The 50,197-nt window shown below is 44.2% G+C and carries 45 protein-coding genes and 3 pseudogenes; 16 read left to right on the top strand and 32 right to left on the bottom strand.

The window, feature by feature from the left end:
• Nucleotides 1-105 precede the first annotated feature (105 nt).
• Entirely contained in the window at nt 106-1,623 is a 1,518-nt protein-coding gene (locus ACG95_RS01285; protein ID WP_047998754.1) for an ABC-F family ATP-binding cassette domain-containing protein, read from the bottom strand.
• 303 nt (nt 1,624-1,926) lie between these two features.
• Here ACG95_RS01285 and ACG95_RS01280 point away from each other — a divergent pair, with 303 nt between their 5' ends.
• Both ACG95_RS01280 and ACG95_RS01275 read left to right on the top strand, forming a co-directional pair.
• Complete coding sequence (locus ACG95_RS01280; RefSeq protein WP_047998753.1) at nt 1,927-2,310, top strand: fluoride efflux transporter FluC; 384 nt, start codon at nt 1,927-1,929, stop codon at nt 2,308-2,310.
• Nucleotides 2,310-2,663 carry a fluoride efflux transporter FluC gene (locus ACG95_RS01275; RefSeq protein WP_047998752.1) on the top strand — a complete coding sequence of 118 codons (354 nt, stop codon included), beginning with the start codon at nt 2,310-2,312 and terminating at the stop codon, nt 2,661-2,663. The genes ACG95_RS01280 and ACG95_RS01275 overlap by 1 nt, the downstream gene beginning before the upstream one ends.
• 62 nt (nt 2,664-2,725) lie before the next feature.
• On the opposite strand, the gene ACG95_RS01270 is transcribed toward ACG95_RS01275, so the two are convergent.
• Together ACG95_RS01270 and ACG95_RS01265 are read right to left on the bottom strand one after the other, a co-directional pair.
• A complete protein-coding gene (locus tag ACG95_RS01270; protein ID WP_047998751.1) occupies nt 2,726-2,917 on the bottom strand; it encodes a hypothetical protein in 192 nt (63 codons plus the stop codon).
• 119 nt (nt 2,918-3,036) lie between these two features.
• Nucleotides 3,037-4,224 carry an acetate/propionate family kinase gene (locus ACG95_RS01265; protein ID WP_047998750.1) on the bottom strand — a complete coding sequence of 396 codons (1,188 nt, stop codon included), beginning with the start codon at nt 4,222-4,224 and terminating at the stop codon, nt 3,037-3,039.
• A gap of 254 nt (nt 4,225-4,478) precedes the next feature.
• Between ACG95_RS01265 and ACG95_RS01260 the strand changes: the two genes are divergently transcribed.
• Both ACG95_RS01260 and ACG95_RS01255 read left to right on the top strand, forming a co-directional pair.
• The gene (locus ACG95_RS01260; RefSeq protein ID WP_047998749.1) at nt 4,479-5,336 is read left to right on the top strand and encodes an NFACT RNA binding domain-containing protein; all 858 of its coding nucleotides are present in this window, start codon (nt 4,479-4,481) and stop codon (nt 5,334-5,336) included.
• Nucleotides 5,337-5,340: 4 nt separating this feature from the next.
• Nucleotides 5,341-5,697: an iron chaperone gene (locus ACG95_RS01255; protein ID WP_047998748.1), complete on the top strand. Its 357-nt coding sequence runs from the start codon at nt 5,341-5,343 to the stop codon at nt 5,695-5,697.
• Here the strand turns inward: ACG95_RS01255 and ACG95_RS01250 are convergent.
• Both ACG95_RS01250 and ACG95_RS01245 read right to left on the bottom strand, forming a co-directional pair.
• Nucleotides 5,694-5,915: a hypothetical protein gene (locus tag ACG95_RS01250; RefSeq protein WP_047998747.1), complete on the bottom strand. Its 222-nt coding sequence runs from the start codon at nt 5,913-5,915 to the stop codon at nt 5,694-5,696. The genes ACG95_RS01255 and ACG95_RS01250 overlap by 4 nt on opposite strands.
• A 447-nt stretch (nt 5,916-6,362) precedes the next feature.
• Complete coding sequence (locus tag ACG95_RS01245; protein WP_047998746.1) at nt 6,363-6,986, bottom strand: histidine phosphatase family protein; 624 nt, start codon at nt 6,984-6,986, stop codon at nt 6,363-6,365.
• Between the two features lie 293 nt (nt 6,987-7,279).
• On the opposite strand from ACG95_RS01245, the gene ACG95_RS01240 reads away from it, so the two are divergent.
• The 6 genes and pseudogenes from ACG95_RS01240 (at nt 7,280) to ACG95_RS01220 (ending at nt 14,016) form a co-directional block, all read left to right on the top strand.
• Nucleotides 7,280-7,714 (top strand): GNAT family N-acetyltransferase, encoded by a 435-nt coding sequence (locus tag ACG95_RS01240; RefSeq protein ID WP_047998745.1) that lies wholly within the window; start codon nt 7,280-7,282, stop codon nt 7,712-7,714.
• A 218-nt stretch (nt 7,715-7,932) separates the two neighbouring features.
• Nucleotides 7,933-8,775, top strand: coding sequence for a helix-turn-helix transcriptional regulator (locus ACG95_RS01235; protein WP_047998744.1), 843 nt, complete (start codon nt 7,933-7,935; stop codon nt 8,773-8,775).
• Nucleotides 8,776-8,869: 94 nt separating this feature from the next.
• Nucleotides 8,870-9,001: a hypothetical protein gene (locus tag ACG95_RS14880; RefSeq protein ID WP_272946167.1), complete on the top strand. Its 132-nt coding sequence runs from the start codon at nt 8,870-8,872 to the stop codon at nt 8,999-9,001.
• Between the two features lie 948 nt (nt 9,002-9,949).
• Nucleotides 9,950-10,869, top strand: a pseudogene (locus tag ACG95_RS01230) (LysR family transcriptional regulator).
• Between the two features lie 623 nt (nt 10,870-11,492).
• Entirely contained in the window at nt 11,493-12,902 is a 1,410-nt protein-coding gene (nhaC, locus tag ACG95_RS01225) for a Na+/H+ antiporter NhaC (RefSeq protein ID WP_047998742.1), read from the top strand.
• Nucleotides 12,903-13,092: 190 nt separating this feature from the next.
• Nucleotides 13,093-14,016 carry an NADP-dependent oxidoreductase gene (locus ACG95_RS01220; protein WP_047998741.1) on the top strand — a complete coding sequence of 308 codons (924 nt, stop codon included), beginning with the start codon at nt 13,093-13,095 and terminating at the stop codon, nt 14,014-14,016.
• Between the two features lie 169 nt (nt 14,017-14,185).
• Here the strand turns inward: ACG95_RS01220 and ACG95_RS01215 are convergent, their stop codons facing one another.
• The 14 genes and pseudogenes from ACG95_RS01215 to dhaK form a co-directional block, all read right to left on the bottom strand.
• Complete coding sequence (locus ACG95_RS01215; RefSeq protein WP_047998740.1) at nt 14,186-16,456, bottom strand: glycoside hydrolase family 65 protein; 2,271 nt, start codon at nt 16,454-16,456, stop codon at nt 14,186-14,188.
• 24 nt (nt 16,457-16,480) lie between these two features.
• Entirely contained in the window at nt 16,481-17,587 is a 1,107-nt protein-coding gene (locus tag ACG95_RS01210) for an ABC transporter ATP-binding protein (protein ID WP_047998739.1), read from the bottom strand.
• Between the two features lie 101 nt (nt 17,588-17,688).
• A complete protein-coding gene (locus tag ACG95_RS01205; RefSeq protein WP_047998738.1) occupies nt 17,689-19,011 on the bottom strand; it encodes an alpha-amylase family glycosyl hydrolase in 1,323 nt (440 codons plus the stop codon).
• Between the two features lie 42 nt (nt 19,012-19,053).
• Nucleotides 19,054-19,884: a DUF1189 domain-containing protein gene (locus ACG95_RS01200; RefSeq protein WP_047998737.1), complete on the bottom strand. Its 831-nt coding sequence runs from the start codon at nt 19,882-19,884 to the stop codon at nt 19,054-19,056.
• A gap of 27 nt (nt 19,885-19,911) precedes the next feature.
• Entirely contained in the window at nt 19,912-20,796 is an 885-nt protein-coding gene (locus tag ACG95_RS01195) for a sugar ABC transporter permease (RefSeq protein WP_047998736.1), read from the bottom strand.
• Nucleotides 20,797-20,800: 4 nt separating this feature from the next.
• On the bottom strand, nt 20,801-22,090 hold the full coding sequence (locus tag ACG95_RS01190) for a carbohydrate ABC transporter permease (protein ID WP_047998735.1): 1,290 nt from the start codon (nt 22,088-22,090) through the stop codon (nt 20,801-20,803).
• Between the two features lie 109 nt (nt 22,091-22,199).
• Nucleotides 22,200-23,450, bottom strand: a complete 1,251-nt coding sequence (locus ACG95_RS01185; RefSeq protein ID WP_047998734.1) for an extracellular solute-binding protein — start codon at nt 23,448-23,450, stop codon at nt 22,200-22,202.
• Nucleotides 23,451-23,702: 252 nt separating this feature from the next.
• The gene (locus ACG95_RS01180) at nt 23,703-25,379 is read right to left on the bottom strand and encodes an alpha-glucosidase (RefSeq protein WP_047998733.1); all 1,677 of its coding nucleotides are present in this window, start codon (nt 25,377-25,379) and stop codon (nt 23,703-23,705) included.
• A gap of 16 nt (nt 25,380-25,395) precedes the next feature.
• On the bottom strand, nt 25,396-26,358 hold the full coding sequence (locus ACG95_RS01175) for a LacI family DNA-binding transcriptional regulator (protein ID WP_047998732.1): 963 nt from the start codon (nt 26,356-26,358) through the stop codon (nt 25,396-25,398).
• 34 nt (nt 26,359-26,392) lie between these two features.
• The gene (locus tag ACG95_RS01170) at nt 26,393-27,412 is read right to left on the bottom strand and encodes a LacI family DNA-binding transcriptional regulator (RefSeq protein WP_047998731.1); all 1,020 of its coding nucleotides are present in this window, start codon (nt 27,410-27,412) and stop codon (nt 26,393-26,395) included.
• Between the two features lie 256 nt (nt 27,413-27,668).
• On the bottom strand, nt 27,669-28,376 hold the full coding sequence (locus tag ACG95_RS01165) for an MIP/aquaporin family protein (protein WP_047998730.1): 708 nt from the start codon (nt 28,374-28,376) through the stop codon (nt 27,669-27,671).
• Nucleotides 28,377-28,392: 16 nt separating this feature from the next.
• The gene (gene dhaM / locus ACG95_RS01160) at nt 28,393-28,761 is read right to left on the bottom strand and encodes a dihydroxyacetone kinase phosphoryl donor subunit DhaM (RefSeq protein WP_047998729.1); all 369 of its coding nucleotides are present in this window, start codon (nt 28,759-28,761) and stop codon (nt 28,393-28,395) included.
• The gene (dhaL, locus tag ACG95_RS01155) at nt 28,758-29,339 is read right to left on the bottom strand and encodes a dihydroxyacetone kinase subunit DhaL (RefSeq protein WP_082137272.1); all 582 of its coding nucleotides are present in this window, start codon (nt 29,337-29,339) and stop codon (nt 28,758-28,760) included. Before dhaL ends, dhaM begins: the two co-directional genes overlap by 4 nt.
• A gap of 57 nt (nt 29,340-29,396) precedes the next feature.
• Nucleotides 29,397-30,391, bottom strand: a pseudogene (gene dhaK, locus ACG95_RS01150) (dihydroxyacetone kinase subunit DhaK).
• A gap of 155 nt (nt 30,392-30,546) precedes the next feature.
• Between dhaK and dhaQ the strand changes: the two are divergent.
• On the top strand, nt 30,547-31,536 hold the full coding sequence (gene dhaQ, locus ACG95_RS01145) for a DhaKLM operon coactivator DhaQ (RefSeq protein ID WP_047998728.1): 990 nt from the start codon (nt 30,547-30,549) through the stop codon (nt 31,534-31,536).
• Here the strand turns inward: dhaQ and dhaS are convergent.
• Entirely contained in the window at nt 31,533-32,051 is a 519-nt protein-coding gene (gene dhaS, locus ACG95_RS01140) for a dihydroxyacetone kinase transcriptional activator DhaS (RefSeq protein WP_047998727.1), read from the bottom strand. The two genes, dhaQ and dhaS, sit on opposite strands and share 4 nt — an antisense overlap.
• A gap of 237 nt (nt 32,052-32,288) precedes the next feature.
• Between dhaS and ACG95_RS01135 the strand changes: the two genes are divergently transcribed.
• Together ACG95_RS01135 and ACG95_RS01130 are read left to right on the top strand one after the other, a co-directional pair.
• Nucleotides 32,289-32,807 (top strand): folate family ECF transporter S component, encoded by a 519-nt coding sequence (locus tag ACG95_RS01135; RefSeq protein ID WP_047998726.1) that lies wholly within the window; start codon nt 32,289-32,291, stop codon nt 32,805-32,807.
• Nucleotides 32,808-33,045: 238 nt separating this feature from the next.
• Complete coding sequence (locus tag ACG95_RS01130; protein ID WP_047998725.1) at nt 33,046-33,396, top strand: helix-turn-helix domain-containing protein; 351 nt, start codon at nt 33,046-33,048, stop codon at nt 33,394-33,396.
• A gap of 150 nt (nt 33,397-33,546) precedes the next feature.
• Here ACG95_RS01130 and ACG95_RS01125 read toward each other — a convergent pair whose 3' ends face one another.
• From ACG95_RS01125 to ACG95_RS01070, 12 genes are all read right to left on the bottom strand, one after another.
• On the bottom strand, nt 33,547-35,061 hold the full coding sequence (locus ACG95_RS01125; RefSeq protein ID WP_047998724.1) for a flavocytochrome c: 1,515 nt from the start codon (nt 35,059-35,061) through the stop codon (nt 33,547-33,549).
• A 199-nt stretch (nt 35,062-35,260) separates the two neighbouring features.
• Nucleotides 35,261-36,805: an FAD-binding protein gene (locus tag ACG95_RS01120; protein WP_047998723.1), complete on the bottom strand. Its 1,545-nt coding sequence runs from the start codon at nt 36,803-36,805 to the stop codon at nt 35,261-35,263.
• 181 nt (nt 36,806-36,986) lie between these two features.
• Nucleotides 36,987-38,606, bottom strand: coding sequence for an ABC transporter permease (locus ACG95_RS01115; protein WP_047998722.1), 1,620 nt, complete (start codon nt 38,604-38,606; stop codon nt 36,987-36,989).
• 5 nt (nt 38,607-38,611) lie between these two features.
• Entirely contained in the window at nt 38,612-39,529 is a 918-nt protein-coding gene (locus tag ACG95_RS01110; protein WP_047998764.1) for an ABC transporter ATP-binding protein, read from the bottom strand.
• A 299-nt stretch (nt 39,530-39,828) separates the two neighbouring features.
• Nucleotides 39,829-41,769 (bottom strand): copper-translocating P-type ATPase, encoded by a 1,941-nt coding sequence (locus ACG95_RS01105; protein ID WP_047998721.1) that lies wholly within the window; start codon nt 41,767-41,769, stop codon nt 39,829-39,831.
• Nucleotides 41,769-42,041, bottom strand: coding sequence for a cupredoxin domain-containing protein (locus tag ACG95_RS01100; RefSeq protein ID WP_047998720.1), 273 nt, complete (start codon nt 42,039-42,041; stop codon nt 41,769-41,771). Before ACG95_RS01100 ends, ACG95_RS01105 begins: the two co-directional genes overlap by 1 nt.
• A gap of 17 nt (nt 42,042-42,058) precedes the next feature.
• A complete protein-coding gene (locus ACG95_RS01095) occupies nt 42,059-42,430 on the bottom strand; it encodes a cupredoxin domain-containing protein (RefSeq protein WP_047998719.1) in 372 nt (123 codons plus the stop codon).
• 339 nt (nt 42,431-42,769) lie between these two features.
• Nucleotides 42,770-43,261: an alcohol dehydrogenase gene (locus tag ACG95_RS01090; RefSeq protein WP_082137271.1), complete on the bottom strand. Its 492-nt coding sequence runs from the start codon at nt 43,259-43,261 to the stop codon at nt 42,770-42,772.
• 311 nt (nt 43,262-43,572) lie between these two features.
• Nucleotides 43,573-44,385, bottom strand: coding sequence for a hypothetical protein (locus ACG95_RS01085; RefSeq protein WP_047998717.1), 813 nt, complete (start codon nt 44,383-44,385; stop codon nt 43,573-43,575).
• Nucleotides 44,386-44,419: 34 nt separating this feature from the next.
• A complete protein-coding gene (locus ACG95_RS01080; RefSeq protein ID WP_047998716.1) occupies nt 44,420-45,208 on the bottom strand; it encodes a hypothetical protein in 789 nt (262 codons plus the stop codon).
• Nucleotides 45,209-45,231: 23 nt separating this feature from the next.
• A complete protein-coding gene (locus ACG95_RS01075; protein WP_047998715.1) occupies nt 45,232-45,561 on the bottom strand; it encodes a helix-turn-helix domain-containing protein in 330 nt (109 codons plus the stop codon).
• Between the two features lie 144 nt (nt 45,562-45,705).
• Nucleotides 45,706-46,422, bottom strand: a complete 717-nt coding sequence (locus ACG95_RS01070; RefSeq protein ID WP_047998714.1) for a GntR family transcriptional regulator — start codon at nt 46,420-46,422, stop codon at nt 45,706-45,708.
• A gap of 588 nt (nt 46,423-47,010) precedes the next feature.
• On the opposite strand from ACG95_RS01070, the gene ACG95_RS01065 reads away from it, so the two are divergent.
• The 3 genes and pseudogenes from ACG95_RS01065 to ACG95_RS01055 all read left to right on the top strand — a co-directional run bounded on the left by ACG95_RS01065 (nt 47,011) and on the right by ACG95_RS01055 (nt 50,114).
• Complete coding sequence (locus ACG95_RS01065) at nt 47,011-47,571, top strand: ECF-type riboflavin transporter substrate-binding protein (RefSeq protein WP_047998713.1); 561 nt, start codon at nt 47,011-47,013, stop codon at nt 47,569-47,571.
• A 4-nt stretch (nt 47,572-47,575) separates the two neighbouring features.
• Nucleotides 47,576-49,276 carry an ABC transporter ATP-binding protein gene (locus ACG95_RS01060; RefSeq protein ID WP_047998712.1) on the top strand — a complete coding sequence of 567 codons (1,701 nt, stop codon included), beginning with the start codon at nt 47,576-47,578 and terminating at the stop codon, nt 49,274-49,276.
• 2 nt (nt 49,277-49,278) lie between these two features.
• Nucleotides 49,279-50,114: pseudogene (locus ACG95_RS01055) on the top strand (energy-coupling factor transporter transmembrane component T family protein).
• The last annotated feature ends 83 nt before the right edge of the window (nt 50,115-50,197 follow it).

Raw genomic sequence — 50,197 nt, 5'->3', positions numbered from 1 at the left:
TTCATTGAACAATTAACTTTCAACCTTTAGCTAACCTAACCAAAAATGGACCTTGAACGGCTAAAACTGCCAGTTCAGGGTCCATTTTAATTACTAAATCAGATTTTACTTTAACGCATCAATCTGTTGCCGTAATGCTTGAATATCAGCCGTTTTAGCCATTGGATCGGCCATCAACTGATCGTACTTGAATTGCAATAACGGTAAATCACTAGCCGCACTATTCACTTCAGTAACAACTTGCGTTGGATCCGTTAACTGCTGATCCTTCAATTGCAACGTCATGGTAGCAACGGCTTCGCGGAATGGTTCATCATGGGAAACAAAAATCACCGTGCCGGGATAATGTTGTAAGTAATCAGCTAAGGCGTCTAACGCATCTACATCCAGATAATTGGTTGGTTCGTCTAACATTAAGACGTTATAATCTCCCACCAGAATACGAACGAGTTGCAATTTCACTAATTCACCGCCACTAAGTTCAGCCACCATTTGCGGGTAAAAACGTGCGGGCAATCCTAATGCGCCCATGACATTACGTAGCGTTTGATCAGGCAAATGACTGCCACGCCGAACCGTTTCCCAGACAGTTATTGCATCATCTAACATCGTCATGTCCTGATTAAAGACACCGACTTTAGCAGCTGGTGCTAAAGTTAATCCTGTCGTTTGACCAGCTAGAATCGCACGCAGCAATGTCGTTTTACCACTACCATTGGGCCCAACTAGTGCCACCCGCGATTGTGGTTTAATCTGAAAACTGGTCTTTTTCAGCAACGTTTTACCGTACTCACGTAAAGTGACGTCACGTGCTGCTACAACTACTTTGCCAGTGAAACGCGGAAAGTCCGTTGCCACTAGTTTAAAACCGCTCTGCGTAAAAGGCTTAGCTGCGGTAAGCTCACGCTGACCACGTTCTACCATTCGTTTAGCCGTCCGTTCGATTTTAGCCGCAGTTGCCTCACGGGTCGACTTGGAATTAGCCCGTTCCCCGGCAGACATGTGACTATTACCCTTCCGAATTCGTTGGGCTTTTTCATGGCGTGCCTGCTGCGCTGCTAGTAGATTTCGCTGATGTTGATTCTGGCGATGATAAGCCGCTTCCTGTGTCACTAATTGCTGGTCCTTAATCTCCTGATAGTGCTGATAATTACCAGGATAAGCGGTCACTCGCTGCTGTTCGACTGCCCAAGTTTGGGTTGTTACCGCATTTAAGAGCTGGCGATCATGCGAGATCAGTAGCAGTAAGCCACGATATTGGCGTAATTGTTTAATTAACCAAATTTGATGCGTTTCATCCAAATTCGAAGAAGGCTCGTCCAAGATCAAAATAGATGGTCGCTGACCTAAAGCTTGCCGAATCCTCGTTAGCATTGCTTGCCCACCACTCTGGTTAGCTGTGGGCGCAATCTGTGGGACATACACTACCGATTCATCGACGATTAATTGCCCACTATAATCTTGGTCATCGCCCGTCAGTATATGCGCTAGCGTCGATTTACCACTACCATTACGACCGACGATTCCAATATGGTCACCCATCGTTGCGGTTAATTTATCGATTTCAAACAGCGGACGTCCCGCCATTGTTTTACTAATTTTCGTTAACTGAATTTCTGTCATTAATAATTCCCCCTTACTTGCAGGGATTAACGGATAGCACAAAAAAAGCGCTCCCGTAATCGAGACCGCTGGCATCGTATTCTGCCAGCACCCCTAATTAATCCCCAAACGACAGTCCACCCCTTAATAAAGGTGTTGCTGACTGTACAGTTACTAGAATTAATTAGTTGCGCATTGGCTGAATACCCCGTTTTTCATAAGTTATCTTGTAGATTAGCATGTTTATTTTAGTTTTGCAACCAACATTGTTTTTTGAACTAGTTTTCAGTAAACTTAAATTACTTTCGGAAAGTAGGTGTCAGTTTGAAAAAGATCCTCGCCATTGCCATCTTTGCAATGCTAGGCGGTGGGCTACGCGAACTCCTAAGTTTGATTGTAACTTGGCCCCAACACTTTTGGATAACGTGTCTTATTAACGTCACCGGCGCATTTGTGCTCAGCCTGATAACCAAGTTATTACCAGCGTGGTTACCCGTATCAGAAGATATCGTCATCGGGATAAGTGTTGGTTTTGTTGGTAGCTTCACGACCTTCTCAACCTTCACTTTCGAAACGCTACAGGCTTATCAAACTGGACATAGCGTTTTAGCGTTAACTTACATAATTGTCAGTCTCGGACTAGGTTGGTTGGCTGGCTTAGCCGGCAATCTACTAAGTGATCACTTGATTTCTGAGGAGGTCTATTAATGTTCATTATGATTCTTCTCGCGGGTTGCGGCGCAGCAGTTGGTGCGCTATGTCGATTCGGCCTGATGCAATTGGCCCAACCTCTGAACTCACGCTATCAATTACCCGTAACCACGCTCTTTATTAATCTAACCGGCGCCTTATTGCTTGGCTGGATTCTAACCGCACCACTGGCAATTCACCAGCAAGTCTTTCTAGGCACTGGAATCATGGGCGGCTATACGACTTTTTCCACCATGATTAACGAAGTAGTTTTATTAGGTCGTAACCATCGACATCACATTGCCCGCCTATACCTCGCACTCAGTCTAATCGGCGGTTTGCTAATGGTATTTCTTGGCACTTTAATCTGAAAAATCCCGTACCAGAATAATGGCTTCGCCACATTCTGGTACGGGATTATTTTAATTTTTGATTACGAAACGGCGTTACCAAACCAGGCTACGCCGGCGATGGCAACTACGGCTAATCCAAGCCACAATGCAATCCGGAACAAGAATAATCCGACTGCGATCATGAAGATAAAGCCGATAATTTTGAAACCAATTTTAAAGACAACTTTCAGTAACCAAAAACCAATCACTAAAGCAATCAATAAACCGATCATTTGTGCGCTCTACTTCGAGAGCTTCCCTCCCTACAAATCCCCTTACTGGGGCTCTTGCAAGCTAGTATAGCACGCATAATCTGACCATACTCGTAATCTGTTTCTAAATTAATAGAAGCTTAAGCTTGCAGGTCAGCAACCTGACGAACCATGGCTAACTCTTCGTTTGTTGGGATTAATAACACTTTAAAGCGTGACGTTGCACTACTGATCACACCTTCGTTACCCGCTTCGTTCAAGTCAGTGTCGAGTTCCACACCAAACACACTCAATTCATCAATAATCTGTTGGCGCAATGCGGCATTATGTTCACCGATACCACCCGCAAAGATCAGCGCGTCGGCACCCTTTAGTTCAGTTAAATAACTACCAGCATACTTAGCAATCCGGTTGATGAAAATATCAACTGCCAATTTTGCACGTGGATTGGTTGCTTCTTGGGCCCGAATTTCACGCATATCTGGTGAAATACCGGAAACACCCAATAGACCAGATTCGTTATTCAACATCATCATGATCTCATTAGGATCTTCAATTTTGAGTGCCTTCATCAAAAATGGCAAAATTGAAGGATCTAAATCGCCAGCCCGGGTACCCATGGTTACCCCGGTAAGTGGTGTGAAGCCCATTGATGTATCGAACGCCTTACCGTCTTTAACTGCGGCTAAGGAAGCGCCACTACCTAGATGCATCGTCACCAAGTTCACTTGATCCTGTGGCTTTTCTAACAATTCAGCTGCGCGACCAGCCAAGTAACCGTGTGAAATCCCGTGTTCACCATAACGCCGAATATTGTACTTCTGTGTTAATTCGTATGGCAAACTATAGATGGCATTCATTTCTGGTAGATCAGTAAAGAACTGACTATCAAAAATAGCGAATTGCTTCACTGTTGGTAACGCTTGGGCCATGGTTTCAATCCCACGGGCTTCCATTGGATTGTGCAGTGGCGCAAAGTCACTGAGACCTTTAATGGCATCCAAAACATCTGGCGTCACTTCTACCGCGTGTTTGAATGTCGTCCCACCGGCAACAACTCGGTGTGCAACTGCTGTAATTTCAGCCAACGAGTCAATGATCGTTAAACGTTGTAATTCACTCAACAACATCTTGGCTGCGTGGTTTTGGTCTAAATTGTCGACCGTTGTTTCAAATTTTTGGTGGTCACCATATTTAACAGTGAAGATTGACCCTGGCATACTGATCCGTTCAACCATACCACTAGCAACTACGGTTTCAGCTGGCATGGCAAATAATTGCCATTTCAAAGAAGAACTACCAGCGTTAATAATTAATGTTTTTTGCATTTCTCAATCACTCCCAAGTAATAGAATACCGAACTTTTCTGAAAAATGCTGAACTTTTTTCAGAATCATTTATAAATTTATTGCCAAGTATTAATCCAACTTTTAATTGTTCAAAAAATTAGCCTTAACCATGACAGTCTGTCCGATCCTCACTTCCGCTAATTACCCTGGCTATGCCTAATTACAGCGCTACTAATCACGACCAGTGTATAATAGAGCTAATAACTTTCATCAAAGGAACTGAATAAAACCCTATGACAACTTTAACTGATGCACAACTTGTCCAGCAAGGACTTGAGCATGCCATTCACCATACCGAAAAACAAGTGGAATCATTAACTAAAGCACAGGAACACTTGCCTGACGCTAGTGACCTCCAACTAAAAGGAACTTTGCTGAAAACCTATGCCAGCCAGATTACAGGTCGACATCATTTTGTTGACCTACCAGATTATCAGCATCCCGGGCAAGACTTAACCATCAAGCTTGATATCAAGAAATCAATCATGGAAAATGCTGAGAATTATTTCCATCGTTACCGTAAGAGCAAACGCGGCCTGGTTACCATTCAAGAAAACTTAGCGTCAGCTGCAACGACGCTTAATCAGCTGCAGCAACAACTGACACAATTTGATCCAGATAATCTCCAGCAGGTCGCTGACCTTAAACAGTCTTTAATTGCTGCTGGCGTGCTTCATACCCAGACTTTACACTCATCAAAGCTGCCAGAGCCAGCTCATCCCAGACGCTTCTACACGCACGATCACGTCTTAGTTGAGGTTGGTAAGAACAGTCATCAAAATGATCAACTGACCTTAAGCGCTCGTAAAGATTATTATTGGATGCACGCTGGTGGTGAAATTCCTGGCTCCCACGTCGTTATTCATAGCAATCACCCAAGTGAGCGAACCCTGCAGGAAGCCGCCGTCCTAACCGCCTATTATAGTAAGGGCCGCCAAATGCGCAGTGTTCCAGTCGATGTCTTAACCGTTGGACAGATGCGCAAGCCTAAGGGGGCTAAAGCTGGCCTCGTAACGTTCAGCGGTCCAGCCCGCAATATCACCGTGGCACCTGATTCTCAACTAGTGAACGAATTACGCGCAAAGGAGTAACCTCATGAACCCCATTGAAACGTACATTAACAATATGCCAATTGCTTATCAGCCACAATTGCAAGCCATTCGTCAGACCATTCAGGACGTCCTACCAGAAGCTGAAGAACAGCTTAAATACCAGATGCCGACCTTTCACTGGCATGAAAATGTAATTCATTTTGCCTTATTCAAACACCATTTTGGTCTTTACCCTAGTTCTAGCGGTGTTGCGGCCTTCCAAGACCAATTGAGTGGCTATCAGACTAGTAAAGGGGCCATCCAATTCCCATTGGACCAGCCCCTACCACTTGATCTCATCCGCCAAATCACTGAATTTCGGCGCCAAGAAATCATTGAAAAATACGACCTTAAGGATTAACGCTGCCACCAAGACTGCTTGAGAAAATCAATGGCGGTAACATCGTCAAGTGAAATCTGATTGGTAATTCCCGCCTGTTGATTCAGGAAAAGTCTGGCCCCGTCAATAGCTGCAATTAAGCCACTGGGATGATGACCATCCGTTAACGTGAGCCGCACCACGCAGTTTAACTCATAAGCCTGCAATAATGATGCTTCAATTGGTTTCAACTGTTCCATTTAGATCACCTCATCGAAATAATAGCTTAATCATAGCACACTTCCAGAACGTACGTTCGTTAAAAATAATTACATTTTGATGACGTTGCTACAACGGGATTTACCTCATTTTGGCTTTCCATCAAATAATTAATTTCCACCTTAACTACCCGAATTACCGAACTTTCTACTCAATTAAGCAGTAAAACACTCGGATAAGTTTAGGACAGTAAATCTACCTTTTAGAGTTTGGGACAAAATCCAAACTCTTTTTTTATCTTCAAATATTTACAGTCAAAACGTACGACAAAAAGGCGGTCCTCGCCATTGCTAGGATCGCCCTACTTAGGAGTTTATCGATAATGTCTGCTGCTACACTCATTAATATGACTGTAGACGTAACAGTTTATGGTTAATTAAAACCAGTTACATTGTAAACCGAAAAGTTGGATTCGTTAAGTCCTACCCCTAAAATTCTACTTGTCGATTATAATAATTCAGATAAGCGCGATGATGACCAGCATCAATCGTTACTTTAGTCACACTCGTATTCTCCGGCTCCGGTAAGCTCATTAGGTCAGCTGGCTCCAGACACGCCAAGACCATCGCTTTAACGGTGAATCCGTGAGTCACTACAATAATTTGATCATCAGGATGCATCGCTACCATCTCCATCATAAACGCTCGCCCCCGGCTAATAACGTGTTCAAATGTTTCACCAGCCGTTGCTACTTGCACGTAACTGGGTAACACATCTTGCAGTAGTGGGTCAAAATGTTGCGGATAGTCGGCCAATAACTGCTTATTCTGGCAGCCATCCCATTGCCCGTACGAAATTTCCAATAACCGCTCATCCACAGATACTGGCACTCCTCGTCCACGGTTTAAAATCGCCGCAGTCGTGCGAGTTCGTTTCAACGGACTACAGATCAACCGATCGGCAAAACTGATGTCAAACGCATCATGAAGGACCGTTGCCTGCCGCTGACCTACCGTGTTAAGATACGTTATCGGCGTATCAATCGTTCCCTGCTTCAACTGCTGCGCATTGGCAGCTGTCTGTCCGTGCCGAATAAGATAGAACGTTGTCATCTTGGTACCTCCAATCAACCCAACACTAATTTTATTAACTATAGTATAGAACTAGTTTAACCCATTTGGGGATTGTCAGACCTGGCATCAACTTGATGTGCTATCATTACACACCATGACAACTAAAATAATTACACTAAAATGTGTCATCTAAAAATGAGATTCAGCTTATTGCACGTAACTATAATTAAGAACGCCTTTAATTGCTACCGCCGCACTATCAGCAACCATTCAATAACTACTGGCAGTTCGGCTCAATTCAACTGTTAATCCACAAGATAAAGTGAGGACCTATGGAAACCCAATTACTGCAACGCCCAACCAAGCACCAACTCGATCAGTTAATGGACATCTGGCTAAACGGTAACTTAGCCGCCCATCCTTTCGTTCGCCCTGACTATTGGCGCAAACAAGCTCCTGATGTCCGCATTGCCCTGCCACAAGCCCAATTGATCGTCGCAACGACGGATGATCAAATCATCGGGTTTATTGGCTTACAAGGTAGCGACATTGCCGGCGTCTTCGTCCGTGACGATGCACAGCAACACGGTGTGGGTACCGCACTACTCGATGCCGCCAAACAGCAACATCATCGACTACAATTGAGCGTCTACGTTGCTAATCGCTCAGCCGTCTCCTTCTACCATCACAGTGACTTTCACGTGCATGAGCAAGGTATTGATAAAACGACTAACCAGCCAGAATACACCATGCGCTGGCGCCGCTAATAGTAAAGTTTCTGCAGCCATCAGTGCATCCCATAACTGTTAAATTCAAAATTCGCTAGTTTTCATTACTAGCGAGTTTTTTTATATTGAGGTAATATACTTATGGAATATTCACCATTATGTTTAGATATTGACAAAATTATATAAAAAGTTTTTAATCGAGTTAAAGAAAGCGATTACAATTACTGGTTAATAATATAAAAGAAAGCGTTGATTATATGAATATTGAACTCTTCATTGCCCGTCGCAAGGCCTTGGGGCTCTCACAAAAATCCTTAGCAGATGGCATTTGTACTCAAGCAACACTCAGCAAATTTGAGAATAATGGTAAAGCACCTGCTATCCGGATTGTCGCCCAACTTTGCCAACGCCTCAACTTACAATTAGAAGACGTTTTCCCAACTGAACGCGTCGCTGATGCTGCAGTCCTCAAAGTTCTGGAGCAGGTCGAATTCGACCTCATTACATCTGAATATCCAGATGCTGAGGAACAATTAGATAATGTAGCCGCTATGACCCGGCACGATCAAGAAACTAAGTTACAGTACTGTTACTTGAAGGGCTACGTGGCTGCATTGAACCAGCACCCAATCAGTGACGTCATTTTTAACTTTGATCAGATCATCACCGATCTTGATGAGGCCCACATTACCATCTACACCCAGTTAGCATACTGCGGAATCGGTATTGCCTATCAGCAGAATGGCGATTTCGACAAAGCACAGTACTACTTCGAAAAAGTCCGCCATACTCTGCCTAGTCTGACGCTAGAAACAGCGGCTAGCGTGGGACGCGTCATCAATCTCGCTTACTATACCGGTGCTTTTTACGCGGAAATTGGTGACATCACTCGAAGTCAGCAATTACTGAACTACGGTATCGATACCTGTTCTCGTTGCCACGTCACCTACTACGCCGCACGAATTAAATTCTTGCAGGCTAAATTAGCTAGCGACCTAGATCAATGTCATGAGTACCTTAACGACGCTGCGGCTTTCGCCCGCATCAATAAAAACCGTCAATTACTTAAGAAAATTTCAAGTTACTCAAGTTCTCACTAAGCTCGCAGCTTAATCGTTGCAATTTGTTAATCAAACGCCTAAACTGCAAGTATTAAAAGACGAGTTATTCACAACAATTGAGGAGGTTCTGCCTATGTTATTAACAGGTTTATTAGTCGCAGCTGGGTTAACAGCCATTGCGGGTGTTGTCGCTGGCAACCGCGTTCCCGCTGCTCAACCAGTCAGAATCAAGCATGAACAACGGTCACCTCAGAACCGTCGCTAATACCCATATAAAACCACTTACCTCATTCATCTGGTAAGTGGTTTTATATTACTTCTCATTTGCCAGCCGGGCTTTATTATAATGATCATTAATAGCATTAACTCACCCGAGTCATCTGATTGGACGATTTGTTTCTAATTATATATAATTAATTATTATAATCAATTAATTAGTTAATTGATTTATCGGCATTTTAGATACATTTAACAGTTTTAGTATTATAATAATTTATGTAACGTCAAATAAGGGTGAATAATCCTAATTTCATTCTGACAACCCCTTAACAGATAAATAAACCTTATGCTGACATTTCTCAACGTAGCAACTTTTGATAGCTATTTGTTTATATTCGAAAACAGTTATTCGTTTACTTTATATCTTAAAGGGGTTAACCTTATAATAGTAGTTTATCCCAACTATTTGCAAAGATTCACTAGTGGCAAGCATTCAAGCTACAATCAGCCACTTCATTCATTTATCGATAGATATATGACAATACCTTAACTTATAAAAAATGTTTATACCGATTTAACATGGTTTAAACTTATTTTTGGCCAGTCATAACTCACTCATAATATTTGCTTATCACTTGAACCCCTTAACTTTATTGAGCTCCATGACTAGGTTAGTAACTAGCCCAATTAGTTGTCAGCAATGCAACAACGGCTTAACCAATAACTGAGTGTTATACCACTAACTGGTCAATCGCTATCAAACTAGCATCCGTACCAATTTTCATTAACTGACGTATTAATAATCGTTATAGTTTCACGTGTTTAACCATTTAAGCAAATGTTTTTTGTCAATAATACTGTCATTCTTTTTAGTAAGAATGGTATTATTAAGCAAGACATCTGATAATTAAATTTAATAATCAGTCGGAGCCTGCTTACCTGCGACTATTAATTGCTCAACCAACATTAATACTTTATGGAGGCTACATTTTTCATGAACATTAAAGATCTGTATTACTTCCAACGCTTAATCAGTACGCAAAGTTATACGCAAACAGCCGCTGATTTTCATGTTAGTCAACCAACAATCTCCCAAGCGATTAAACGGCTTGAGCGTCATTTTCAAGTTACGCTCTTTTTCGCCAATCAAAGACTAAGGCACTAGTGCTGACTCCTAGTGGCCAACAACTACTTTTGGCTGCCAACGATATTATTAGCAACTGGCAACACGTTAACGAATCAATCAGCCATTTGCGTCAACACACGTTACGCTTTGGTATCGAACCTTCCGTCAGCGAACACTACTTACCTGCACTGACTAAGCCTATTATTGAACAGGACTTACTCAGCAGCGTTCACACGGTTGAAATGGGCTCCAACCAACTTGTTAAACAAGTCTTGGCTGGACAGTTAGATTTAGCTATCAGTGGTAATCTTGATCAAACGTTAGATGAACGTTTAGCCGTTACCCCATTGCGCCCATTCAAGTTTAGAATTCTAGCTAGTCCAGAGCACCCCCTAGCAAAAGCTGATCACCCAACTTTTGAGGAGGCACTCAAATCCCCATTCGTTTTATTGAATGCAACTTACCTAAATAAATTAGTTTTCCGTCAATTAGCAGGACAACTCTCAATTGACCCACAAGTCATCTTTGAGTCTGATAGCAGTACTTTAATCCGCGGGTTGGTCAAAGAAAACCTCGCCCTAGGTTTTGTATCTGATATTACTGTCCCTGGTAGTAGTCATAATGATGGCTTAGTCGAAATTCCATTTGATGACGTTCAGGTTCCAAGTGTCCACATCAATATGATTCGTCGTGCCCATCAATTTCCAATTGGTCTGGTTAAGCAGGTCATGGATATTATTGAACAAACTTTTGACACTAAAGATGCTAAAGAAAGCTCTAGTAATTAACCAAACGTCGAACGCAGTGATCAAACTGCACTCGACGTTTTTTTATTACCCACTTGATTCACTGGCCAACAAAAAACCAATTTTGGCCCAAATTCACCAACACTTTTAAAATTATTTTGAAGGCAGATTAAATCATTAGCTTAATCATCTGCTACACTGACAAAACCAACGTTTCTAGCCTTGTTCACCTAATTTTCGGCATCCAATTAATTAAACTGGGTTGCCTTAATTCAAACTCGTTGTGTTGACGAACCCTAAGCAACATGCTATCATCACCATTATTCAAATAACGAACGATAAGTTTACTTTCAAGTAACGGATTAGCTGTGTGTCAGGAAGTCGGTGGTTGCTGCGAACCGATCAGGCTAATTACGATGAAATACGGTAGACGAGGTCCGGGTACGCCCGGCGGATAACAACTAGAGCCGTTAACTGCTAGTGAGTGGAGCCGAAGTGTCGGCTCAAGCTGGGTGGTACCACGGTCTAATCAATCGTCCCTGTTGCATTATTATGCAACGGGGACGATTTTTTTGTATCTGCATTACTCGTGCAGTTGGCCTGCGCAACCGACTATACGGCTATCATCGCAATTATTAATGACTAAAAAACAAGGAGTGTTTCACATGGAAAATTCTAAAAACTGGCGACCTGTCCGCTTGACTGAAGCTTTAATTGTCCTCTTGATCATGTTAGCTATTATGGGGCTTGGGGTCATCAAATTCGGGCTCTCCCCACAGACACCCGTTATTCTCGTCGTCGCCCTTGTTATTCTCTGGGCCCGTGTTCGCGGTGCCCACTGGGATGATATTCACGGTGGTATTATCGACGGTATCACAACTGGGATCATTCCGATCTTTATCTTTATCTTGATTGGCGCCTTGATCAGTGTCTGGATCGCAGCCGGCATCATTCCATCCATGATGGTCTTCGGCTTTCATCTAATCTCCGCACAGTGGTTCGTTCCGTCCGTCTTTCTCGTCTGTGCCATTATCGGAACCTCTATCGGGAGTGCCTTTACGATCATCTCAACGATTGGGATCGCACTCTTCGGTATCGGAACTACGATGGGTATCAACCCTGCCTTAATTGCGGGCGCGATCATTTCTGGCGCAATTTTTGGTGATAAGACTTCGCCTTTATCAGATTCAACTAACTTGGCCTCAGCAATTGCTGAAAGTGACCTGTTCGACCACATCCGTAACCTCATGTGGTCAACAATTCCAGCTTTCGTTGTTTCACTCATCCTCTACGCCGTTCTAGGTGCGGGTGCTGCCACTCAGAATAATCTGGGTAAGATTCAAACGACTCTCAACGTTTTAAATGCTAATTTCACGATCAGTTGGTGGGCCGCACTACCACTGATCTTGATGTTTGTTTGTGCGCTCTTAAAAATCCCAGCAATTGCCACGTTGTTGATGAACATCGGTCTGGCAGTTGTCATGATCTTTATCGAGCAACCCCACATGCAACTAGCCAAGATTGCCACGATGATTGAAACTGGCTTTGTCGCTAAGACGGGCAATGCCGGTGTTGACGCACTACTATCCCGTGGTGGTATCAGTGCAATGATGAGCACCGTTTCATTAATCTTACTAACCCTTTCATTAGGTGGCTTACTGATGAAATTCAACTTGATTCAAACTGCGATGGTCCCACTAGCTAAACGTTTGAAAGGAACTGGCGCAACCGTCACCGCAGCCATCCTTGCCGGAATTGGCGTCAATATCTTTGTTGGTGAACAGTACCTCTCTGTGATCCTACCTGGGAAAGCTTTCAAAACGACCTTTAACCAGCGTGGCTTAGCCAACCTTGCCCTTAGCCGGGTCTTAGAAGATGGCGGGACCGTTATTAACTACTTGATTCCATGGGGCGTTGCCGGCGCATTTGCCGCTAATACGTTGGGTGTTTCGACACTCGCTTACTTACCATTCTGTTTCTTTAGTTTGTTATCACCCGTCTTCTCGATCATCAGTGGCTTTACCGGTTGGGGACTAAAACGGCAGCCAGCTACTAATCCAGCCACCAATAACTAGACTTAATTTTATTATTGACCAAACTAAACCTGGAATCTGATTGTTCTCACTTGTGATTTATCCGCCCTGCCAACTACAATTAGGTAGAAGCATACATTTGTATAAGTACACAGACGCTTGCTATTAGCTATGAAACAGATTTTCGCACTAGCTACTGGGATACGCTGCGCACGTTAAGGAGGGGGATACAATGCTTGCATATGGGTATCAAGAATTTGGGGGACCCACTGTCTTTAGAAAACTATCACAACCGGCTATTGAACCCGCAGCCGACCAACTACTAATCGAACCACTGGCCATTCATTTAACTGATGAGGATCGTGTTGAACGTCTCGGAGGCAATCCTGATATCGCCTTGCCTTATATTCCTGGTCATGACATGGCGGGACGCGTCATCAAAGTAGGGGCAGCCGTAACAGATTTCACCGTTGGCACGGTCGTGGCCGCTCACACTGACCACACGTACGCGGAGCAAGTCTGCTTAGCTAGCGACTCAGCCATTGCACTTCCAGACGGGTTAGCCCCTGTCAAAGCCGCTAGTTTGATCACACCCGGCATTACCGCATACAAGACCATCCGTTACTTTGCGGACGTTCAGACAGGCCAGACAGTGATTGTTAAGGGTGCTGGCACTGCTACTGGGCAATTAATCGTCCAGCTCGCAAAACAGCGTGGCGCGCACGTCATCGCCATTGCTGACAGACGCTTTGCTGACTTGATGGAAGCCTTCACTGTTGATCAGTTTGTCGATGAGAATCATCAGAATCCAGATCACGTTTTAGCCGATCAGGGTGACGTTGTCATTAACGTCACAGCCAATGGTGAAGGTGGTAAGGATGACTTGGCAATGGCTAAGTTTAACGCTACTATCGCCTCGCTAGCGCCCTACTTACCAGCAACCAGTAAATCGATTCATTTTCAATTGATTCAACCGACCGAAATCATTTCCGATCAAGCCGCTTTACAGATGTTATTCAAGCTGGCAAACACGGCTCAATTAACCACGACTATCGACGCCCAGCTACCGTTTAATCTCGATGGTATTATTCAAGGGCACACCCTGTTGGACGAACCACATATTGGGCAGATAGTTGCCTCAGTATCAGCTTCTTAAACTAGACTGAATTCATGCTCAGCTTTAAATATCATTTCCGCACATAAAAGGCGCACATCAATTGATGTGCGCCTTTAGGAGTAGGTTAGAATGAATCTTGATCATTCTTAGGTTGGAAACTTGACCCCCGTCAGTTACGGCCAGACCGAGATCAAGTTATGACAATGAATTACTTAGTTGATACCGTATTAACAACTTCGACCGCCTGACCATTCAGTTCAATCGTCAGTGGTTGCCCACTGACTAATTCAACCGTGGTCCCCTGTTGGTCGACGTCAACCTTCAATAATCGATCACGGAAGTTAACGTGGAATTGATAGTGCGTCCAAGCTTTCGGTACAAACGGCGCAAAGGCTAACGTATCATCCGTCACCCGCATGCCGGCAAAGCCTTGCACAATCGCTAACCACGAACCAGTCATTGACGTGATGTGTAACCCATCGACCGTATCGTTATTGTAGTTATCGAGGTCGAGCCGCGCCGTACGTTCATACATTTCAACAGCTTTGTCTTCATAGTGCAAGTCGGCTGCCAAAATGGCGTGAACAGCTGGTGACAAGCTTGATTCGTGGACCGTCAAAGGTTCGTAGAAATCAAAGTTGGCCTTCTTCTGTTCCGGTGTAAACCGATCCATGAAGTAGTAGATACCTTGTAACACATCAGCTTGCTTGATATATGGTGAACGTAAGATGTGATCCCATGACCAGTTCTGGTTGATTGGGCGTTGGTCAGCCGGAATGCTAGACACTGGCTGAACGTCCTTATCCAAGAAACCATCTTGTTGAACGAAGATTCCCAGTTCATCGTCATGTGGGAAGTACATCCGGTCGACAATATCTTGCCACTTAGCTAATTCGGCATCAGTCAGCTTCAGTTCAGCACGTTTGGCCGCACTGATCTTCTTCAAACTGTCTAACGTGTATTCTAACGTCCAACGGGCCATAAAGTTGGTGTACCAGTTGTTATTGACGTTATTTTCATACTCGTTTGGACCCGTTACGCCGTGAATCATGTACTTCTGGTTACGTTGTGAGAAGTGCACCCGATCGGCCCAGAAACGTGAGATCCCGGTTAAAACGTCGATTCCCTTAGTCTTCAGGTAATTATCGTCGCCAGTATAGCGCGTGTAGTTGAAGATTGCGTAGGCAATCGAACCGTTACGGTGAATCTCTTCAAACGTGATTTCCCATTCATTATGGCATTCGATCCCGTTGAAGGTCACCATTGGGTAGAGTGCCCCGTCTAAGCCCTGCATCTTCGCGTTGTGTTCCGCACCAGCTAACTGGTTATAGCGGTATTCCAACAGATGTTCCGTGACTTCTGGTTTAGCCAATGAGAGATAGAAAGGTACGCCAAACGCTTCAGTATCCCAGTAAGTCGCACCACCGTATTTTTCACCGGTAAATCCCTTAGGCCCTAAGTTCAAACGTTTGTCCTCGCCATAATACGTTGAGAATAACTGGAAGAGGTTGAACCGAATCCCTTGTTGGGCAGCGTCGTCACCATCAATGAGGACGTCTGCCAATTGCCAACGCTGCATCCAAATATCGGTATGTGCTTTGAGCAACTCTTCATAGCTCTGGCCGTTGATAGTTTCACTTAACTCAGCCAAACCAGCACGCATAGCGGCCATATCAGCGTAATCACGTGATGTAACAACTAGCACTTGTTTTTCAAAGTTCTTGGTTTCATCAGCAGCTAAGGTGCCACGGAAGATATTCGTGACGGCTTTTTCAGTTGCTGGTGCGTTAACACCCTGCAAATCTGTTTGGTGTAACATCTGCATCCCAAGCGTAAAACGCGGTGTCCCGAAGTCATTGGGCTTAGTTTCAGCAAACATACTGCCACCAGTAACGGCGTGACTCTTATCGAGAACTTGCCAGAACTGATCATCATAGTTGGCATCTTCATTGAAGACGTCGGCGTCAATCTGTGAGATGAAGCCGATTTGAACGGGATCTGCACTCAGATTATGAACGCTATAATGCACATCGAACAGTTCTTTTTGGGCAACACTGACAAACCGATCGATTAGGAATTCAACCCGCTTGTCACCCTTAGTCACGATAAATGAGCGCCGGAGTACCCCGGTGTGCATATCTAGGTCAACGGTGAAATCACTGATCTCATCCTTCGCTAGATCGACTTGGTCACCATCAATCGTTAAGTTGACCTTAATGAAATTGACGGCGTTGACGACCTTACCGAAGTAGTCAGGATAGCCGTTCTTCCACCAGCCAACCCGGGTCTTATCTGGATACCAGACACCGCCGATATAGATTCCTTTGAGAGTATCGTTGGAATAGTGTTCCTCAAACATCCCCCGCATGCCCATGTAACCGTTACCGATACTGGTCATACTTTCTTGTAATCGTTTATCCGTTGGTACGAGCTCATGACTGATGACGTGCCACGGATTTACTTCAAAAATTCGTTTCATTGTTCTGCTCCTCCGTAGTCCGACTTACCGAATGACGTCCTTAGTTTCTGGATCGAAGAAGTGCGCTTTAGTCATTTCAAAGGCCACTTCCACATTTTCACCTGGATTATGGTAATCACGTGCATCCACTTGGGCTGTAAACTGTGATTTACCAGCTTTGCAGTAAAGCATACTTTCAGCACCTAAAAATTCAGAAACGACTACCTTCGTTTTCACGATTGAATCTGGCATTGCTTCCAATGCAATCCGTTCAGCATGAATATCTTCAGGGCGAATCCCAACGATCATGCTCTTCTGATCGTAACCTTGAGCCTTCAGAACCTTCAATTGACCTTCAGGAACAGCGACATCAAGACCTTCGCCATCAGTCACACGTCCATCGTGTAAGGTTGCGTTGAAGAAGTTCATTGAAGGTGATCCCATGAAACCAGCAACGAATTGGTTAATTGGTTCGTTATACAATTCATGTGGTGTCCCGACTTGCATGATCTTACCATCATTCATGATGACAATCCGGTCAGCCATAGTCATGGCTTCGATCTGATCATGAGTAACGTAGATCATGTTAGTCTTCAAACGTTGGTGCATCTGAGCAATCGTCGTCCGCATATCAACCCGCAATTTAGCATCCAAGTTAGATAGTGGTTCATCCAATAGGAACGTCCCAGCATCCCGGACAATCGCACGGCCCAAGGCAACCCGTTGCCGTTGACCACCAGATAAGTTGGCTGGTTTGCGTTGTAAGAAATCAGCTAGCCCCAATTGATCAGCAGCGTTGTCGACCCGTTTCTTAATTTCAGCATTACTGTAAGTCTTCCGAATCTTCAAACCAAAAGCCATGTTATCGAAAACAGACATGTTAGGATACAGCGCATAAGTTTGGAAAACCATCGCAATATCACGGTTCTTAGGTTCAACATCATTCATGATTTGGCCGTTCATCTTGAAGTTACCTTCACTGATGTCTTCCAAACCGGCAATCATCCGTAACGTTGTTGACTTCCCACAACCTGATGGTCCGATGAAGAAGATGAATTCACCGTCTTTGATGTCGAGGTTCATATCGGTAACGGAGTACTTGTCGTTACCTTCATATTTCTTATAAATGTGATCAAGATTCATTTCAACCATTGAAATCCACTCCCTTGTTTTCTCGCTAAACTACTTCTTTTACGTGCAACCTTCCGCAAACGGTTGCTTTTAATTCGATTAATTAAAGCTGACGATCAACTCTAATTTGATTGATCAGCAACTTTAGTCATTGTTGTATTTGTCGCATATTTAATTAAAATTGGTTGGCCGTTAACCGCAATTTTACCGTCACTAACTTCAACCGTTGCATCCGTTAAGAGGTTCGTATAAGTGTCAGCTTTCAACTTAGTTGCAACCGTCGTGACTTGACCCTTCAGCGGTAACCAGGCAGTTAAAGCTTCACCGGCTGCCCGGTACGTCACTTTAATAATGCCCTCTTCAACAACAGCTAATTGATAGTCCGCAGCTTGCATAATTGGCAACTTCTTGATGCTAACTAACTTTTGAATCAACCCAGTGACATCCCCATGCCGATCATCGACCATCACGTCAGTATCGAAGAGTGATGGTTGGTGCTCTGCCAAGAATTCTTGCCCGTTATAGACTAACGGAATCCCACGTTGCATAAAGATCCAAGTCAAGTTGTTAACTACTTCAGCTTCACTGTGCAATAAGCTCATCATACGGGCATTATCGTGGTTCTCTAAGAAACGCATCTTGACGTAATTGCTAGGGAAAGTTGCGTCCTGACGTTGTAATAAGTCAACGTAACGATCAACCGTACTACGACCTTGCCAGTAATCTTTGAAATCGCCAAAGACATCATAGTCATAAGTCATATCGAATGCTTGATATAATTCGCTATCTGACAAGCCAGTATAACCTTGTGAACGCAATTCTTGAATAAAGCCACTACCGGCCGATTCAGCTAACCATAGCGTCCCTGGATGCTTGGCATTAACTTGTTTACGTGCTTCCAACCAAAAATCAAGCGGTACTAATGGTGCGACATCGCAACGGAAGCCATCAACGAACTGGCTCCAATACAGCAGCGTGTCAATTTGGTATTGCCATAACTCGTGATGACCGTAGTCTAAGTCTTTGACATCGCTCCAGTCGCCGACTTTATTGGTTAAATTGCCATCTTCATCGTGGTAGAACCAGTCTGGATGTTCGGTCGCAAGAACTGAATCTGGTGACGTATGGTTATAAACAATATCCAACATCACTTTCATACCCAATTCATGGGCCTTATCAGTTAATGCTTTAAAATCATCGATTGTCCCGTGTTCTGGGTTAATCCCCCGATAGTCCTGAATGGCGTAAGGTGAACCCAACGTCCCCTTACGATTAGCTTCACCGATTGGGTAGATTGGTAATAACCATAAGATGTCAGTTCCTAAGTCTTTGATTCGTTGTAAATCAGCGGTGACCGCCTCAAACTTACCTGACTTTGAATAGTTACGGACAAATACCGAATAAATCATGTCGTTACGTAATTGCGTTTGCGTATCGCGTGCCATTAATCTGCCTCATTTCTTATGCTTGATAGTCTCCATCAGCCATTACAGCAGCATGGTCTGATCGATTTCTGGATCTTTAAATTTCGTTTTAAGGAACACCCACAACACGACAAAGGCTAGGCTCAGTGATTGCACCGTTAGTTCAATCGTGACGTCAAAGTTAACTAAACCAACGATCATGGCTAGGATACTACCAATTCCCATCATCATTAGCGTCAAACTGACGGCTTCACGGAAGCTACGGATGTGCGTGATTTTGTTGTGCCGTGACAGGAATAAGAAGAACGCCGCACCATTAACTAGGATTAGATTGACCCCAATAACAATCATGCCAAGAGCTGTTAACATGAATAACCCAATCATGACCTTGTTACTTTGATACCAAGAATTCACTAGAAAAGCGTGTGCGTTAGTCTTGAGATTGTGTCCCGGTACATATTTCGCTTTGAATTCGCTACCAACTGATTTAACTTGAAACGTCTTTGCGTGCATATTGATGACGTTCTGATGCCCCGCAATATCTTGTTTAGTTAAATCAAAGCCAGCGACATTCGTTTTAGTTTTGATGATTACTTGATGTTTAACATCTTTAAACTGCTGGTTCTGATAATTAGTGTCTTTCAACGCCGTTTGCATCTGATCACTAGCCATCATCTTATCCACTTGTGGTAAGAATGGTGATAAGTTGAAGTTCGTCTGGTGATTATAGTAAAACGGAATTGGCATCATCATGACCGCCGTTAAGAAGATAAACAGGACAATGATTTGTAACCAGTTGAACTGGTCGCGGTTAGCAAACATTCTTCGAGGTGAGAAGAGGCTGCCGAAAAACCGGACCGGAAAAGCGGTTGTTTTTTTCGTGGTACTCTGCATCTAATTTCACCCCTACTAAAATTTGTTTTAACCCTTGCTCCCACCAGCGAGTAATCCGGAAACGAAGAACCGTTGTAGGTAGAAGAACAAGGCGGCAATTGGAAACGCAACTAAGATCGCACCAGCTGAGAAGAGCACAACTTGTTGATTTTGCGCGTTATTAATGAATGTTTGTAGCCCAACGGCAACCGTGTAATGTGATTCAGACGTTAACAAGAACTTCGCCATCAGGTAATCTTGAACTGGTGACATGAAGGCCCATAATGCTTGAACCGCAATCATTGGCTTAACCAATGGTAAGACGATCGACCAGAAAATCTTGAAGTTACCGGCACCATCCAACTTAGCGGATTCATCCAAGTCATACGGAACGTTGTCGAAGTACCCCTTCATCAACCACGTATTTTGTGGAATCCCACCACCAATGTAAATGGCTGTTAAGAACCAGTAATGATCCAACGCGTTCAGCATATTTGCTAAGACGTAGTAAGCTGTTAAAGCAGCCATCGTTGGTACCATTTGAATGATAATAAAGAACATCAAACTGAATTTTTTACCGGCAAAGCGGTAACGACTATAGACATAACCGGCTAATGTGACAACGATAACTTGAATGACCATACATGAAACTGAGATGATCATCGTATTCAAGTACCAGCTACCATATAAAGTCTGTGTAAATAAGTTTTTGAAGTTAACCAACGTCCATTTACCACCAAAATCAAGAACGAAGGCTTGCACGTTAGCATCCTTAAACGCCGTAATAAACGTGATTAAAACGGGATACATGACAATGATCGCCAGAATAACCATGTAAAGGTAGGTGAAGAATTGTTTCCAGAAACGGTGCCGACGCGCGCTATTTTGTTTTGAGTTGGCACTTTTAGGTGCCACTGCTTGTGCATTTTCCATAACACTAGTCCCCCATTTCAAATGCGTGGGTCTTCTTGAAGACGATCAGCGAAATACCAATGACTAAGACGGAAATAATCAAGGTTACGGCCGCAGCCAATGAATACTGTGGCGATGTCCCAGTCGTTAACTTGTAAATCCACGAGATCAGGATATCCGTCCCACCGGCATTTGCGCCGACATCACCGGGACCACCTTGGTTGAACAGGTAGATCATCGAGAAGTTATTGAAATTAAACGTGTACTGAGTAACGAAGATAGGTGCGGCAATTGCGAAGATGGTAGGTAATGTAATCTTATTAAACTTCTGCATCACCGTAGCCCCATCCAACGTAGCTGCTTCGTATAAATCATCTGGAATAGCTTGCAAGATCCCGGTAATCATAACGTAGATGTATGGGAATCCAAGCCATCCTTGAATCATAATAATGGCAAATTTAGTCCAAAAAGTATCGGTCATCCAATGAATTGGTGCAATGTGGGCAAATGGCACTAATGTGTTCCATAAGCCAATGACTTGCACGTTGATTGCACCAGCTGAATCGTTAAAAATATTTGAGAAACTCATAATCGAAACGAACGCTGGAATCGCCCAAGGGAGTAGGAAGATAACCCCAAAGAAGCGTTTACCCTTAATAAAGTTCTGGTTGGCAATAACGGCCGTGGCAATCCCAATAATAATCTGTAACGTGGTTGCACAAACGGTCCAAATGACCGTCCAACCAAAGACAGCATTGAAAGTAGCCCGGTAACTGCTCAAGAAGAACATTGACGTGAAGTTCTTGAAGCCAACCCAATCTAATAACATTGCTGGTGGGATATGTGCGAAATCATAGTTCGTAAAGGCCATCAGTAATGTCACTAACACTGGGAATACGATGGTAAAAATCATCAAGAAGTAAGCTGGTGTGGTCAGTAAGTAGGCAAATCCACCATCGACCATACTTGCACCTAATTCTTTAAATGTGTGTGAAACCTTTTTATCGTTATTAATCAAGTTTGCAACACGTTTGGCATCGTATAAGTTCGCAACGTAGAACACGATAAAGATAATGGTCAATAAGATCTGTAACGTCCCGTAAATCATCATGAATAAGGAATTATCTTCCATCGAGACTGAACCTAACGTGACTAAATTAGCGAACGCGCTAATCCCGCCAAAGATAAATTCAGCAACGAAAGCTAATAGAATAATGATGAAGAGGACACCCTTGATAGTTTGGCCATTATATAATTGACCTAACCCGGGAATAATTGACAGGCGTTGCGCTTTCTTAGCATCTTTTTTTTGCATGTCGCCCGTACCCCTTTCCTAAATAAGTCCTAAATTTAGAACATTTTTCTTTTTAAAAAGGCTGAGACAAAACGAATTTTGTTTCAGCCCCCTTAAATTACGATTTCAATTACTTGTCATACTTTTGTGAAATATTAGTTAAAATAGATTTTTGTGCTTTGTTAGCAGCTTGTTTTGGTGTCATCTTACCACTAGCAGCGTTGGTAACCATGGTTTGTGCTGGAGTCCAAACTTCGGACATCTGTGGCAAGTTGATCAAAGGAACATCCTTGTCGTATTGCTTTGAAACAGCAGTTGCCATGTCATCGCCAGTACTTACAGCGTACTTACGTGCGGCCGTGTTAGCTGGAATTTCACTAGCTGACTTGTACAATGACTTCTGGTTAGCTTCGTTAGAAATGAAATCTAACCAAGCTTGTGCAGCTGTCTTGTGCTTCGAGTAGTTTGAGATAGCCCAAGCTTTACCACCGGCAAATGCTTGATAATCCTTACCATTATTCAAAGTAGGTAAGACAGCAACACCGTAATCAATCTTAGATTTCTTATAAGTTGCAGCCATCCAAGGACCATCGATAACAGCGGCAGTCTTGCCAGTTGTGAATTGATCCGTTACAAAGTTTTCGTTTGAGGTCACATTTTGCATACCTGTTGGCCAGTACTTCGTGAACCATTTGGTCATGTAAGTTAAACCTTCAACGGCACCTGCGTTATTCAAGCCCATCTTCTTGGCGTTAGTATTGCTGTCAGCAAAGACATAACCACCGTAACCTTTGATAACCCCGAAAGCGTTATAGAAGTTCGTCCATTGTGTTAAGAAAGCAACGGACTTTGTCTTGTCATTAGCGTAAGCATACTTCTTGTCGGAAGCTAATTTTTCAAGTTCCTTGAAGTTCTTAGGTGCGGTACTGATCAACTTCTTGTTATAGTACAAAACGTCTGATTCGATCGTAACGGGCGCTGCGTAAACCTTGTTCTTATAAGTAACAGATTTCTTCCCCGTAGCATTGTAACGACCGCTAGCCAATTTGACCGTTGATAATTGTCCCTGTGATGCCATTTGACCAACACGGTCGTATGGTGCCATCAATACATCGGGACCCTTACCAGAAGGACCATCCAACTTCAAAGCATCGTCTTCATCAAGCATTGCCTTGTATGAAACCTTAACCTTGACGTTGTACTTCTTTTCAAACTTTGGAATCACTGACTTCATATATGACTTATATGAAGGATCAGCTGAAACCGTTAACGTCTTCCCCATCTTACTGGATGATGACGATTTACTATTACCACAACCTACGAGTGTGAGTGCCAAACCTGTGGCTAAAACACCCATCCCCAACTTTTTCCAAGTACTCATAGTGCTTCCTCCTTGCGAAGTATCTTCATTCATTTACCATAATTTATTATGCGACTATGCAACCGCTTTCGCAAGCGTTTTCGTAATGTTAACGTTAACAGAATTTTACCAAAAACAAATTCAGGTACTCAACGATACGTGAATTCGTTACTATAACGGTATTTATACCAATAAACACAAAAATCGATAACCATGCTTGTTACTAAGCGGTTATCGATTACATACCAATTGATACAAAATATTAAAAATACATTACTTTGCTGGTGAAATCACAATGTTACTCCATGCCGGTAGCGTGACCTGCCGTTCCTGGAACGTTGCACCGCCTTGGACCAGTAAGACGTCGTCACCTGCAAACGGTAACGTGTAAGTTTGCGTTTGTTCAGTCAGATTACAAACCACTGCCGCTTGATCACAATCATCATCAATGAGGTACGTGAAAAGGGCTTTATCGCTTCCCAACATCACAAACTGACCGTTGGCAAATAGTGGTTGGCGTTTCAATGTTAACAACTGCCGGTAATAGTTGTAGACACTGGTTGGGTCCGCAACTTCTGCCTGTGCATTCATCGCATCAGTATCACCGTGTTTCCAAGGCTGATGCTCTGAAAAACCGTGATAGGCTGTATCATCCCACTGCATAGGACCGCGGCCCGCCATCTTGTGCGTTGCATTGAGCATCGCCATTGTTTCTGACTCGGTTTTACCCGCAGCTTCAGCACTAGCAACAAATTCAGGTACCGTCTGATCCTCAAAGTCCGCAACGTCATGGTAGCGAATATTCGTCAGTCCTAATTCTTCACCGTAGTAGATAATCGGCACACCACGTTGCAGATACAATAACGTGGCTAACGATTTTGCACTCTCTTTAGGATAAGCCGCATCACCGTAACGGGTTGCGACCCGGGCCATATCATGATTATTCCAATAGAGTGTAGGTAAACTCGTGTCGGCTAAGGCTGCTTGAATACCAACCGTATGCTGCTTGTAGGTCGTTACATCCATTGGGCGTGGCTGGAACATATCAGAAAAGCTGTGATCATCGTGCGTATTGTCATCCGCAAAGGTCTTAAACGTGATGACTTGATTGCATTCGTCAGTACCCGGCTTCGTGTAATCAACCATTAAGTGTGGATCGGCAGAAGACGCTTCACCCACCACGTAAGTTTCTGGATGTTTAGCCTTAATTGCCGCCACAAAGTCATGTAAATACTGATGAACTTTTGGCAAATGGGCATAGAACATGTCACTGATAATTGGCGTTTGATCGCCGGTCTCGCTTGGATAAGTCTGGCGAAAGTCCGCTTTAGCTAAGTGAATAAAGGCGTCTAGTCGAAGACCATCAATCCCTTTTTCCACCCAGAATTCCGCTACGTCGCGCATTGCTTGTTGCACAGCCGGATTAGTCCAGTTGAGATCAGGCATACGTTTGTCGAATAGATGGAAGTAATATTGCGAGCCGCCAGCTGGATCTTTGTCCCACACACTGCCACCGAAGAAGGAACCCCAATTATTAGGACGACCACCGTCTGCGGCTGGATCTTGCCATAAGTAGTAGTCACGATATTTACTATGTGGATCAGCCACCGCCTGTTTGAACCAGGGATGTTGATCAGACGTATGATTCAACACGAAATCAAAAATAATGTACATCCCATTGTCATGCACCGTTTTAATCAGCGTTTCAACTTCCGCCATCGTCCCTAAGCTAGGGTCAACTTGATAGTAGTCCGAAACATCGTAGCCATTATCCACTTGTGGCGACTGATAAATTGGATTCAACCAAATCGTAGTAATCCCTAACTGTTTAAGGTACGGCACCTTCGCCGTGATACCGGCAATATCGCCAACACCATCATTGTTGCTGTCATTAAAGCTTTTAGGATAAATTTGATAAATCGTTTGTTGATCATACCAATGTGTACTCATCTGTCTAAACTCCTCTTTAACGGGTCGATTCCGCAACCGACAGCCGTGAATTAATAATAATTTTCTCCTGATTATGGGACGCCTGTGACATTTCCGGATGCGCAATCTTAGTTAGCAACAGCCGCGCTGCTGCCCGTCCCATTTCCTCTAAAGGTTGTTTCATCGTCGTTAAACGCTTAGCTGCGATTTGATTCAAAAAGACACCATCAAAGCCAATAACACCATAGTCGGACGGCACTTGACCACCCTGATCAATAATTGCCGTTTCGACACCAATCGCCAACCGATCACTAGCACAGATAAAAGCCGTGTTGGGTGGAAATTCTGCCCAATGCTTCTTAATATAGGCCGTCGCACTATGTGAATGATTCGTTAGCCGGATAATCTGCGCGCTAATCTGATGACTTGTCACATACTCTTGAAAGCCCTGTTCACGGTCGAGCTCAAATGGTTCAGCAACCGCGATCCCAACAAAGACTAAGTACGTATAACCCGCTTGAGCCGCATACGCCGTACTGGTTTGAATAGCCTGGAAATTATCGGTATCGACATAATCATAGCCCTGACGATTGCGTCCAAAGAATACGACTGGCTGGTCTAACCGAGCAACCCATCCCGCATCAGAATCACGAATTCCCGTCAGAATATAACCATCACACTCACCGACCTCATAACTATTGCGAGTAGCGATTTGGAGTGCATATTGATGTTGGTTTAATTCATTCGCGATCCCAGCTAGTAGCATCATGTAATAAGGTTCCGTAATGTCCATATCTTCAAAAATCGTCAGCTTAATGACTCGGGTTCGCCGCCCTACTAACGCCCGCGCTGCCGCATTTGGATGATAGTTTAACTCAGTCATCACTTGTAGAATCGCATCACGCAATTCTGGTCGGACTTGATCAGGATGATTAATCGCCCGCGAAACGGTCATCTTTGATACATTCGTCCGCTTCGCAACATCGTTTAGCGTTGCCATATATGTGAAGATCCCCCTTAGCAGTTGTTATTCGTTACTGTAAAGATTTAATCTGATGAACTGAGTGTCGCTGAACAATTTGATGGGGCACAATGACTGCTGTCGACAATTCATCGGCCGGGTGATCGGCCAACGCAATCTTAGCAGCTTCTTCACCTAAACGTTGTGGGAAGACCGCTATCGAAGTTAGCATTGGGTGGGCCAAGTCTGAAAAGATGGAATTGTTAAACCCAATCAGTGAGAACTGCTTGGGTTTCCATTCTGGATCATTGTGCAACACTTGCTGCAACTTCAGCGCCAACATATCATCGACAGCGACAAAGCCCGTCACATCCGGATAACGGTCAAAGAATTCGTGAAGGGCTTGAACGCCTTCTTCATGGTTTTCAAACCGTTCTTCTAACATGATATTCGGTAACTGTTGCTGCATCATGGCGCGTTGGTAGCCTAAGATACGGTCACTTTGAACCATTTTTGTTAAGTCTGAATATAGGAAGCAGATACGTTGGTGACCACGGTCAAGCAAGTACTGTGCCGCATCCGTTCCGGCCTGAATATTGTCGTTATCAACATACGACGTCTTGTTGACCTCTTGGTATGGCTTACCAATAATGACGTACTGCACATCAAAGTGATCCAAACGAGCAACAACTGGATCATTCTTCTCGGAATACAGTAAGATAAACGTCCGGATATGTCCTTGAGCAATCATGACGTCAATATTGTGGACCAGTTCCTCACTCGAAATACCGGTTGCTAACGTGGTCATCGCACCATTTTTACTACAAACTTCATTAATGCCGCGAATCATTTCCAAGAAGAATGGGTTTGAAAAAATCTCATGATGATCAACTGGCAGTACGACTCCGATTGTATTACTAGCTTTGGTTGCTAGATTTTGTGCATTAAAATCCGGCGCGTAGTTCAACTCCCGGGCCGCTTTTACGACCTTGTCACGCGTCGGTTTACTGATGATTTTGCTCCCATGCATAGCGCGTGACGCGGTTGAAGGCGAGACACCCGCACGCTGGGCAACATCCTTGATGGTTGCCATATTAATTCCCCCTGATTTTTAAATCTATCTACCATTAAATATAAAACGTTTCCATAGCCATTGCAAGCGATTGCATAAAATTGCATTAATTTATTGGCTTGCAAAAAAATAAGGGGGGGGTCGTATAGTTCAAAATACGTTACTTCAGAATTTTTACATCTCTGAAGTAACGTATTCTAAGCTTTCTATATCCTATTAACATAACCATACGTCATAAGACTTTTTATGAGTAGCATCGTTCATCTTGGATGTAATATTATCCAATCAACGTTTCCAATCCAGCGGCTAGAATACCACCAACTAGCGGTCCACACATTGGAACCCATGCGTATGACCAATTAGCCGTCCCTTTATTAGGAATTGGTAAAATCGTGTACGCCAAACGTGGGGCCCAGTCACGAGCTGGGTTAATCGCAAACCCAGTCGTACCACCTAGCGTTTGACCAACTACCACGATCAACAGCCCGACCATTAATGGTTTCAGCCCCTGAGTGAAGTTACCTAAGTTCAGCAGCACGAAGATGAAGAAAAAGGTCGCAATCATTTCACTGAGAAAGTTAAATAGTGGATTGCTGATTGCTGGGCCAGTTGCGAAGATGCCAACTTGGTTACCATCGGCCGCATTCTTCGCAGCTTTGAAGTGGGGATAATACTGAATGATCACAATAATTGCGCCCACAAAAGCCCCAAGAAATTGGCCTAACAAGTAAGGCACAACGTTGCTGGCTGGTAGATAGCCAAATAACGCTAGTCCTACTGTTACCGCAGGGTTCAAGTGACCAGCAGAACCGAATTGACCCGCAACATAAACACCAAACGTAACGGCTAGTCCCCATGCTAAACAGATAAACGTCCAATTCTGATTTCTGGCATAATTACCTTTTAAATTCATGGCAGCGCCACTGCCGACACCAAAGACAATCAGCACCAGCGTTCCTAAAAACTCACCTAAGAATCCATGCATCGTTTTTCACGCTCCCTTATTTGATCTTTAGTGGTGCCAACTGGGCTTCCACGTCCGTCAACGGAACAGCTGCTTGCAGTAATGAGGCCGCCGTATAGGCACTCTCAATTAGAGCTGTATCGTATAAATGAACAGTCTTTTCGCTCATCTCAATTGCCATTTCTAAGTTCATCTTGGCACTTCCCAAGTCATAGAACGCCAGTATTTCATCTGCCGTATTCTGGTCAAAGGCTTTCATGATCTTCGCCATGCTAGTCCCAACCTGTTGTTCATCAGTCCCACCAGCGATCGTAACCGAGACATCCTTGGCAACTTGCTCTACTAGCCGTTGAACACCTAGCGCAATTTCAGGTACATGTGACACAATCACAATTCCTAAACTCATAAGATACCCTCCGTTGCTAGTAATGCAGTAAACAAGTAGCCACTTGAAACAGCCCCTGGATCTAGATGTCCGACTGACCGTTCACCCAAGTATGAAGCGCGACCTTTTTTGGCGACCATTGGTTCCGTGCTAGCAACCGCGTCATCAACAACGGCTTGGGTTAATTTTCCCGCTTGAACCGCTGATACAACCGGTGCCCACACATCAATCAAGGTTTTATCACCAGTCGTTGCACCGCCCCGTTTTTCAATTCCCGCTAAGGCTGCGGCTAATAACGTTTCAAGGTCAGTATCGGTCTTACTCTGCTTGGCCATTTCCAAAAAGGCTGTTCCATATAAAGGACCTGAAGCTCCGCCGACCTTGCTAATTAAGGCCATGGCAGTTGCTTGAAAGACCTTAGTCAAGTCAGCCGGAGCAGGATTTAATGCTGCTTTTACTGCTACTAATCCCCGAACCATGTTACCACCATGATCCGCATCACCAATTGGCGTATCTAATTCACTCAAATAACTCTGTTTTGCTTCAATTTGGTCCGCAAATTGGTCAATCCACGCCACTGTATTTTCAACTGTTAACATTATTATTCCTCCTCGTTTACTATCGATACAAGCTCCTACCAATAAACTGGTAAGCCATTACCAAGCAATCGTCTTAACTGGGTAATTCAAGTAGTCTAACCACTGACTATCGGCTAAATAAAAAATAGTTAATGTAAGCCCGCCATATCAATAGAAGTCATGTAATTGCCCACTTTCATCATGGCTGGTTCAATCTTCTTGGTAGCTAATTCATCCAATAAATCATGGCAAAAGACGTATTGTTCCATCAATGGCGTCGCACCCATTCCATTAACCATGACTGCATATTGATGAGTCGCATCCAGATGGATTTCTTCATCCAACTTACCAACCAGTTCCTGCACTAATGCTTTGGAAGGCTTAACCGCTTCACGTCGATAACCGGGTTCACTGTGAATACCAACACCAAACTCGATTTCATCATCTTTTAACTCAAAACCAGGTTTTCCTACTTCTGGTACGGTAGCCGCGGATAACGCCACTGCAATTGTCTTAATCTGTGGTAAGACTTGTTGTGCTAGTTGCTCTAACTCATCTAAGCTAGCACCCTGATCAGCTGCTGCACCTAAAACTTTATGCATGAAGACCGTTCCGGCAACACCACGACGACCTTGCGTATACAGACTGTCCTTAACCGCAATGTCATCATCAACCACGATGGACTTAACTTGAATATCATCCAATTCGGCCATATCCTTAGCCATATCAAAATTCATGACATCACCGGAGTAGTTCTTAATAACTAGGAAAACACCGCGACCCTGATCAACTGCTTTGATTGCTGCATAGATTTGATCTGGTGTAGGTGAGGTGAACACTTGACCAGCAACGGCTGCACTAAGCATTCCCTGACCGACAAAGCCAGCATGTGCTGGTTCATGACCGCTACCGCCACCACTGACAATTCCAACTTTTCCTCGCATCGATTCTTGATCACTACGGACCATTGCTTCCGTATCTGGCAACTGTGTTAAGTACTGCGGGTATGCCCGAACCAACCCATCGACCATTTCTGAAACAACATTTTTAGGATCATTAATAATTTTTTTCATTGCGATCACGTTCCCTTCTTAATTTGACTCCTTCATTGTAAATGAATCCGCTTTCAAAAATAATGGACACTTTTTACATTCTGTCCGACTACGTCACTATTAGGTCATTTCGTGAATGCGTTATAATAACACTATCAAACATGGAGGTGGTCCCAATGCAAATTATTAACGAGCCTAAAAACGCCCTGAATCAAGCGATTCAAGGCATTCAATGGGCCTATCCTAATTTAAAGTGGGTTCCCACTACGTTCGGCTGTTACGATGAGACATTCAATGATGATCAGGTCCCACTGATTGCTGGCGGGGGTAGTGGTCATGATCCTGCTCACTGGGGCTATGTCGGTCATGGAATGCTCACGGCCGCTATCATGGGCCAAATATTCCAACCACCGACACCCGCAGAGATTGTTAAAGTTACCAAACAAGTTACCTGTCAGCAGCAAGCTTTCTTCATTGTCAAAAATTTTCCAGCTGATGTAGCTGCCTTCACTGAGGCCCAACAACAACTAATCAATGAACACTGGCAAGTTGGTATGTGCATTGTTGCGGACGACATTTCAGTCGATAATGCTTCGTTAAAACAGCGTCGACGTGGGGTCGCGGGAACCATTTTTGTTCAAAAAATCCTAGGTGCCGCTGCTGTTCAGGGCGCGACTATTGAAGAACTGACTACCCTAGCAGCAGCTTTAACACCCAACATCCAGACGATTGGCGTCGCTGCGAGTGGTGCCAAAATTCCTGGACAAAAATCCGCATCATTTACACTTAACGAGGATGAAATTTACTACGGCATCGGGATTCATGGCGAAACCGGCTATCGGCGCGAACCATTCCAATCATCTGAATTACTGGCCCAAGAATTAGTCAGCAAGTTAAAACTTAATTTCAAATGGCAACGTGGCGACCACTACGCCATCTTGGTCAACTCACTTGGCGGCACCACTCCTATGGAAACAATGGTCTTCAATAATGATGTCCACGAACTGCTGGAACTGGCAGCTTTACAGATCGACTTCAACAAGGTCGGCACTTTCTTAACCTCTAACGGCATGCACGGTCTCTCGTTAACGCTACTAAAATTAACCGATCCAGCTTGGTTGACCGCTCTAAAGTTGCCGGTAACCACAGCCGCTTGGCCAAATTAGTTTAAAATCGTTAATGTCATCTGAATAGCCGTAATGGCAGAGTCAGTCAACACTTCGTAGTCCTCAGGATGGTTAGTGATAATATTATGCGTCAATGACTGTGCAATCCCTAAGCACAACAACCAAATCAGCGCTGCATTAGCCGTTGAATCAGTCCCTGTTAGTTGTGTTAGCAAAGCAGCTAGATGATTTCCAACTAACGCCGTAACATCAATCTCATGCTGTGCTGTAATACATTCAGCATAAAACTGACGATTGGCATCCAGCTCATAACAGGTTAACTTGATAATTTCCGCCCACGGTAAGTAGTTCAGGTTATGTTCGATAGTCTCTGTCAGCGTGTCATCTATAAACCACGTTAATAACTCATATTTATCTTGGAAATAATCATAAAAAGTTTGCCGGCGAAAATTAGCCATATCCATGATTGCAGTTACAGAAGTGCGGTTGAATCCCTTCTCTAAAACAACGGCTTGAAACGCATGTGCAATCTTTTTTTGAGTAATGTAGGCCATCCGTTTCTCCCTCGCTATCAATGTTTTATCCATATTGTAGCGGTATCAAGAAGACGTGTCCAACTTGCCAATTATTTATAAGCTAACTTAATTTCACGAAACGCTATGTCGTTACATAGCGTTTTTTGTTTTATAACTACTTTTATGCCGTCTAAAATACCAACATTCTGGCTAGTATTCCCCCATCATTTCCCTTAAAATACCAGTTAATGAACACTTAGGGGGGAGTAACTCATTATGACAACCACTCATACCATCCGTAAATTAACACTACTCGGCGTCCTAACCGCTATGCAAATCATCCTTGGTAGCTTACTCTCGCTACAGTTTCTTACTACCAAGATTGCCTTTGCATTTATCATCGTTGCTCTGACTGCACGCCTATTTTCACCGCTAGTTACGGCAGGAAGTACAGCGCTCGCCTACTTTTTAGGCATGCTACTCTTTCCAAAATTCACGTTCTTTCCGGGATTTATTCTGACGGCCTTTTTGACAGGTCTAACGCTTGGCATCGCTTTTCAATACCGGACATCGATGCTTCGAATTCTGCTGGCTAACTTCATCGTGGTCTTCATCTTGAACTTACTACTTAACAGTCTCTGGCTGCATATCATGTACATGACACCGTGGTCAGCGCTCTTCGCCACACGAATCATTCAAGAAATCGTGACCTACATCTGTTACACCATGGTGCTGATCGTCATCTTTAAGGTTCCCGTACTGAATCAACTGACAACTAAGTTCAAGCTGCAGTAGTTTCTAACGTTTAAATCGATGCTATTAGTTAACGCTAGTCATTCATGCAATTTTTTATAAGACTACCCTGTTCTAAATTGCCCGTGATAAACCTTATGAAACCGGCTTTAGCCCTGATAAGTGCAACCTATACGGGCGCAATCAGCACGGGATATTCACCCTCACTAATCTGCTAATTGCTAGGCTACCAGTGTTTGTTCAAGTATGATGAAGGTAATAAAGGAGAGGGGTGCGGGATATGGAAAATCAATTTAGTCAGCAATTAGGAAAACTCCGTCGCCAAGCTAATCTGTCGCAAGAGCAACTGGCCCAACAGGTATTTGTAACACGTCAGTCCGTATCTAAGTGGGAACAGGGAGAAACCACGCCAGATTTAGATACACTGATCAAGTTAGCCAATCTTTTACAAGTGGACTTAAACGAGCTGATTACGGGAACAACGGCAACTAACTTGTCACAATCGGCAGATCAACACAGCACTTCTGAACAGCTCCAGACTGAACGGCCAATGAACGTTTGGGAATTTTTAGCGAGCTACTGGTGGGCAATAATTGCTTTAGCCGCAGTTATTGGCATCTTTTTCCACTAACATTGCTTCTCACCAGATAGATTCTCTAAGAAAAGATTTGCTGGACGCCTAATCTATAAAAATTCGAAAAACCAGATGAGACTGTAATTTTCGATCACAGTCTCATCTGGTTTATTTTTAATTCTATTAGATCAGTCTACTTATACAGTCCTACTTAATGTATTTGGCAACCTGGGTTCCTGCTTGACGACCAAAAATAACCACTTCAGCAACAGAATTCCCACCAATCCGGTTATCCCCATGCAAGCCACCGGTAACTTCACCCGCAGCGTATAGTCCAGGGATTGTTTGCCCTGATTTTTTCAAAACTTCGGTCTGTGGATTAATCTTCACGCCACCCATCGTGTAATGGATTCCGGGTGCAATCTTAATCGCATAGTATTTAGGCGTATTTAACTGATGATCCATCCCAGTTGTCCGTTTATAAGCTGCGTCGTGCTTATTTTTAACGTCTTGATTCCAGGTCTTAAGCGTTGTTGCCAAGTTATCACTCGAAACACCTAACTTCTTAGCTAATCCGGTAACCGTATCACTTGAGACGACCATGCCTTTTTTCTCATACTGATTGATTGCCGTCACGCGTTTCTTAACGCCACCGTCGAACAAGACGTACGCATACTTACCGCTTTGCTTGTTGATGGCTGCAGAAACGACGTCACGAGTCCCCATTTCATTAGTGAAACGCTGACCTTCCGTGTTAACTAAAATACCGCCTTCACCACGAACTGCTTCACCAATCAAGTATGGTGGCTTTTGGTAAACCGTTGGATGGATTTGAATCTTATCCATATCAACTGTGTAACCGCCTAGTGCCGTAATCATTTGAATCCCATCACCGGTACTCCCCGCTTGATTTGTCGTAACGTACTTAACTAGATCTGGACGATATTTTTTAATCATCGCCTTGCTAGCACCAAAACCACCAGTCGTTACAATGACAGCCTTTGAACTGATTGTTTTCTTCTGATCTTGATCAAAGGTTACGTTGACACCATCAACTTTGCCAGCCTGTTCATTGATTTTGGTAACGTCAGCGTTGACATAGATTGGAATATTATTCTTCTTAACATTCCGCAACAAGCCACTTACTAAGTAACCACCAACCGCAGAACCATCAGCCGGACGATGCGTTCGTTTGACACTCATCCCACCAGTAATGGTTAGATTATTAAGTTTAATGCCCATTCCGTCCAACCAATCAATCGCACTAGCTGAATTATTCACAAAGAATCGCAACATTTGTTTGTCGTTAGTCCCGTGTCCACCTGCCAGCGTCTCCTGATAGAACTTCTCATTACTATCCTTAATGCCGGCCTTCTTCTGAACCGTTGTTTCTGACGCGTTCATCCCCGAAGAAGCTTTCAACGTATTGCCACCAGCAACGGGCATCTTCTCCAAGATAACTGGATTCAATCCTTTTTCTTTGGCAGCTAACGCGGCGGACATTCCGGCACCACCCGCTCCAATAATAACCACGTCATACTTTGATTTTAGATCGTTCATTGACGAATATTTCGTCTTGGACGCGCCCGACGTTACTTCCGTTGTCTTCTTAGAACTACTGCTACTACTAGTTTTGCTGACAGTCTTGGTACTGCCACACCCTGCTAAACTAGCCATGACCAGCGTTAAACTGGCCGCAATAGTGATTAACCGTGTCTTCATAATATAAAATCCCCCTAAATCCTTTTGATATTGTGAATTCATGAGCTAATCGTATCATGCTGTTCACCATCGGCCAACCCTTCTTGGCAAATTTTCATGAGTTTCTTACTCATTGATGGCTTTAATATTACTTACTGTAGATAGTTGTCACACAAAAAGGCCCACTAGTAATCTAAAACTAGTGAGCCTTTTGATTAACCTAATTCAATGCCGCGACCATGCCATCCAAAAATTCGGTTGCGGTTCCAACAAATACTTGTTGTGAATGATCAAATATCGGTGCCTGTTCATCCGTATTAACTGACAGGATATGTTGCGCACCCGCCATACCAGCTAGGTAATCTTCGTCACCGGACACCCCGATATTAATCAGAACTTCCGGTGCTACCATTACTGCTTCAGCACCAATTCGTTGTTCAATGCTGAACTGTTCCATCATCGTTAATGGCTGAGTAACCGCAAATGCAGCTCCAATCCACTTAGCCAATTGCTGTGCCTGTAGTAACACGGCTGGATCAGTTGCCCCTCGTCCTAAAGCCACAATCCGCTTGGCCGTGGCAATACTACCCACGTTAACCGGCACATCTTTGGTCAGATTGAGATGTTTAACGACCCGATGTAAATCAGAAATGGCTAGTTTTTCAAGTGCCACTGTCGGCATCGCTACAGGACTCAAATTTTGTTGACTATTTAACGTCACCATAGCGAATTCGTCAGCAATCACCGCAGAAGTTCCTACTAGTAACGGTAACGTGTCTAGGTCGTGCTGCAATGCCATTAATGGTGAATGTTGCGTATAAGCCAACTCACCGATTAATGGCGTTAAGGTTGCCAAAGGTTGCGTCGCCATTTGACTAGCAAATAACATCACTGAATTAGCTGCCGGAACAAACACTTGCTGTTCATCTGCTAATTGGGCAACGTTAAATACACTGGCCTCCAGAGCACTAGTCATTGCTATAACCGGTGCTAATTGTGCTAACGGTGGTTGTTCAGTCAGCGCAAGTTGACGCGCCTTTTCCGTCGCGTGGTGCCATACACCAGCCGTTACGGCTCCGGCAAATAAGCGGCCCAATGCTTGCGCCCGTTGCATAATTTCTGCACCTTGGCCCCACTGACCTAACTGATCAGCCGCCGTCACTTTAACATCCGTTAACTGCAAGTCTGCTAAGGGTAATCCATTTAATCCCAGGGTTACAACGGCTGGATTCATCGTAATACCGTTCTGTTCGGCTGCAACTAAGAATATCCCAGTAGTTTCTGGCGTTGTCTGTGCCATCACTAGGTAGCTAGCCGCCTGACCACCATTCAACACCTTGCTGACTGTCCCGCTGAGCTGCCAGCCATCCGCTACGGGTGATGCTTGCAGCATGTCCGAGTCAGCAACTGGCATCGCTAAACTAGGCAGACCTAATAATTCAGGCTGATCCAAATAACGTTGCTGTTGTTTTGGGGTTCCAAAGGCTAATACCGCATCCTGAACTTGCCACCAGCTAGCAATAATCATCGCTAAACTAGCGGAACTTTGCGCCAATGCCATCACGGTTAGTACTTGCTGGCTGAACCGGTCAACGGGTGGTGTCATCCCAAATGGTGGTAATTGCGACTCAATTGCCGCCAACATATCTGGATTAAACGTCTTCGTGGTTTCAAGTTCTGTTGTCATACTCATTAATTGTTCCCGCTTAAACGTCATTAGTCGCTGCCACAATAACGTTTGCTGAGCCGTTAACTGTAATTCCATCCCGTTCCCTCACTTCACTGATTACTTAATAAGTCTAACTTACCACATTTTTAGAAATAGCGTGGCGCTGAGGCGATTAGTTTGTGAGCTTTAACGGGTAAAGCCGAGGCTCCTTCAAGCTTTGAAACAATTCCTAATTTTAGATTAAGCGATATAAACTGACTTCTGGCGTGCATTTCAACTATTGTGCTAGGTCACGGCGCCGATATCCAATCGCCGCTACAACTAGTATTAGAATCGTTAACGCTAAACACCACCAGTTTGTCGACCATGATAGCGCCTTAATGGGAACTTTATTGACGAATCCCAATGGTGTCAACCGGCGGGCCCATTTAGGGAGGTCAATCCGGTTACCTAAATACAAGGAGAAGAAACCGTAGAAGACCCACGCCCAGGCTAAGTAACGCCATTTAGGCAGCCAACCGGTTAACACACTAGCTACCGCAATTATGACTAGCATGGCGGGAACGTAGGCTAAAAAGACGTGCCAGTAAGTTAGCCAACTGATAGGGTCCTTCATACTAGCCAGGCCCATTAGATACATCCCAACTAATCCGGACGCTAGGACTCCCATGCCAGTTACCATGGCCCAGCCAGTATAGCTGGCCCACACATACCATCGCGATGTCGCCGTTGCGTAGACTTGGTGTAAATAGCCTTTCTGCTCATCACTAACTAGCTTCAACATCAATTGAACGGCCGGAATTAGCGCCACAATAACCATCACGATCGCAAGCACCGCAATGAAGTTCTTCACGACCACGCGGTTTGCCGCTGCCAGGGCACTAGTTCCCAAAAGCTGTTTGATCATCGGGTTACTCTTGGCAATATCGCCAATCGTACTGAAGACGGAAGCGTAGGACGCACCTAACACAAAATTACCGATTAACCACGCGACGATTAGCCCACGCGACTGGCGCCAAATTAATGTTACTGGTCCCTGTAACCAAGCACTAGCATTGGATCGACCCCGGCGCGGTGCGATCAAACCAGCACCTAAGTCACGCTGACTGTTGAGAAGTGCTGCAACACCCAGACATATTATCCCTAATAGTAAATAACAACCGATTGGCAACCAGCGATTGGTCTGATAAGCGTTGATTTTTTCAATCCATCCAAATGGCACCCACCACGTTAATCGTGGGTCACTGACATCCGTGATCATCCGCGCCACGTACATTATGCCAAGTACCGTGTAACTCAACATCGTCGTACCGCTGGCATTATTGGTCACTTGAGCAATCAGCAATGTGATCATCCCAAACGACCAACCTAGCGCGGCCAAGCCAACTGCAATCACCCAGTTACCCGCAGCATCAGCACCCGGTAAGCTGGCAATCTGCAGACCAATACCGAATAAACCACCAACGATTAGATTAACTACCGTCAGTTCCACGACACCCGCGCACAACGGCGCTAAACGGCCAACCGCGTGTGCGCGAATCAATTCTAGTAAACCGTCATCCTCATCACCGCGGGTCGTTGCCACCGCTAACGTCATATTCATAATAACCATAAATATGGCAATAAAAACGACCATTTCAGTGGCGAAAACCTTAGCCGTTGTATACGGCGCATGAGCAGTAAACGCGCCAAATAACGAGACCATTGCGGGCATTTTTAGTGTTTTAACAATAGCATCACGTGAAGCCTGCGTCCCATAGATACTGTCAAACTTAGCCGCAATCATTGTAAGTAAACCAGTCAGGACGACAATCCAGATTAATAGTTTTTTCCAATCACGCTTAAAATTCAGTCCAATCAGTAATCCTGTGTGCCCCAATAACTGTGTCAATCGCATGTGAGTCACTTCCCATCAGTAGTTGGCTGATCCGCCGTGTAGTAACGCATAAACAAGTCCTCAAGCGTTGGTGGCGTCGTTGTCAATGAAATGAGTTGATGGCTAGTTAAATACTGCATCACCGCCGTTAATTGGTCGCTATCTACCGCTAAATTGACATGGTTGGTCCCGGATTGCATCGTCATGCCGTGTACCCCATCCAGCGTTTCCAATTCCGGCGTCGGTTCAACGGTTTGCACATCAATGGTGGTCCGCGTCAACCGCCGCATTTCAGCTAATGTCCCGGTCTCAACAATCCGTCCCTCACGAATAATCCCAATTCGATCACACATCTTTTCTACTTCCGATAGAATATGACTGGATAATAGGACACTCTTACCCTGTTGCTTCAAGGCCAACACTTCATCTTGGAAAGTCTGTTCATTCAGCGGATCGAGTCCCGACGTCGGCTCATCAAAGATATAAAGATCAGCATCCGTTGACAAAGCCGCAATTAGAGCCACTTTTTGCCGATTACCCTTAGAATAAGTGCGCGCCTTCTTCCGGGGATCTAGTTCAAATCGTTTGATGAGCGCATCTGTCTTTTTAGTATGCTTCTCACCATTCAACTTTAGAAAGAGATCGATGATTTCACCACCACTTAGATTGGGCCACAGATAAATATCGCCGGGAACATAAGCAATGCGCTTATGGATCTCCACACTATTTTTCCAGACATCCTGGCCAAAAATAGCAGCATTACCCCCACTAGCTCTCAGAATACCCAGTAATACTCGAATCGTGGTGGACTTTCCCGCGCCATTTGGTCCGATAAAGCCAAATACTTCCCCGGGATAAATCGCAAAATCAACATCTCTCAACGCTTGAAACTTACCGAAACGCTTCTGCAAATGCTTCACCTTTAGTAACGGTTCATTAGTCATCATACTCACTCCCATCCTAGGACCATTCAATCAAGGTCCCACGTTCATTTTCAAAAACATCATAAGCGCCCCTAATAAACAAGTCAATAACGACTAGCTTGCTGACCATCATCAACTGTATTTATCCCTTGCTACCAGGAATTGCGTCCTGTTAACTAACCAAAAAAACTGTAGTTAACGGGGTTCGTTAGCTACAGTTAATCATGACTAATCGGCAGTTGCAACTAAGCCGCACAAACGCTTAGTGACTGCCATTAATAATGTAATTTTTATTTAGATATCAAGATTATTATTGTCCTTTATTCGGCAGCAATAACTGGTTGCGTCCGCGACTTTAAGTGCGTCTTGCTCAACAGTAATGAGCTAATCACAACGGATAGCGAGCTGAACGCCATGGCCAAACCAGCAAGTTCTGGACTCAGCGTCAACCCTGCTGCGTAGAACACGCCCGCAGCAACTGGAATACCAAGTACGTTGTAGACAAACGCCCAGAACAAGTTGAGCTTAATACGGTTGAACGTCTTCTTGCTCAATTCAAGGGCCGTGCTAACATCGCGTAAATCATTCTTAACTAGAATAATCCCACCAGAATCAATGGCAATATCGGTCCCAGAACCCATGGCAATCCCAACGTCAGCTACGGTCAGTGCGGGTGCATCATTGATTCCATCACCCACAAAAGCCACTTTACCAGCCTGTTGGAAGGATTGAACGTAGTTAGCCTTCTCGCTCGGTAAGACGTCAGCAATCACTTGATCGATACCCACGGTTTTAGCCACAGCTTCGGCAACTCTAACATTATCACCCGTCAACATAATGGTCTTCAAGCCTTGGTCCTTCAGGGCTTGAATCGCAGCTGCAGAGGTTTCCTTAGGTGCGTCTTGAATAGCAATCAAGCCAACAATTTGATTGTTGAAGCCGACTAGAACCACCGTTTTAGCTTCATTTTGAAGTTTCACCATCGCAGCATTCAAGTCAGCCTCAATGTCATAATCAGCCAATAGTTTCGCATTACCAACAAAGGCCTGACCATTATCGAGCTTAGCCGTAACCCCCTTACCCTCAACGGCCGCAAAGTCAGTAACTGCAAACGTCTGCTTCACGTCATCTTCCTCAGCACGATTTAAAATTGCTTCGGCAAGTGGGTGTTCCGATGACTGCTCTAATGCCGCTGCAATCTTCAACGTCGCTTCTTGATCACCAACAATATCAGTGACAACTGGCTTGCCCACGGTAATCGTCCCGGTCTTATCGAAGACGATTGTTTTAACATCGTTGACAGCTTCCAACACTTCACCATTTTTGATTAAGATTCCTAGTTTAGCGCTACGACCAGTTCCAACCATCAGGGCAGTTGGCGTCGCTAATCCTAATGCACAAGGACACGCAATTACTAGAACTGAAACAGCGAAAATCAATGAGACTGCCATTGAAGCACCTAGTATTGCAAACCAGACCATGAATGTCAAAATGGCAATAATCAGCACAATTGGCACGAAGATATCGGACACTTTATCCGTCAAATTTTGAATCGGCGCGTGGCTGGTCTGCGCCTTCTTCACTAAGTCCACAATCTGTGACAACATTGTTTCGTTACCAACTTTTTCGGCCCGGAATAGGAAAGTTCCATTACTGTTCATGGTCGCACCGATAACCTGGTCACCAGCCTTTTTCACTACTGGCATGCTTTCACCAGTAACCATAGATTCGTCAATCGTTGAGGTTCCTTCAGTAATCACCCCGTCGACCGCGATCTTTTGGCCCGGTTTCACACGAATAATGTCGTTAACGACGACCTCTGACAACGGAATGACCATTGACTGACCGTCTCGAATCACTTCCGCATCTTTCGCCTGTAAATTGATCAATTTTTCGACAGCGCTAGAAGCACTCTTCCGCATCCGTTCTTCAAAAACCTGCCCTAAGAGGACAAATGTAACAACCAAAGCCGCACTTTCAAAGAAGACAGCCTGATTAGTGAACATGGCGTAGATACTGTAGCAGTAGGCTGTTATGGTCCCAATTGCGACCAGCGTATCCATATTCGAGTGGTGCTTCTTAAATGACGCCCACGCACTACGCAAGAATGGGCTAGCTGCAACAACCATCACAACTGTCGTTAATACAAACTGGGTATATTGGGCACCAGGGAGCATGAATCCCCACGGCATCAAGATCATCTGCACCAGCATTGGTAAAGAAAACACTAGGGCGATGATAAAACGTTTAGTTGTACTCATTAAACAACCTCCACTTCTCCACTGACCATGTCCATTCCACAACTAAACCGGTAAATACCTGCTTGATCGGTAGGTATGTCAATCTTTACGACCTCGCCGATTGGTAAGTCCTTTTCAAATCCAAGGTCATCAGATTTAACAACTTCCAAACACCCCTTAGTGCTCTGCCGAATAAACTTAAGAACGGCTGGTTGGCCTTGTTTTAAACTGATTGTACTTGGTGAGTAACCACCATCAACGGTAATTGTTACTTCTTGAATATTATTAGTCATTATTTATTTTCTCCTTTTTATTGAATCACGATTTTGCCATGAAACATGTCCATCCCACAGGCCCAAGAAAATTCGCCTGCTTGCTCGGTATTAATTTCAACGGCAACTTTTTCGCCGCGTGGTAATTCTTGGTTGATCCCGAAGTCTGGAAAGACCACGTGATCTAAACAACCAGACGCGTCTTTACGCGTAAAATTAAGCACAGCCGGCGTTCCTTTTTTCAAAACCACGTGCTCAGGTGAGTAACCACCATTAACGACGATATCAATGCTTTGTGCCTGTTCAGAAACTTGTGCCTCAGCTGCACTGGCTTCGTGATGCCCGAAAAACCACCATACGATAAACCCGATTGCGGCAACACCAACAACTAATACGATTAATTTATCCATTTGAACTGCCTCCATTTAATTATGCTTTTATTTTCAACTGAACTGGTTACGTCTTTTCGCAGTCTTTGTTTACATTTGTAAATATAATATACATCTTTTGTTTACAGATGTAAACAATAAACTGATATTTTATCCCCAAAAAAACACTCTAGCCACCATAAAGCCTCTAGAAAACCCACGTGAATCGCTGTTCTACTCCCTAAACAACACCGGTAAGTCTCAGTCTTTTCAAGCATCTATTTACCGTTTTAGAATAGTCTAATCATCATTTCCCGGGAAATAATGACACAAAAAAAGCATCACCAGTTTCCTGGCGATACTTAATTTATGTACGTTCAATTATTCCGCACTTGATTTCTCATATTCTTCTAAGACAGGCATCACGTAACGTTGTTCTGCCTCTTGACGGGCCGTAATCGCATCGTCCATATCAGCAAATTGCTGATTAAGTACCAATTGACCGCGATACATTAACCGTGCAACCCACTTCTGTGAGCAGCGATCAAATGACACGCCAATCACACCGCTTCGGTTGCGGCTATTAGGTTTCAAACGATCAAGCGATGTGCCTTGATATAGTGGTAAGTTGTCACTCCGCCCCATATTCTGACGAGTCTTGGGGTTCTCAAAGATGTTGTGACGACTAACATCTGCGCGTAAACAACCACAACTCTTCGTGATTCCTTTACGTAGACGGTAACTATCGACAACCACCTTTTGACCACATGAACATTGACACAACCACCGAGCATTTCCATTTGGTGCACTTTCAGCCCGTTCAATTACGGTCAACCGACTGAAGGTTTCACCAGTCAAATCTTTAAGTCGCATCAAAATCACCTCACTATATTTTCTTTCAATACTTTTATTAACCACTCAAAACTGATTAAATCTACTAACTATAAGTTAACCCGATTTTATGAAATATTTGTGACGAATCAGAAAATATTCATAGCATAATTTATTTAAGCTCTAATAATTACATTTTTAATTCTAAACACTCAACCTATTCCAGCTTTGTCTTTTATTCAGAATACTACTATTGTTATTCTGTGTCACTTACTATTATTTATTTTATAAAAATTATATTAACGAAAAAAGGTTAGTCGAATATTAATCGACTAACCTCATTCACTAACACCCTATACAAACCACATAACTGGTGCTAATCCTAACCAACTGAAGACGTTAACCGTCGCCGTGGTTGGAATATCAACCCGTAACGACTGCTTAATCTCCTTCTCATTAGCCAATGTTTGCAAATCATACCAGTATTGGCCTTTCTTGCTGTGTCCTACCAATGTCCAACGTCCCAGTGATTTGAGATCTGCACTCTCAACATCCAAATCCGCTGTGAGTTGATTAATGAAGACGTGCATCGTAGGCATCCACGCACCGTCATACTCATCAGTATCCCGGCGTAACTTTACGATTTGCTTCTGTAAATTATGTGCCGCACGGTATAAGCGTAGTAGTGCAAATATCCCAATCAGACTGACTAGCACTGCCCAACTTATGAACGTGTCGCTCCCTTGCCGAATCGCAAAGATAATCATCAATCCCCAGACGACCACACCCGCAAAGAGGCTGAGATTGATTGTATTCATCGCTTGATCACGCAGATGCAAGGCAACTTTCAAACGCACTTGCGGATCACTGGGCGCCATCGTCGTTGTCTGTAATATTGGCTGATCACTACCGGTATACACAACTTGAACGTCAGGGTCCTGTAATTGAACCGTTACCAATACTTTAAAGGCTGACTTCTCTTCAGTCATTGCCGTAACTACGTCCTGTGAAACGTACTCACTAAAAACCCGGTAGCTAGTTTCTACACGCTCAAATTGATACCAGTTTCCACGAATACCAGCTAATAAGTAGTGCTTTTTGGCTAACCGGTTGAGCCATTCTGTTTCCTGCTGTGAACCCTTAATTAAAAATCGATGTTTCCACATTTATATCGCTTCCAAAGTTTGTTTATTATCCGAATCAAATATAGCCAAGTGGGGCCAGTCCAAGCCAGCTGACGATAGTTACTGTAACATCTGGACCAACCACCTTCTGCACCGTTTGCTTGATTTCTGACTCGCTAGCTAGCGTTCGAACGTCATACCATGACATGCCCTTATGATCCTTGCCAACAAAGCTCCAAGCACCCAAGCTGGCTACTTTTTCCGTATCCAAGTCTTCAGCCATATTCTTCAAGAAAACGTGCATCGTGGGCCGCCACGCATCATCGTACTGCTGCGTGATCATCCGTAACTCATTAGCTTCTTTATGAATGCGTCTAGCCTGCAATGCGGGGTGACCACCAATTAATATCCAGAGTAGTACATAGAGGTCCCCGAGATTCTCTGAAATATTATTCGTCAAGATCAGCACAATCAGCAAGCCTAGCCCGACAAAAAGTATCGTATTCATGCTATTCAGGAAATGCCCACGTTGCGCCAACGCAATCTTTAACTGTAACGGCGCATCACGCTGATCCACCCGGGCTTGTTGCAATGCGACTTGGGTACTCCCCGTATAAATAACTTGTACCTCTGGATCTTTTAACTGCAATGTCGTTAAGACTTCAAATGGCGAAGTTTGTTCTTGAATTTCTGTCGCCACATCGTTAGTCACGTACTCGCTAAACAGGCGGTACTTCTCCGATGTTGCCTTGAACTGGTACCAGTCACCATGAATCCGCTGTAACAGCTGTCCCCGTTGTGCCTGTTGATTCAACCACGCTAACTCTTTTTCAGAGCCTTTGATCATTACTTTGTAACGCCACATCTGCGTCACTCCCCCCTATTAACTTACAATTTTTCGTTCTCACAAATCTGGTTCAACAGTCGTAACCGATCCCGCTCGGCTGCCAACACTGCGTCGCCACTCCCCGTAATCTCATAGGTAGAAACATCGTTCTCATCCACTCGTTCCGTCATGAGATAATCCCTTTTCATCGCGTGTAGATTGGTAAATAGCGTCCCCAACCCCAGCTGCAACTTACCATCAGTTAATTCTGCGATTTTTTGTGGAATAGCATCGCTTGTAATCGGCTTTCGAACACTCACGAGTACTAAGAAAGCTGCTTCCGTCATTGGTTGATACTTGTCGATTAATCGTTGATAAAAATCTTCTGCCATAATTAAAGTCCCCCTTTAACGCTACATTAAGCGCTTACTTTTTAAATTGATTTAATTATGGTCTTCTCCTCAACTGAATGCAATACAGATCCCGTTATTCAACAAAAAATCGGCAGCCACTGATTACCGCGGTTACCGATCTCATTAATGAACTTGAACGTCCGCAACGACCGTACTAGTTGCGTATGGAAAGTGTGATTCTGATACTTCAAACGGCTGACCGTCGTCCATGTAGCTGATCTGATTGATCACTAAGACGGGATCATCAAGAACCGCGCCCATCGCCTCAACATCATCCGCTGTTACTTTAGACGCCGAAATAATCCGGTGTGAGCCAGCAATCGTTTTGCCACTCGTCTTCTCTAAATAACCGTAGATTGAACCTTCCAGCACCTTTTTCGTTAACGTCACAATACTAGTTGGCATAATGGTATGTTCATACGCCCATACCTTATCCTCAACGTACCGCGTCCGCCGAATCACGTAAACGGGATCCATCTCATCGATTAATAGTTGCGCCGCCTCACGTTTAGTAGGTAGTCGGGCCTGCAGTTCTAAGACCTTACTAGTAACCTTCTTACCTTCATTAGTCTGTGTCGTTCCAAGTGGTCGATCAACTAATGTTTCTTGTCGTCGTTCAGTTAAACCAAAGTCTTTACGCACGAAGGTTCCGGCGCCACGCTTGGAATAGACCATTCCTTCAATAATCAGTAACTGAATCGCCTTATGAATCGTAATTCTAGTCGTATCAAAAGTTGCAGCCAATTTATTTTGGTCAGGCATCAATTCACCCGGGGTATATTTCCCTGATTTAATATCTTGTCGTAAACTATCCGCAATTGTTTCATATTTGTAAGCCATACGTCTCACACCCTTTCATCACTCGATCTTGTCAACTAGTTTACCCCTTTTAGTAGCTAAATGAAATCATTTGTATATACTTTTATGTACTATGTTTAATTAATTCCCTTACTAAATCGTTACTGATACCGAATAAGGGAGCCATTGAATCCTCAAACAGCCATAAAATAACGCAATTTTCCGTTCAATAGCCATGTAACCGGCTTCACTGTTCGGTTTTACTTGCACCACTTGGGCGTTTGGCGTATGCTGGAATAGTTAAATTCAGATGAGAAAAGCTGTGACGAGATAAGTATGCTAAGTAACGCCCAGAGAGAGTCGTAGATTGGTGTAACGCGATGACGGCCTTAGTTGAAAATGGTCTTGGAGAAGCTACTAGGGTTACCCTAGTCGGAGCGATTCGTTACGATCAAGACAAGCCCTTAGTATAGGGGAAATCTCGGTGGTACCACGCAAACGCGTCCTAGAAAGCATTCGCTTTTAGGCGCGCTTTTTTATTGCCTTTTTTCATCTGTCCAACAGTCTTAATTGCCATTATCCAGTTATTCGTCGTCACTAGTCATTTTCATTTTAAAGGAGCGTTTTACCATGAAAAAGAACCAATCTAATTCAATTCGTACCGTTGTCGCCACCGGGATCGGTGCAGCCGTGATCTTCGTCCTCATGAAATTCGTCGCTATTCCAACTGGGGTTCCAAACACTCAGATCAACGTTGCCATGGGCTTCTTAGCACTACTCGGTGCGATCTTTGGCCCGGTCGCTGCTGGACTGGCCGTTTTCATCGGTCACACCCTTAACGACTTCGTTACATACGGCTCACCATGGTGGACTTGGATCATCGTTGACGGTTTGATTGGGGTAGCCTTCGGGTTTGCTAAGAACCGTTTGAAGATTGAAAATGGCGTCCTTGGTAAATCTAAATTAATCTGGTTCAATATCTACCAGATCATCGTTAACTTTATCGGCTGGGTCCTACTCGCCCCAACTGGTGACATTCTGATCTACCACGAACCAGCCAACAAGGTCTACGTTCAAGGCGTTGTAACTTGGATCACTGATTCCCTTTCAGTTGCCATCATCGGAACCATTTTATTAGTGCTATATGCGCGGACGCGGACCCAACGCAGCAGTTTAACTAAGGAACGCTAAGCCCATGACAAAGCCAATTATCAGCTTTCAAGACTTTTCGTTTCAATATAATAGCCAGACGGAACCAACCTTGCGCCACATTGACTTAGATATTTATCCAGGGGAAAAAGTCTTGATTGCGGGGCCTTCGGGTTCTGGTAAATCAACTCTGGGACGCTGCTTGAATGGCCTGATTCCCCAATCCTATCCAGGAAATATCAGCGGTACCGCTACGATTGCTGGTCAAGTCATTACTGACAGTTCCATTTTTGAGCTATCACAAGATGTGGGAACGGTCTTACAAGATCCCGACAGTCAATTCGTTGGCCTCACCGTCGTTGAAGATATGGCCTTCTCACTGGAAAATGACGAACAGACCCAACCAGTGATGCAACAAGCAACTCAAAAATGGGCTGAAACTCTAGATCTTAATGACTTATTGACACACCGCCCCCAAGAACTATCAGGTGGCCAAAAACAGCGCGTTTCCATGGCCGGGGTTCTCATTGATAATAGTAAGATTCTGTTATTCGATGAACCACTAGCTAGTCTTGATCCCGCTTCTGGGAAGGCTTCAATGGCCTTAATTGATCAGTTAAGTCGGTCGCAGGAACTCACCGTCGTAATCATTGAACACCGCATTGAAGATGTCCTTCAACAGCCAATCGATCGTTTGATCGTCATGCAAGATGGTGCAATTGTTGCCAATGACCGACCTGAAGCTATTTTGCGACAGTCTTTACTGACCCAACTAGGTTTACGGGAACCCCTTTATCTATCCGCTTTAAAATTAGCTGGCGTTAATCTCAATACTTGTGAACATCTTGACGACTTATCAAAACTACAAGTTCCCGATTTAACAGCCAACTTAAAACAGTGGACTACCGGTGTTGATCTAGCAACCCCCGTCGTTCATGACGAAGACTTGCTGACCATTGACCACCTCACGTTTGGGTACCAACCCACAGCACCAATCGTTAACGATCTTAGCGTTACTTTGCATCGTGGCGAAATGATCAGTCTGGTCGGCCAAAATGGGACGGGTAAATCAACGTTGAGCAACCTCATTACGGGTTTCCTAACACCGCAGTCAGGTCAACTTACCTTTGATGGCCACTCCTTACTTGACCAATCAGTCAAAGAACGCGCTGATCACATTGGTTATATCTTACAAGATCCTACCCAGATGATTTCTAAAACGCTGATCTACGATGAAGTAGCCGCTGGATTAGTCCTGCGCGGCGTTGATCCAGGCACCATCAAGCAACGCGTGTTAGCCGTCCTAAAGGTCTATGGGCTCTACGAATTCCGTCACTGGCCGATTGCGGCCCTCAGCTTTGGTCAGAAAAAGCGAGTCACGATTGCGGCAATTCTAGTGTTAGAACCCGCCATGCTGATTCTCGATGAACCAACTGCTGGTCAAGATTTGAAGCACTACACTGAAATGATGACCTTTTTAACTCAGATTAACCGCGAACAACACATCACGATTATGCTGATTACCCATGATATGCATTTGATGCTCGAATATACAGATCGCACCATCGTCATGGGTGACGGCCAAATTATAATGGACGCGGCTCCAGCCACCGTTTTAACTGACAGTGACATTATTAAGCGCGCTTCACTAGCCGAAACTAGTCTATATACACTAGCGAAAATGCACCAGCTTGATCCGACAGAATTTGTCGCCAAGTTTGTGCAAACTGAACGGGAGGAACGTTAACCATGCAACGGGACCTGCTGATTGGTTATAATGACCAACATACTTTTTTAAACCGGCTCAGTGGTAGCACTAAACTGCTCTGCTTCGTTGGACTATCGATCATCGGTATGATGACTTACGACACCCGCTACTTAATCGGCGTCATGCTCTTCTCCGTGATCCTCTTCCGTTTTGCCAAGATCCGGTATCAAGATATTTCCTTTGTCCTGAACGTGATTATCGGTTTTTCCGTTCTGAACTTAATCATGGTCTACGTCTTTGCACCCCACTATGGCGTAAGCATCTATGGGACGGAGCACATCTTGTTGGGTAGTCACGACCACTATTTCAATTTGACGACTGAACAACTTTTCTATGAATTCAACCTGCTGCTCAAATATACGTTTGCGGTTCCATTGGCCTTAATTTTCCTGATGACAACCAATCCGAGTGAATTTGCAGCTAGTTTGAACAAAATCGGGATTTCCTACCGCATTAGTTATTCGGTGGCGATTGCCCTTCGTTACATCCCTGATGTTCAGACAGACTATCGAACGATCAGCCTAGCGCAACAGGCCCGTGGCTTTGAAATTTCGAAGAAGGCTCACTAATGACTAGAGCTCGCGGTGGAATTCAGATTCTGCTGCCCTTGATTTTCTCCAGTCTCGACCGAATCGAAGTCATCAGTCAAGCCATGGAACTACGGCGCTTCGGTAAGGGCAAACACCGTACTTGGTATATGGCCCAGCGTTTTCGTCGCAATGATTACCTCGCATTGATCATCGTTTTATTGATTATTTTGCTCGGGATTTTACTCTTCAAAGTTAATGGCGGCCGTTTTTGGAATCCGTTTAAATAACATCAAAAGAGTGGGACAAAAGGCGGGTTGCTGCCGAGCATAGCCTAGGAATACGAATAATTGTGCACTTTCAATCGTTTGTG

The sequence above is a fragment of the Lactiplantibacillus herbarum genome (genome assembly GCF_001039045.1).
GTDB lineage: Bacteria > Bacillota > Bacilli > Lactobacillales > Lactobacillaceae > Lactiplantibacillus > Lactiplantibacillus herbarum.
The sequence above is the reverse complement of the archived record's forward strand: the minus strand, read 5'-3'. Positions and strand labels throughout refer to the sequence as shown.

Bases quoted from the DNA above. Each gene is read 5' to 3' on its own strand.
- ACG95_RS01270 (WP_047998751.1), bottom strand. From the start codon at position 2,917: ATGATCGGTTTATTGATTGCTTTAGTGATTGGTTTTTGGTTACTGAAA.
- ACG95_RS01285 (WP_047998754.1), bottom strand. From the start codon at position 1,623: ATGACAGAAATTCAGTTAACGAAAATTAGTAAAACAATGGCGGGACGT.
- ACG95_RS01095 (WP_047998719.1), bottom strand. From the start codon at position 42,430: ATGGATAAATTAATCGTATTAGTTGTTGGTGTTGCCGCAATCGGGTTT.
- ACG95_RS01185 (WP_047998734.1), bottom strand. From the start codon at position 23,450: ATGAGTACTTGGAAAAAGTTGGGGATGGGTGTTTTAGCCACAGGTTTG.
- ACG95_RS01170 (WP_047998731.1), bottom strand. From the start codon at position 27,412: ATGGCAACCATCAAGGATGTTGCCCAGCGTGCGGGTGTCTCGCCTTCA.
- ACG95_RS01130 (WP_047998725.1), top strand. From the start codon at position 33,046: ATGGAAAATCAATTTAGTCAGCAATTAGGAAAACTCCGTCGCCAAGCT.
- ACG95_RS01235 (WP_047998744.1), top strand. From the start codon at position 7,933: ATGAATATTGAACTCTTCATTGCCCGTCGCAAGGCCTTGGGGCTCTCA.
- ACG95_RS01205 (WP_047998738.1), bottom strand. From the start codon at position 19,011: ATGGCACGCGATACGCAAACGCAATTACGTAACGACATGATTTATTCG.
- ACG95_RS01210 (WP_047998739.1), bottom strand. From the start codon at position 17,587: ATGGTTGAAATGAATCTTGATCACATTTATAAGAAATATGAAGGTAAC.
- dhaM (WP_047998729.1), bottom strand. From the start codon at position 28,761: ATGAGTTTAGGAATTGTGATTGTGTCACATGTACCTGAAATTGCGCTA.
- ACG95_RS01105 (WP_047998721.1), bottom strand. From the start codon at position 41,769: ATGAGTACAACTAAACGTTTTATCATCGCCCTAGTGTTTTCTTTACCA.
- ACG95_RS01060 (WP_047998712.1), top strand. From the start codon at position 47,576: ATGACAAAGCCAATTATCAGCTTTCAAGACTTTTCGTTTCAATATAAT.
- dhaQ (WP_047998728.1), top strand. From the start codon at position 30,547: ATGCAAATTATTAACGAGCCTAAAAACGCCCTGAATCAAGCGATTCAA.
- ACG95_RS01245 (WP_047998746.1), bottom strand. From the start codon at position 6,986: ATGACAACGTTCTATCTTATTCGGCACGGACAGACAGCTGCCAATGCG.
- ACG95_RS01100 (WP_047998720.1), bottom strand. From the start codon at position 42,041: ATGACTAATAATATTCAAGAAGTAACAATTACCGTTGATGGTGGTTAC.
- dhaS (WP_047998727.1), bottom strand. From the start codon at position 32,051: ATGGCCTACATTACTCAAAAAAAGATTGCACATGCGTTTCAAGCCGTT.
- ACG95_RS01240 (WP_047998745.1), top strand. From the start codon at position 7,280: ATGGAAACCCAATTACTGCAACGCCCAACCAAGCACCAACTCGATCAG.
- ACG95_RS01065 (WP_047998713.1), top strand. From the start codon at position 47,011: ATGAAAAAGAACCAATCTAATTCAATTCGTACCGTTGTCGCCACCGGG.
- ACG95_RS01255 (WP_047998748.1), top strand. From the start codon at position 5,341: ATGAACCCCATTGAAACGTACATTAACAATATGCCAATTGCTTATCAG.
- nhaC (WP_047998742.1), top strand. From the start codon at position 11,493: ATGGAAAATTCTAAAAACTGGCGACCTGTCCGCTTGACTGAAGCTTTA.
- ACG95_RS01135 (WP_047998726.1), top strand. From the start codon at position 32,289: ATGACAACCACTCATACCATCCGTAAATTAACACTACTCGGCGTCCTA.
- ACG95_RS01275 (WP_047998752.1), top strand. From the start codon at position 2,310: ATGTTCATTATGATTCTTCTCGCGGGTTGCGGCGCAGCAGTTGGTGCG.
- ACG95_RS01080 (WP_047998716.1), bottom strand. From the start codon at position 45,208: ATGTGGCGTTACAAAGTAATGATCAAAGGCTCTGAAAAAGAGTTAGCG.
- dhaL (WP_082137272.1), bottom strand. From the start codon at position 29,339: ATGTTAACAGTTGAAAATACAGTGGCGTGGATTGACCAATTTGCGGAC.
- ACG95_RS01175 (WP_047998732.1), bottom strand. From the start codon at position 26,358: ATGGCAACGCTAAACGATGTTGCGAAGCGGACGAATGTATCAAAGATG.
- ACG95_RS01260 (WP_047998749.1), top strand. From the start codon at position 4,479: ATGACAACTTTAACTGATGCACAACTTGTCCAGCAAGGACTTGAGCAT.
- ACG95_RS01115 (WP_047998722.1), bottom strand. From the start codon at position 38,606: ATGCGATTGACACAGTTATTGGGGCACACAGGATTACTGATTGGACTG.
- ACG95_RS01085 (WP_047998717.1), bottom strand. From the start codon at position 44,385: ATGTGGAAACATCGATTTTTAATTAAGGGTTCACAGCAGGAAACAGAA.
- ACG95_RS14880 (WP_272946167.1), top strand. From the start codon at position 8,870: ATGTTATTAACAGGTTTATTAGTCGCAGCTGGGTTAACAGCCATTGCG.
- ACG95_RS01220 (WP_047998741.1), top strand. From the start codon at position 13,093: ATGCTTGCATATGGGTATCAAGAATTTGGGGGACCCACTGTCTTTAGA.
- ACG95_RS01190 (WP_047998735.1), bottom strand. From the start codon at position 22,090: ATGCAAAAAAAAGATGCTAAGAAAGCGCAACGCCTGTCAATTATTCCC.
- ACG95_RS01180 (WP_047998733.1), bottom strand. From the start codon at position 25,379: ATGAGTACACATTGGTATGATCAACAAACGATTTATCAAATTTATCCT.
- ACG95_RS01265 (WP_047998750.1), bottom strand. From the start codon at position 4,224: ATGCAAAAAACATTAATTATTAACGCTGGTAGTTCTTCTTTGAAATGG.
- ACG95_RS01090 (WP_082137271.1), bottom strand. From the start codon at position 43,261: ATGCGACTTAAAGATTTGACTGGTGAAACCTTCAGTCGGTTGACCGTA.
- ACG95_RS01215 (WP_047998740.1), bottom strand. From the start codon at position 16,456: ATGAAACGAATTTTTGAAGTAAATCCGTGGCACGTCATCAGTCATGAG.
- ACG95_RS01125 (WP_047998724.1), bottom strand. From the start codon at position 35,061: ATGAAGACACGGTTAATCACTATTGCGGCCAGTTTAACGCTGGTCATG.
- ACG95_RS01120 (WP_047998723.1), bottom strand. From the start codon at position 36,805: ATGGAATTACAGTTAACGGCTCAGCAAACGTTATTGTGGCAGCGACTA.
- ACG95_RS01110 (WP_047998764.1), bottom strand. From the start codon at position 39,529: ATGACTAATGAACCGTTACTAAAGGTGAAGCATTTGCAGAAGCGTTTC.
- ACG95_RS01075 (WP_047998715.1), bottom strand. From the start codon at position 45,561: ATGGCAGAAGATTTTTATCAACGATTAATCGACAAGTATCAACCAATG.
- ACG95_RS01070 (WP_047998714.1), bottom strand. From the start codon at position 46,422: ATGGCTTACAAATATGAAACAATTGCGGATAGTTTACGACAAGATATT.
- ACG95_RS01200 (WP_047998737.1), bottom strand. From the start codon at position 19,884: ATGCAGAGTACCACGAAAAAAACAACCGCTTTTCCGGTCCGGTTTTTC.
- ACG95_RS01165 (WP_047998730.1), bottom strand. From the start codon at position 28,376: ATGCATGGATTCTTAGGTGAGTTTTTAGGAACGCTGGTGCTGATTGTC.
- ACG95_RS01250 (WP_047998747.1), bottom strand. From the start codon at position 5,915: ATGGAACAGTTGAAACCAATTGAAGCATCATTATTGCAGGCTTATGAG.
- ACG95_RS01195 (WP_047998736.1), bottom strand. From the start codon at position 20,796: ATGGAAAATGCACAAGCAGTGGCACCTAAAAGTGCCAACTCAAAACAA.